51 protein-coding genes (2 of these 51 cut by a window edge) are annotated in these 56059 nt (G+C 71.7%); 20 read left to right on the top strand and 31 right to left on the bottom strand.

Annotated features, from left to right (window positions below):
* A protein-coding gene (locus D466_RS25100) for a type II toxin-antitoxin system HicA family toxin (protein ID WP_018913038.1) crosses the window boundary here: on the top strand, positions 1-64 show its 3' end. The gene continues 176 nt to the left of window position 1, outside the view; 64 of the gene's 240 nt are visible here — the last part of the coding sequence; the start codon falls outside the window, past its left edge; the stop codon is at positions 62-64.
* 124 nt (positions 65-188) lie between these two features.
* Here D466_RS25100 and D466_RS0107190 read toward each other — a convergent pair whose 3' ends face one another.
* Both D466_RS0107190 and D466_RS20955 read right to left on the bottom strand, forming a co-directional pair.
* Positions 189-383, bottom strand: coding sequence for a helix-turn-helix transcriptional regulator (locus tag D466_RS0107190; RefSeq protein WP_018913037.1), 195 nt, complete (start codon positions 381-383; stop codon positions 189-191).
* 226 nt (positions 384-609) lie between these two features.
* Entirely contained in the window at positions 610-1497 is an 888-nt protein-coding gene (locus D466_RS20955; protein WP_038165605.1) for a LysR family transcriptional regulator, read from the bottom strand.
* Positions 1498-1575: 78 nt separating this feature from the next.
* On the opposite strand from D466_RS20955, the gene pxpB reads away from it, so the two are divergent.
* Genes pxpB through D466_RS0107165 form a run of 3 tightly spaced genes read left to right on the top strand, consistent with a single transcriptional unit; the run spans position 1576 to position 4061 of the window.
* Entirely contained in the window at positions 1576-2292 is a 717-nt protein-coding gene (pxpB, locus tag D466_RS0107175; RefSeq protein ID WP_026284999.1) for a 5-oxoprolinase subunit PxpB, read from the top strand.
* Complete coding sequence (locus D466_RS0107170) at positions 2285-3277, top strand: biotin-dependent carboxyltransferase family protein (protein WP_018913033.1); 993 nt, start codon at positions 2285-2287, stop codon at positions 3275-3277. Before pxpB ends, D466_RS0107170 begins: the two co-directional genes overlap by 8 nt.
* A 10-nt stretch (positions 3278-3287) precedes the next feature.
* Entirely contained in the window at positions 3288-4061 is a 774-nt protein-coding gene (locus D466_RS0107165) for a LamB/YcsF family protein (RefSeq protein WP_018913032.1), read from the top strand.
* A gap of 41 nt (positions 4062-4102) precedes the next feature.
* Here the strand turns inward: D466_RS0107165 and D466_RS0107160 are convergent, their stop codons facing one another.
* A complete protein-coding gene (locus D466_RS0107160) occupies positions 4103-4546 on the bottom strand; it encodes a VOC family protein (RefSeq protein WP_018913031.1) in 444 nt (147 codons plus the stop codon).
* Between the two features lie 218 nt (positions 4547-4764).
* Between D466_RS0107160 and D466_RS0107155 the strand changes: the two genes are divergently transcribed.
* On the top strand, positions 4765-5424 hold the full coding sequence (locus D466_RS0107155) for a YceI family protein (RefSeq protein WP_018913030.1): 660 nt from the start codon (positions 4765-4767) through the stop codon (positions 5422-5424).
* On the opposite strand, the gene D466_RS0107150 is transcribed toward D466_RS0107155, so the two are convergent.
* The 13 genes from D466_RS0107150 to D466_RS0107090 form a co-directional block, all read right to left on the bottom strand.
* Positions 5421-5699 carry a MoaD/ThiS family protein gene (locus D466_RS0107150; RefSeq protein WP_026284997.1) on the bottom strand — a complete coding sequence of 93 codons (279 nt, stop codon included), beginning with the start codon at positions 5697-5699 and terminating at the stop codon, positions 5421-5423. The two genes, D466_RS0107155 and D466_RS0107150, sit on opposite strands and share 4 nt — an antisense overlap.
* A gap of 5 nt (positions 5700-5704) precedes the next feature.
* On the bottom strand, positions 5705-6889 hold the full coding sequence (locus D466_RS0107145) for a hypothetical protein (protein WP_018913028.1): 1185 nt from the start codon (positions 6887-6889) through the stop codon (positions 5705-5707).
* 36 nt (positions 6890-6925) lie between these two features.
* Positions 6926-7807: an HDOD domain-containing protein gene (locus D466_RS0107140; protein WP_018913027.1), complete on the bottom strand. Its 882-nt coding sequence runs from the start codon at positions 7805-7807 to the stop codon at positions 6926-6928.
* A gap of 198 nt (positions 7808-8005) precedes the next feature.
* A complete protein-coding gene (locus D466_RS20950; protein WP_018913026.1) occupies positions 8006-9814 on the bottom strand; it encodes a bifunctional diguanylate cyclase/phosphodiesterase in 1809 nt (602 codons plus the stop codon).
* Positions 9815-10012: 198 nt separating this feature from the next.
* Positions 10013-11590 carry a methyl-accepting chemotaxis protein gene (locus tag D466_RS0107130; protein ID WP_018913025.1) on the bottom strand — a complete coding sequence of 526 codons (1578 nt, stop codon included), beginning with the start codon at positions 11588-11590 and terminating at the stop codon, positions 10013-10015.
* 210 nt (positions 11591-11800) lie between these two features.
* A complete protein-coding gene (locus D466_RS0107125; RefSeq protein ID WP_018913024.1) occupies positions 11801-15421 on the bottom strand; it encodes a hydantoinase B/oxoprolinase family protein in 3621 nt (1206 codons plus the stop codon).
* Between the two features lie 158 nt (positions 15422-15579).
* Positions 15580-16287, bottom strand: coding sequence for an ABC transporter ATP-binding protein (locus D466_RS0107120; protein WP_018913023.1), 708 nt, complete (start codon positions 16285-16287; stop codon positions 15580-15582).
* Between the two features lie 16 nt (positions 16288-16303).
* A complete protein-coding gene (locus D466_RS0107115; protein WP_018913022.1) occupies positions 16304-17026 on the bottom strand; it encodes an ABC transporter ATP-binding protein in 723 nt (240 codons plus the stop codon).
* Positions 17007-17999, bottom strand: a complete 993-nt coding sequence (locus D466_RS0107110; RefSeq protein WP_018913021.1) for a branched-chain amino acid ABC transporter permease — start codon at positions 17997-17999, stop codon at positions 17007-17009. Before D466_RS0107110 ends, D466_RS0107115 begins: the two co-directional genes overlap by 20 nt.
* Position 18000: 1 nt before the next feature.
* Positions 18001-18852, bottom strand: coding sequence for a branched-chain amino acid ABC transporter permease (locus D466_RS0107105; protein WP_026284996.1), 852 nt, complete (start codon positions 18850-18852; stop codon positions 18001-18003).
* An 80-nt stretch (positions 18853-18932) separates the two neighbouring features.
* Positions 18933-20186, bottom strand: coding sequence for an ABC transporter substrate-binding protein (locus D466_RS0107100; RefSeq protein WP_018913019.1), 1254 nt, complete (start codon positions 20184-20186; stop codon positions 18933-18935).
* 71 nt (positions 20187-20257) lie between these two features.
* Positions 20258-21076 carry a putative hydro-lyase gene (locus D466_RS0107095; RefSeq protein WP_018913018.1) on the bottom strand — a complete coding sequence of 273 codons (819 nt, stop codon included), beginning with the start codon at positions 21074-21076 and terminating at the stop codon, positions 20258-20260.
* Positions 21077-21164: 88 nt separating this feature from the next.
* Positions 21165-22076: a LysR family transcriptional regulator gene (locus D466_RS0107090; RefSeq protein ID WP_018913017.1), complete on the bottom strand. Its 912-nt coding sequence runs from the start codon at positions 22074-22076 to the stop codon at positions 21165-21167.
* 93 nt (positions 22077-22169) lie between these two features.
* On the opposite strand from D466_RS0107090, the gene D466_RS0107085 reads away from it, so the two are divergent.
* Both D466_RS0107085 and pcaC read left to right on the top strand, forming a co-directional pair.
* A complete protein-coding gene (locus D466_RS0107085) occupies positions 22170-23060 on the top strand; it encodes a pirin family protein (RefSeq protein WP_018913016.1) in 891 nt (296 codons plus the stop codon).
* A 29-nt stretch (positions 23061-23089) separates the two neighbouring features.
* Positions 23090-23470, top strand: a complete 381-nt coding sequence (gene pcaC, locus D466_RS0107080) for a 4-carboxymuconolactone decarboxylase (RefSeq protein WP_018913015.1) — start codon at positions 23090-23092, stop codon at positions 23468-23470.
* A 24-nt stretch (positions 23471-23494) separates the two neighbouring features.
* Here the strand turns inward: pcaC and D466_RS0107075 are convergent, their stop codons facing one another.
* The 4 genes from D466_RS0107075 to D466_RS0107060 all read right to left on the bottom strand — a co-directional run bounded on the left by D466_RS0107075 (position 23495) and on the right by D466_RS0107060 (position 27542).
* A complete protein-coding gene (locus D466_RS0107075; RefSeq protein WP_156004097.1) occupies positions 23495-23893 on the bottom strand; it encodes a hypothetical protein in 399 nt (132 codons plus the stop codon).
* A 189-nt stretch (positions 23894-24082) separates the two neighbouring features.
* A complete protein-coding gene (locus tag D466_RS0107070) occupies positions 24083-25063 on the bottom strand; it encodes an aldo/keto reductase (RefSeq protein WP_018913013.1) in 981 nt (326 codons plus the stop codon).
* A 152-nt stretch (positions 25064-25215) separates the two neighbouring features.
* On the bottom strand, positions 25216-26022 hold the full coding sequence (locus tag D466_RS0107065) for an alpha/beta fold hydrolase (RefSeq protein WP_026284994.1): 807 nt from the start codon (positions 26020-26022) through the stop codon (positions 25216-25218).
* Positions 26019-27542 carry a benzoate-CoA ligase family protein gene (locus tag D466_RS0107060; protein WP_051083700.1) on the bottom strand — a complete coding sequence of 508 codons (1524 nt, stop codon included), beginning with the start codon at positions 27540-27542 and terminating at the stop codon, positions 26019-26021. Before D466_RS0107060 ends, D466_RS0107065 begins: the two co-directional genes overlap by 4 nt.
* Before the next feature lie 329 nt (positions 27543-27871).
* Between D466_RS0107060 and boxC the strand changes: the two genes are divergently transcribed.
* From boxC to D466_RS20940, 6 genes are all read left to right on the top strand, one after another.
* Complete coding sequence (gene boxC / locus D466_RS0107055; protein WP_018913010.1) at positions 27872-29530, top strand: 2,3-epoxybenzoyl-CoA dihydrolase; 1659 nt, start codon at positions 27872-27874, stop codon at positions 29528-29530.
* Between the two features lie 22 nt (positions 29531-29552).
* Positions 29553-30980 (top strand): benzoyl-CoA 2,3-epoxidase subunit BoxB, encoded by a 1428-nt coding sequence (boxB, locus tag D466_RS0107050; RefSeq protein WP_018913009.1) that lies wholly within the window; start codon positions 29553-29555, stop codon positions 30978-30980.
* 38 nt (positions 30981-31018) lie between these two features.
* On the top strand, positions 31019-32278 hold the full coding sequence (gene boxA, locus D466_RS0107045) for a benzoyl-CoA 2,3-epoxidase subunit BoxA (protein WP_026284993.1): 1260 nt from the start codon (positions 31019-31021) through the stop codon (positions 32276-32278).
* A complete protein-coding gene (locus tag D466_RS0107040; RefSeq protein ID WP_018913007.1) occupies positions 32278-33858 on the top strand; it encodes a 3-hydroxyacyl-CoA dehydrogenase in 1581 nt (526 codons plus the stop codon). The genes boxA and D466_RS0107040 overlap by 1 nt, the downstream gene beginning before the upstream one ends.
* A 163-nt stretch (positions 33859-34021) precedes the next feature.
* Positions 34022-34411: a hypothetical protein gene (locus tag D466_RS23855; protein WP_018913006.1), complete on the top strand. Its 390-nt coding sequence runs from the start codon at positions 34022-34024 to the stop codon at positions 34409-34411.
* A gap of 127 nt (positions 34412-34538) precedes the next feature.
* The gene (locus D466_RS20940) at positions 34539-34844 is read left to right on the top strand and encodes a hypothetical protein (protein WP_018913005.1); all 306 of its coding nucleotides are present in this window, start codon (positions 34539-34541) and stop codon (positions 34842-34844) included.
* 64 nt (positions 34845-34908) lie between these two features.
* Here D466_RS20940 and D466_RS20935 read toward each other — a convergent pair whose 3' ends face one another.
* The 9 genes from D466_RS20935 to D466_RS0106980 all read right to left on the bottom strand — a co-directional run bounded on the left by D466_RS20935 (position 34909) and on the right by D466_RS0106980 (position 45622).
* Positions 34909-35877 carry a cation diffusion facilitator family transporter gene (locus tag D466_RS20935; protein WP_018913004.1) on the bottom strand — a complete coding sequence of 323 codons (969 nt, stop codon included), beginning with the start codon at positions 35875-35877 and terminating at the stop codon, positions 34909-34911.
* Between the two features lie 119 nt (positions 35878-35996).
* Positions 35997-36452: an RT0821/Lpp0805 family surface protein gene (locus D466_RS0107020; protein WP_018913003.1), complete on the bottom strand. Its 456-nt coding sequence runs from the start codon at positions 36450-36452 to the stop codon at positions 35997-35999.
* Between the two features lie 98 nt (positions 36453-36550).
* Positions 36551-38443: a hypothetical protein gene (locus tag D466_RS20930; RefSeq protein WP_051083696.1), complete on the bottom strand. Its 1893-nt coding sequence runs from the start codon at positions 38441-38443 to the stop codon at positions 36551-36553.
* A 79-nt stretch (positions 38444-38522) separates the two neighbouring features.
* Positions 38523-39014 (bottom strand): hypothetical protein, encoded by a 492-nt coding sequence (locus tag D466_RS23850; RefSeq protein ID WP_051083695.1) that lies wholly within the window; start codon positions 39012-39014, stop codon positions 38523-38525.
* Between the two features lie 223 nt (positions 39015-39237).
* Positions 39238-40473 (bottom strand): acyl-CoA dehydrogenase family protein, encoded by a 1236-nt coding sequence (locus tag D466_RS0107000; RefSeq protein WP_018913002.1) that lies wholly within the window; start codon positions 40471-40473, stop codon positions 39238-39240.
* A gap of 12 nt (positions 40474-40485) precedes the next feature.
* Positions 40486-41595, bottom strand: coding sequence for a phosphotransferase (locus D466_RS0106995; RefSeq protein WP_018913001.1), 1110 nt, complete (start codon positions 41593-41595; stop codon positions 40486-40488).
* Between the two features lie 3 nt (positions 41596-41598).
* Positions 41599-42600: an NADP-dependent oxidoreductase gene (locus D466_RS0106990; protein WP_018913000.1), complete on the bottom strand. Its 1002-nt coding sequence runs from the start codon at positions 42598-42600 to the stop codon at positions 41599-41601.
* Between the two features lie 73 nt (positions 42601-42673).
* Positions 42674-44770: a 3-hydroxyacyl-CoA dehydrogenase NAD-binding domain-containing protein gene (locus tag D466_RS0106985; RefSeq protein ID WP_018912999.1), complete on the bottom strand. Its 2097-nt coding sequence runs from the start codon at positions 44768-44770 to the stop codon at positions 42674-42676.
* A 54-nt stretch (positions 44771-44824) separates the two neighbouring features.
* Positions 44825-45622: an IclR family transcriptional regulator gene (locus D466_RS0106980; RefSeq protein WP_018912998.1), complete on the bottom strand. Its 798-nt coding sequence runs from the start codon at positions 45620-45622 to the stop codon at positions 44825-44827.
* Positions 45623-45791: 169 nt separating this feature from the next.
* Here D466_RS0106980 and D466_RS0106975 point away from each other — a divergent pair, with 169 nt between their 5' ends.
* From D466_RS0106975 to D466_RS0106950, 6 genes are all read left to right on the top strand, one after another.
* Positions 45792-46961, top strand: coding sequence for an acyl-CoA dehydrogenase family protein (locus D466_RS0106975; protein ID WP_018912997.1), 1170 nt, complete (start codon positions 45792-45794; stop codon positions 46959-46961).
* Positions 46962-46966: 5 nt separating this feature from the next.
* Complete coding sequence (locus D466_RS0106970) at positions 46967-48079, top strand: acyl-CoA dehydrogenase family protein (protein ID WP_018912996.1); 1113 nt, start codon at positions 46967-46969, stop codon at positions 48077-48079.
* A 27-nt stretch (positions 48080-48106) separates the two neighbouring features.
* Complete coding sequence (locus D466_RS0106965; RefSeq protein ID WP_018912995.1) at positions 48107-48973, top strand: SDR family NAD(P)-dependent oxidoreductase; 867 nt, start codon at positions 48107-48109, stop codon at positions 48971-48973.
* Positions 48961-49974, top strand: coding sequence for an NADPH:quinone oxidoreductase family protein (locus D466_RS20920; protein ID WP_038165515.1), 1014 nt, complete (start codon positions 48961-48963; stop codon positions 49972-49974). Before D466_RS0106965 ends, D466_RS20920 begins: the two co-directional genes overlap by 13 nt.
* A 185-nt stretch (positions 49975-50159) precedes the next feature.
* Complete coding sequence (locus D466_RS20915) at positions 50160-50363, top strand: hypothetical protein (RefSeq protein WP_018912993.1); 204 nt, start codon at positions 50160-50162, stop codon at positions 50361-50363.
* Positions 50364-50561: 198 nt separating this feature from the next.
* Positions 50562-51755, top strand: coding sequence for an MFS transporter (locus D466_RS0106950; RefSeq protein ID WP_081629858.1), 1194 nt, complete (start codon positions 50562-50564; stop codon positions 51753-51755).
* A 40-nt stretch (positions 51756-51795) separates the two neighbouring features.
* Here the strand turns inward: D466_RS0106950 and D466_RS0106945 are convergent, their stop codons facing one another.
* A complete protein-coding gene (locus D466_RS0106945; RefSeq protein WP_018912991.1) occupies positions 51796-52830 on the bottom strand; it encodes a 1-phosphofructokinase family hexose kinase in 1035 nt (344 codons plus the stop codon).
* Positions 52830-55355, bottom strand: coding sequence for a Lon protease family protein (locus tag D466_RS0106940; RefSeq protein ID WP_051083694.1), 2526 nt, complete (start codon positions 55353-55355; stop codon positions 52830-52832). The genes D466_RS0106945 and D466_RS0106940 overlap by 1 nt, the downstream gene beginning before the upstream one ends.
* A gap of 375 nt (positions 55356-55730) precedes the next feature.
* On the opposite strand from D466_RS0106940, the gene D466_RS0106935 reads away from it, so the two are divergent.
* On the top strand, positions 55731-56059 hold the 5' portion of the coding sequence (locus D466_RS0106935) for an SDR family NAD(P)-dependent oxidoreductase (RefSeq protein WP_018912989.1). The gene runs 370 nt beyond the window's last position; only the first 329 of its 699 coding nucleotides appear in the window; it begins with the start codon at positions 55731-55733; its stop codon lies beyond the right edge, outside the window.

Genomic DNA, 56059 nt, shown 5'->3' with positions numbered 1-56059 from the left:
ATCGTTCATGGCCCGTCAGGCCGGTGTCAACAAGAAGCAGTTCTACGCGGCACTTGGCCGGTAGATCACCTTGTCGGGCTGACAAGCTTTCCTTTGCGGTGCTTGACGTAGTCCTTCGTCATAGCCGTCGATGAAGGTCTCACCCTCCCGGCGCCAGAACCCGCGAAGCCATCGCCCGGCGCGCAGCCTCAGGCCTCGAGGCGCACGACGGCACGAGCGCCGACGGCCTGGGCATAGCGTTGCACCGTGCGCAGCGATGGCGGCCGCCGGCCGCTTTCCAGGCGGGCCACCACGCTTTGCGTCGTGCCCATGCGCTGCGCCACCTCGGCCTGAACCTCGGGCACGGCGGCCAGTTCGGCCTTCATCTGCTTCAGGGACTTCATCGCATGGCCTCCAGGCGGGTGCGCGCGGTCTCGATGGCGACGCGCGAGGTTGTCCGCGTCTTCTTCACGAACACATGCAGCACGATCAGCGTGCGGCCCTGCCGCCTCCTGGCGCGCTCAGAAACGATGATCGAGGCCGGCGCCGCGCATGGTCGCCGACTGCGGTTCCACGCGCATGTGCGGGGCTTTGCGTTGCAGTTCCGGCAGGCCGTTCGGCACCTTGGCATCAGGGCGCATCGCGCCCGCGCGGGCCATACGCCTCGCTCAGCAGGCGCGCCAGCAGGCCGGCCGGGCTGTCGGGGTCCAGGCCGGCGCGATGCACCAGGCCGATGTCGCGGTGGAAGGTGTGGCGCCCGAGGTCGATGGCGCGTACTCCCGCCGGCCAGCGGCCGTGGCTGGCGGTCTGCGGCACCAGTGCCGCGCCCACGCCGTTGGCCACCAGGCGCACGATGGCGTCGAGTTCGTCGAGTTCGCAGACCTCGCGCACCCTGAGATGCGCGGCGCGCAGGAAGCGGTCGACCTGCCTGCCGCCGAAGGAGGCGCGGTCGTAGCGCACGAAAGGATGGGAGGCGAGGAGTTCGGCCCAATCGTCCCCCTTCGCCGAACGCGGCACCAGCAGGCGGAAGGGCTCGTGGGCCAGCGTGTTCCAGCGCAGGTCGCCTTGCAGCGCGAAGGGCGGGCGGATGACGGCAGCCATGCCGATCTCCCCGGCGTCGACGCGGTCGAGCAGTTCCATCGACAGGCCCGGGACCACGCGGCTGCGGCAGCGCGGCAGTTGCCGGTGGAAGGCGGCGAGCACCTGCGGCAGCACCGAACGCTGCACCGAGGCGATGGCGCCGAGTTCCACCGTCACCGCGGCCTGGGAGCCGGCCGCGCCGGAGCCGAGGCCGCCGAACAGCTGGAGAAGTTCCTGCGCGCGCTCCAGCACCTCGCGCCCACGGGCATTGAGCCGCGCCGAGCGGCCGGTGCGGTCGAACAGCGCGAAACCCAGCTCCGATTCCAGGCGCTGCATCTGCGCGCTCACCGCCGCCTGGGTGAGTCCGATCTTTTCGCCCGCGGCGGTAAACGTGCCCTCGCGCGCGACGGCGACGAAGGTCTTCAGCTCACGAAGCATGCACAAAGAGAATTGATGAGTCGGTCAAATATTAATTGGTTTGCATTCGTGCTCGCGCGGCCTAGCATGCTGCCGGACATGGACGACTTTCCGATCATGCGCTCCGTCGGCGACACCTGCCTGCTGGTGGAGTTCGGCCAGGGGGTGGACCCGGACATTCATCGCCGCGCCGTGGCCTTCGCGCAGCGCCTGCGCGCGGCCGCGTTGCCCGGCATCGACGACATCGTTCCGTCCTTCACGACGGTGGGCCTGCATTTCCGGCCCGAGGCGCTGCGGGCGCTACCTGGACAGACACCGCTGGCAGCGGTGGAAGCAGCCGCTCGCGCCCTGCTGGAGGCCGCGAACGCGGCGCCGCCGCCCGACGCTCGGGAAATCGAGATTCCGGTGTGCTACGGAGGGGACTGGGGCCCGGACCTCGGCGAGGTGGCACGGCGCGCCTGCGTCGCCCCGGAAGAGATCGTGCGCCTGCACGCGCGGGCGCCACGCAGCGTGTTCATGGTGGGGTTCGCCCCGGGGCATCCGTACATTGGCCTGTGGGGCGAGGCCTTCGACCTGCCCCGGCGCGCCACGCCGCGGGCGCGCGTGCCCGCCGGCACGGTGGGGGTGGCCAATCGCCAGTGCGTGATCTACCCCTTCGAACTGCCCAGCGGCTGGAACCTGATCGGGCGCACTCCGCTGCGCCTGTTCGACCCCGCGGCGCGGGAGCCCTGCCTGCTGACGCCGGGGGATCTTGTGCGCTTCGTGCCGGTGGGCCGCGAGGACTTCGAGCGCCTGCGGGAGCAGCCCGATGCCTGAGGCGGCGGCCGCGGTGGAGGTGCTCAAGCCGGGGGCCTTCAGCACCCTGCAGGACCTGGGACGGCGCGGCTTCCAGCACCTTGGCGTGTCGGTCTCGGGCGTGATGGACGAAGTCGCGCACCGCCTGGCCAACGCCGCGGTGGGCAACCCGCCCGAGGTCGCGACCCTGGAGATCACCCTGATCGGCCCCGTGCTGCGCTTTTGCTCGAGCGCGGTGATCGCCTGCTTCGGCGCCGACCTGTCTGCCAGCCTGAACGGCAAGGCGCTGGCCCCGGGCCGAGCGGTCAGCGTGCCGGCCGGCGCGACCCTGCGCTTCGGAGCGCGGCGCGCCGGACTACGCGCCTACCTGGCGGTGCGCGGTGGCTTCGCCCTGGAGCGGGTGCTGGGCAGCGCCAGCACCCTGGTGCGTGCCGGCCTCGGCGGTCATGCGGGCCGGCCGCTGGCCGCGGGCGACGTGCTGACGCTGGCGGCACCCCTCGGACCGGCACCACGGCGCGCAGCGCGCGCGCTGCGTGCGCAGCAGGCCTTGCTGGACGCGGCGGCCAACCCGGCGCCGTTGCGCGTCGTGCTCGGCAGCGAATGGCCGCAGTTCACGCCCGCCGCGCAGGCCGCCTGGCTGGGCGATGCCTGGCGCATCGGCGCCCAATCGGACCGCATGGGCTACCGGCTCGAAGGCCCCGTGCTGGAGCGCCGCGTGCGTGCGGACATGCTGTCGGAGACCGTCACCTTCGGCACGGTGCAGGTTCCTCCGGACGGACGGCCCATCGTGCTCATGGCCGACCGGCAGAGCACGGGCGGCTATCCGCGCATCGCCCAGGTGGCCACCGCGGACCTGCCGCGGCTGGCGCAGCGCGCGCCGGGCGAGATGCTGCGCTTCGAGACCATCGACGTGGAGGCCGCGCAGCGCCTGCTGCTGGAACGCGCGCGCCTGTTCGCGGACCTGGCCCCCGCCCCGCGCGCCTTGCGCTCCCTTCAAAGCCCCTGACCGCAACACCATGAACACCCTGGACCTGAACTGTGACATGGGAGAGGGCTTCGGCGTCTACGCCATGGGCGACGACGAGGCCTTGCTCGGCTACGTGAACTCGGCCAACATCGCCTGCGGCTTCCACGCCGGCGACCCCGGAACCATGGCCCGCACGGTGCGGGCGGCCACGGCGCGCGGCGTGGCCGTCGGCGCCCACCCCGGGCTGCCGGACCTGCTCGGCTTCGGGCGGCGCGCCATGGCCGTGTCCCCCGCCGAGGCCTACGACCTGGTGGTCTACCAGATCGGCGCGCTGCAGGCGGTGGCCGCGGCCGCCGGCACGCGGGTGCGCCACGTGAAGACCCACGGCGCGCTGGACAACATGGCGGTGGTGGACGAGAAGCTGTCGGAGGCTATCGGCCGCGCCGTGCGCGACGTCGATGCCTCGCTGCTGTTCTACGCCATGTCGGGCAGCGTCACCGCGACGGTCGCGCGCGGCCTGGGGCTGCACGTGGTGAGCGTGGTCTACGCCGACCGCAGCTACCAGGACGACGGCACCCTCACGCCCCGGCGCCAGCCCGGCGCCATGATCACCGACCTGCAGCAGTCGGTGGCGCAGGTGCGCGACATGCTGGAGCGGGGCTTCGTGCGGGCGCTGTCGGGGCGGGAGATTCCGATCGAGGCGCAGGCGCTGTCGCTGCACGGCGACCAGCCCGGCGCGGTAGCCTTCGCCACCGGGCTGACGCAGGCGCTGCGCGCAGGAGGCGTCCGGCTCGGCGCCGCGGCGGCACCGGCCACGGCCTGACCCCGCGCGGGCGGCGCCCCGGTAGGCGCGCCTCGCCCGGGCTACTTGGCGAACAGGCGGCCGATGTCGGCGAAGGCCTTGACCTCGATGGCGTTGCCCGAGGGATCCAGGAAGAACATCGTGGCCTGCTCGCCCGGCTGGCCCTTGAAGCGGATGTAGGGCTCGATCACGAATTCCACGCCCCGCGCCTGCAGGCGCTGCGACAGGGCTTCCCAGTCGGCCATGGGCAGCACCACGCCGAAGTGGCGCACCGGCACACCGTGGCCGTCGACGGCGCTGCGCTGGACCGCGCCGGTTTCGCCGGGCGCCAGGTGGGCGACGATCTGGTGGCCGTAGAAGTTGAAATCCACCCAGTCCTCGGAACTGCGCCCCTCGGGGCAGCCGAGCAGGCCGCCGTAGAACTGGCGAGCCAGCGCCAGGTCATGCACCGGAAAGGCGAGGTGGAAGGGAGACATCATGCCGGGGTTGGTGATGGGGGCTTGCATCGGATCGGGCTGGGCGAAAGAGAAAGGGGAACTCGCAGCACGCTGCGTGCGCCCCATGGTAGAGCCGGCGGGAGCAACGACAAAAGCGATAGTTCTTGGGGCTGACCATCACGAAGCCTTATGAATGAATCCCCCTCGGAGGCCATGCGCAGGCCGCGCGCGCCGCGGCAGCGCCGGTTATGCTCGCAGGGCCTCGGCTCAGCCTGCCTCGATCGACCATGCCCGCTCACGCGCCCTTCGTCCGCCGCCTGCTGCTCGCCGGACTCGCCGCCGGCCTGCTGGCCTTGAGCGCCTGCGCGGATCTGCGCTCGGCGCTGCGCGTGCAGGACCGCAGCCTGGCCGCGGTGCCGGCGGGCACCTACCGCCTCGACCCCGAACATTGCAGCGTGGTGTTCTCGGTGGACCACCTGGGCTTTTCCCGCTTCATCATGCGTTTCGATCGCATGCAGGCCACCCTGGTCTGGCCCGCCGCCGGCGTGGCCGACGCCCGTCTCGACGCGCGGGTGCGCAGCGACAGCGTGGACACCAACGTGCCCTTGCTGGACCGCGAGTTGCGCTCGCCGGCCATGCTGGACGCGGCGCACCAGGCCTTCATCCGGCTGCAGGCCCGCGGCTGGCGCGCCACCTCGGCGCGGCAGGGCGAGGTGGCCGCAGTGCTGAGCCTCGGCGAGGAGCACGTACCGCTGACGCTGCACGTGCGCTTCAACGGCTACGGTGTCGACCCGGTCACCGGCGCGCCCACCCTGGGTTTCTCGGCCACCGGGGAGTTCTCGCGCAGCCGCCTGGGCCTGAAGGCCTGGCCGGGACTGGTGGGCGACACCGTGCACCTGCGGGTCGAGGCGGAGTTCGTCGCGGCGCGGCCGGGCGAGCAGGGCTAACCGCCGGTCAGGGCCTGGAATACATGGACCACCGAGGCCTCGGACACCTGGTCGCGCAGCGTGGCGCGGTCGATCACGATGCGGCCGTCGATGCTCAGCGCCACGTGCCGGCGCAGCGCGCCGCGCTCGTCGAGCACGTAGTCCGTGAAGCCCGGGGCCAGGCGGTCCACCGCGCGCAGCACCTCGCCCACCGAGCCCGGCTCCACCTCCACGGGTCCCTCCCGCAGCGCGGGAAAGAACCGGTGCAGGTGCCGGGTGATTTCCACGGTGGGCATGGCGCTCACCCGAAGCGCACCGAGTAGACGGGCGGGAAGTTGTTGCCCAGGCAACGCCAGGAATCCCCGCGGTCCTCGGAGAGGTAGACGTTGCCGGTGCTGGTGCCGAAGCACAGGCAGTTGCCCGAGGCGTCGAGGGCGTGGCGCAGCACGATGTCGTAGGAATGCTCCTGCGGCAGGCCCTTGCGCAGTTCGGTCCACGTCCGGCCGGCGTCCTCGGTACGCGCCACGAACAGGCCGCCGCCGATGGCCATGCGCTGGGAATCGGCCCGCGCGGGCACCACCCAGGCGGTGCGCCCGTCCACCGCATCGGCCGCGATGGGGAAGCCGAAATGGGCCCCGGCCTCCGCTCGGCTGACCCGGCTCCAGTTCGCGGCCCCGTCCTCGCTGTGGAAGATCCCGCAATGGTTCTGCTGCCAGATGCGCTCCGGCTGCGCCGCGCAGGCGGCCACGAAATGCGGATCGTGCCCCCACTCGGCGCGTGGATCGGGCAGGTAGTCGTTGAGCATGCCCTGGTTGCTCCCGGCCCAGCTCAGCCCGCCGTCGGTGCTGCGCAGCACCCCGGCGGAGGAAGCCGCCACGAGCAGTCGCCGGCCGTCGCGGGGGTCGACGACGATGGAATGGATGCCCGGCTCGAACACCCCGTAGTCCACGCTGGCCGGCGTGCCGAACCAGCGGTTCTCGTGGGTCGCCTCGCCGGCGAACAGGTCCCCGCCGCGGCTGTCGTGGTTCCACAGCGGCCGGTTCAGCTCCCAGGTGTCGCCGCCGTCGTCACTGACGAACAGCCCCCCGGGGATGGTTCCCGCGTACAGGCGCCCGGGCTGCTCGGCGTTGCCGAAGGCCAGGGTCCAGATCTTGTACACGGTAGCGTCCCGGTACTCCGGCTGCGCCGCGGGTGCCGCGGGGTCGAAATCCGGGGTCGGCAGGTACTTGACGATGTAGCGTGCGCCCGCGGGGTACTTCAGCGAGGAGAGGTCCTCCCAGCTGGCACCGCCGTCGCGCGAGCGCGACAGCTTCGGCCCCCAGTGCCCATGGTCCAGCGAGGCCCACAAGGTGCCGTCGCGCGGGTCGCGCGCCGCGTAGCACACGGGAATGCCCGCGTGTTCGATCGGGCGCGGGCGCCAGGCCGAGGCCCCGCGGTCCAGCAGGACCGTGCCCTTGCGCGTGCCGAGCAGGATCATCGAGGTCATGCGCGCTCCCCGTCGTGGCCGTCGCGGCCGTCGTGGCTATTGCAGGTGCAGGGCTGCCAGCATACGCCGGGACTCGCGCAGGGCCTCCTGGATCGTGAATTCGAGATTGTCCGCCGTTCCGCGCAGGCGCAGCCTGCCGTCCAGCGCTCCGCGCAGCTCGGAGCGGGCCTTGCCGTCCCCGGCCTCGGCGCGCTCGGCCGCCACCGCGATCCAGTCGGCCTCCTGCAGCAACTCGTTCAGCGCGCGGTAGCGGCCGTCGATCTTGTCCAGCGGCAGCGGCTGGGTGTGGTGCCAGCGCACGGCCTCGGCCAGCGCGTCGGGCAGGCGCCACTTGCGCAGGGCCAGGTAGCCCAGCTCCGAATGGGTGAAGCCGCAGATCCGGGTTTCGGCCTCGATCAGTTCCTCGGGCGTGGCCCAGTCGGTCTCCTCGACGCTGCGCAGTTCCTCGGGCGCCTCCAGGTACAGCACGAAGCGCCCGATGTCGTGCAGCAGGCCGAACACGTAGGCTTCATCGGGCTCGCCGCGATGGTCCACGGCCAGCACGGACAGCTTGCGCATCAGCCAGGCCACGTCGATGGAGTGCTTCCACAGCATCTTCTCCCATTCGTAGCCGGGAACGAAGATGCGCGCCGCCGAATGCGCCAGGACCAGGTCCACCGCGCCGCGCGCGCCCACGCGCAGCATGGCCTCCTGGATGCTGGTGATCGGCCTGCCGGCTCCCAGCGCCGCCGAGTTGGCGTATTGCAGCAGCCGCGTGGCGAAGCCCGGGTCCGCGTGCAGGGCCTGCGCCACCTGGTCGAAATAGTCGTAGCTGTCCTGGCGCAGGCTCATGAGCCTGTGCACGACGTCCGGCAACAAGGGCAGGTCCTCGAGTCGCTTCTCGAGTCGGTCGAGCGCGCCGGCCGGCGGGATGGGCATGAGGGACCTCGCGAACTGCGAATGGGCGCTCCGGGCGGCGGCGTATTCGCTCTGCCCGGCGTCGGAGACCCCACGGTACTCCGCGCAGACCCGCCTTGGCAAGCGGTCCGCGGCTGGGGATCTACAAATTGCCCACCCGCGCGGAAAAGTTCACGGCGCGCCTGGCCCGGAACTTCGCATCCAGGCCTCGCCAAACGTCTAAAAGTCTGTCGCGGCCACCGGCCGCGCGAACAGAAAGCCCTGGAAGGCATCGCAACCCAGGCCCGCCAGATGCTCGTACTGGGCCGTGGTCTCCACGCCCTCGGCGATGACCTGCAGTCCCATGCCGTGGCCCATGGCGAGCACGGCCTGCACGATCAGCGCCGACGTGGGGTCCTGCGGCAGCTGGTCGACGAAGGACTTGTCGATCTTGAGCTGATCCAGCGGAAGCTGCGCCAGGTAGGCCAGCGAGGAGTTGCCGGTGCCGAAGTCGTCCAGCGCGACGCTCAGGCCCCGCGCGCGCAGCTCGCGCAGCTTGCGCACCGTGTCCTGCAGGTTCTCCAGCGCCAGGCTTTCGGTGATTTCCAGTTTCAGCCGGCGCGGGTCGGCCCCCGCCGCGGCGATGGCCCGCAACACGCGCTCGACGAAATCACCATGCCGGAACTGGCGCGCGCTGATGTTCACCGCCAGGGTCAGCGCGCAGTTTCCGTCCTCGCGCCCCCACGCGGCGAGCTGCACGCAGGCCTGCTCCAGGACCCATTGGCCCAGGGGCTCGATCAGGCCGGTCTGCTCGGCCAGCTCGATGAAGCACCCCGGCCCGAGCAGGCCCCGGACGGGGTGCATCCAGCGCAGCAGGGCCTCCGCGCCGATGCGCCGCCCCCGCGCGTCGTACTGGCCCTGGTAGACCAGCAGGAACTGCCGGGTCTCCAGCGCCGCGCGCAGGTCGGCCTCCAGCGCGTTGCGCGCTTCGAGTTCCTGCTGCATCGCCTGCTCGAAAAAACACAGTCCGCCCGGCCCCAGCTCCTTGGCGCGGTACATGGCCAGCTCGGCCTCGCGCATCAGCACGTCCACCTGCTCGGCATCGCCGTCGAACAGGGTCAGGCCGATGCTGGCGCCGCAGGAGACCGCGCGCGCGTCGAGCTGGAAAGGCTGCTGCAGCGCGTGGCGCAGCTTGGCCGCGATGCCGGCAGCGCGCGTGGCCGCCTCCGCGCGGCTGCGTCCCAGGCCCTCGACCAGCACCGCGAAGGTGTCGCCGCCGAAGCGCGCCAGCGTGTCCTCGGTGCGGATGGCCCGGCGCATGCGCTGCGCCGCCTGCACCAGCACGCGGTCGCCGAAGGCGTGGCCCAGCGAGTCGTTGACGTTCTTGAAGTCGTCCAGGTCGAGCAGCAGCAGCGCGCCGTACTCGCCGCTGCGCGAATCCGCCTGCAGCGCATGCGCCAGGCGGTCCTGCAACAGGCTGCGGTTGGGCAGCTCGGTCAGCGGGTCGTGGTAGCGCAGGTGCTCGATGCGGGCGCTGGCGCTTTTCTCGCGGGTGATGTCGGTGATGGATCCCACGTAATGCAGCACCTCGCCGTGCGCATCGCGAATGGCCGAGACGTCCAGGCGCTCGTGGTACAGGGAACCGTCACGGTGGCGGTTCACCAGTTCTCCCTGCCAATGCCCCTGCTCGCGCAACTGGCGCCACATGTCGGTGTAAAAGCCCGGGGCCTGCAGGCCCGAGCGCAGCATGCGGGGATTGCGCCCGACGATGTCCGCGGGCTCGTACCCGGTGATGCGGCTGAAGGCGCGGTTGACGCGCTGCACCACGCCGTTGGCGTCGGTCACCAGCATGCCCGCCTGCGACTCGAACACGGCGGCGGCGATGCGCAACTCGTGCTCGTCGCGCTTGCGGCGGGTGCCGAAGCGGCCTGCGATCGACCCGATGGCCTTGCCGGCGATCCGCCGCAGCCCCTTCCCGGGAACCCGCGCCTCCTGCGCGTCGAACTCGGAAGTAGGCGGCAGGTCGCAGGGGCGCATGGTCGAGGGCATCGGGCGCCGGGGAAGTCCGGCGGCCCGTGAAGGTCCGATGCCGGATTGTGCATGCAAGCATTGACGCGCCGCGCGGGATTCGGCGTCAATCTCCGGATCCCTTGATCTGGGGCAAACGGGGCACGCTCGCGCGTACCCCGCCCCCTATGCGCCTCTCAAGAAAGCGCCGGGCCGGGCGCAGCCCGGTCCTGGGGGCGCTCAGATGCGGAAGCGGCGCATCAGCTCGCGCAATTGCACGGCCTGGTCGTTCATGCTCTCGGACGTCGCCGCCAGCTGCTCGGAAGACGCGGCGTTCTGCTGGGTCACGCTGCTGAGCTGCGCCACCGCGGTGCTGATCTGCTTCATGCCGGATGCCTGCTCCTCGGCCGCCGCGCTGATCTCGCGCACCAGGTCCGAGGTGCGCGCGATCGCCGGCAGCAGCGCCTCCAGGCGCGAGCCCGCCGTCTCGGCCTTCTCCACCGTGGACGAGGCCAGCTGGCCGATTTCCTTGGCCGCGGCCTGGCTCTTCTCGGCCAGCTTGCGTACCTCGGCGGCCACCACCGCGAAGCCCTTGCCGTGCTCGCCGGCGCGCGCCGCCTCGATGGCCGCGTTCAGCGCCAGCATGTTGGTCTGGTAGGCGATGTCGTCGATGATGGAAATGCGCTCGGCGATCGAACGCATCGCCTCCACGCTCTCGGCCACCGCGGTGCCGCCCTCGCGCGCCTGCTGGGCCGCGTCCTCGGCGATGGAATCGGTCTGGCGGGCGTTGTCCGAGCTCTGCTGGATCGACGCCGAGGCCTGCTCCACCGTGGCCGAGGTCTGCTCCACGGTGGCCGCCTGCTCCGAGGTGGCCTGCGACAGCCCCTGCGCGGTGGCCGAGACCTGGCGCGCCGAGCTCTCGATGCCTTCCGAGGCCTGCGACACCGAGACCATGGTCTGGGTGAAGCGCGCCACCATGGACTGCGCCGAACGCAGGATGGCGCTGATCTCGTCGGAGCCGTCGGCGTCGAAGCGCACGCTCAGGTCGCCGGCCTCCAGCTTCTGGAAGGTTCCCATGCCGCGTTCCACGTCACGCCCGATGCGCCGCACGATCCAGGTCGCCAGCGCCAGCAGCAACAACACCATGACGCCCGAGACGATGATGCCGCCCAGGCTGTTCTGCCAGGCCGCCGCGTCGATGTCGTCCACGTAGTCGCCGGTGACGAGGGCCCAGTGCCAGGGCGCGTAGGTGCCGACGTAGGCCAGCTTGGGATAGTCCGACTGGGTGACCCCGCCGCCCGCCTTGGGCTTGGGGAACTGGTATTCGACGTAGCCCGTGCCGGCTCGCGCCACGTCCACCACGGCGCTGAACAGGTTGAGCTTTCCGTCGGTGGCGACCGGGGCCTGGCCGTCGACCTGATAGCCGGTCGAGGTATCGAACTTGGGCGAATCCATCACGTGCCCATCCATCTGCGGCAGCATGGGATGCATCAGCATCTTCGGATAGGGAACGTCGTCGTTGTTGATGCTGAAATAGCCGGTCTTGCCGTAGCGCATCTCCTTCACCGCGGCCATGGCCGCCGCCTGCGCCTGCGCTTCGGTCATCTTGCCTTGCTGCACCTGGCCGGCGTAGTACTTCACCGCGCCCAGAGCGGTCTCGGTGGCGTTGCGCAGCATGATCCTGCGCTCGGCCAGCAGCGCCGCCCGGCCATGGTTCACGTTGAGCACGGTGATCACCGCCATCGAGGCGATGAACAGCGCGGCCAGCAGCACGAAGCTGCGGCGGATGTCGAGCACGAACAGACGGCGCGTGGCCATGGCAAGCCCTTGAACGAGGGAAAAAAGGCGAAATATTAATCCCCGACAAACTCCCGCGGGGACGGGAAGGGGGCCGCAAGGCCGGCAGATACTACCGGATGTTTCTTGCGCTCCGGGCGGGACTGATGCGCCCATGCAACACCCATCGACCCGGCGGCACGGCCGTCCGGCCCCGCGCTGCCGGCCCGAGGCCGGGCCGGCAGCATCGCCTCAGGCCGCCCCGTAGCCCCCTCCTCCGGGCGTGAGGATCTCGAACACGTCGCCGGGCTGCATCTGCACGCTGGCCGTGGGGCCCAGCAACAGCTCGCTGCCGTCGGCGCGCAGCACGCGGTTCACACCGGGCGCGCCCGGCGCGCCGCCGCGCAGGCCGAAGGCCGGGCGCAGGCGTCCGTTGGACAGGATGCTGGCGGTCATCGGCGCGAGGAAGCGAATGCGCCGCGCCCCGCCCTCGCCGCCCTGCCAGCGCCCCTGCCCGCCGGAGCCGCTGCGCAGGGAGAAGCCCTCCACGCGCACCGGGAAGCGGAACTCCAGCACCTCCGGATCGGTCAGCCGGGAGTTGGTCATGTGGGTCTGCACCACCGAGGTTCCGTCGAAACCGTCCACCAGCTTGCCGTCGGCGTCGAACACCCCGCCGGCACCGGAGCCGCCGGCGATGGTCTCGTAGTACTGGCGCCGCTCGTCGCCGAAGGTGAAGTTGTTCATCGTGCACTGGCTGGCCGCCTGCACGCCCAGGGCGCCGAACAACGCGTTGGTCACGCACTGGGAGGTTTCCACGTTGCCGGCCACCACGGCGGCCGGATGGCGCGGCGCCAGCATCGAGCCCTCCGGGACGATCACCTGCAGCGGCTTGAGGCAGCCGGCGTTGAGCGGAATGTCGTCGTCCACCAGACAGCGGAACACGTACAGCACGGCCGCCGTGGTCACCGCGCGCGGCGCGTTGAAGTTGTTGTCCAGCTGCGCCGAGGTGCCGCTGAAGTCGATCACCGCGCTACGCGCCTGGGCATCGACGCGCACCGCCACCTGGATGCGCCCGCCGTTGTCCAGGTCCAGCGTGTAGCTGCCGTCGCGCAGCGCGCCGATCACCCGGCGCACCGCCTGCTCCGCGTTGTCCTGCACGTGGCGCATGTAGGCGCGCACCACCGGCAGCCCGTAGGCCTCCACCAGCCGCAGCAGCTCGGCGGCGCCCTTGGCATTGGCGGCGATCTGCGCCTTCAGGTCGGCCAGGTTCTCCTGCGGGTTGCGTGCCGGCAGCGGCCCCGAGCGCAGCAGTTCCAGCACGCGCTGCTCCTGCAGCACGCCCTGTTCGACCAGCTTGACGTTGTCGAACACCACCCCTTCGTCGTCGATGGTGCGCGAGTCCGGGGGCATGGAGCCCGGCGTGAGCCCGCCGATGTCGGCGTGGTGCCCGCGCGAGCCGACGTAGAACAGGATCTCGCGTCCCGCGGAGTCGAACACCGGCGTCACCACGGTCACGTCCGGAAGGTGGGTGCCGCCGTGGTAGGGGTCGTTGAGCAGGTACACGTCGCCCGCACGCACGCTCGCGGCGTTGCGCTCGATCACGGTGCGGATGCTCTCGCCCATGGAGCCCAGATGCACCGGCACGTGCGGCGCGTTGGCGATCAGGTTGCCCTGCTGATCGAACAGCGCGCAGGAGAAGTCCAGGCGCTCCTTGATGTTCACCGACACCGCCGTGTTCTGCAGCTGCGCCCCCATCTGTTCGGCGATGTTCATGAACAGGTTGTTGAACACCTCGAGCAGCACCGGGTCGGCTTCGGTGTCGCAGTCGCGCGCGTCGCGGCGCGGCACCGTGCGCACCAACTCCACGTGGTCCAGCGGCGTGATCTCGGCGCGCCATTCGGGAGCCACCGTGATGGTGGTGTTGGCGTCCACGATCACCGCCGGCCCCTCGACATGGTGCCCGGGCTTGCAGTCGCGACGCAGCACCAGCACCGCCGGGTGCCAGGCGCCCTGGTGGAACAGCCGCATCGACTGCGCCACCGGCGCGGCGCTGCGGCGCTGCGTGTCCTGCGGCCGCTCGTGCATCTCGCTGCCGCCCGCGATGGCCTCGACCGAGGCCGATTCGACGATCAGCGCACGCCCCTGCAGCAGGTGGGCGAAGCGCTGCAGGTAGGCCTGCTCGAAGCGCTCGCGCATGCGCGGCGGCTCGCCGGGCTCCACGGCCAGCGCGGTGTCGGTACCCTGGTAGCGCAGCAACACGCGCTCGACGGTGCGCACGCCGGAGGCCTCCAGCCCCTGCGCCACCAGGGCTTCGCACGCCTCGCCGCGCAACTCGTCGAGCACCTGCAGCATGCGCGCATGGCCGCCGGCGTCGAGCTGCTGCTCCACGCTGCGCTCGCGCATCGCGCTCTGGTCGGCCAGGCCCATGCCGTAGGCCGACAGCACGCCGGCCAGCGGGTGGATGTAGACCCGGCTCATGCCCAGCGCATCGGCCACGCGGCAGGCCACCTGCGCGCCTGCGCCCCCGAAGCACTGCATGGTGTAGCGGGTGACGTCGTAGCCGCGGGCCACCGAGATTTTCTTGATGGCGCCGGCCATGGCCTGCACCGCGATGTCCACGTAGCCCTCGGCCACGCCGACGGGGGTCTGCACCCGCCCGGTCTGCGCCTCGATGCGCGCGGCCAGTTGCGAAAAGCGCTCGCGCACCACCTCCTCGTCCAGGGGCTGTCGGCCATCGGGCCCGAACACCGCCGGGAAATGCTCGGGGCGGATCAGGCCCAGCATGAGGTTGGCGTCGGTGATGGTCAGCGGGCCGCCGCGGCGGTAGCAGGCCGGCCCCGGATTGGCGCCGGCCGAATCCGGCCCCACGCGCATGCGGCTGCCGTCGAAATGCAGGATCGAGCCGCCGCCGGCCGCCACCGTGTGGATGCTCATCATGGGCGCGCGCACGCGCACGCCGGCCACCTGGGTCTCGAACACCCGCTCGTATTCCCCGGCGTAGTGCGAAACGTCGGTGGAGGTTCCGCCCATGTCGAATCCGATCACCCGGGCGTGGCCGGCCAGCTCGGCGGTGCGTGCCATGCCGACGATCCCGCCGGCCGGGCCCGACAGGATGGCGTCCTTGCCGCGGAATGCGCTGGCCTGGGTGAGCCCGCCGCTGGACTGCATGAACAACAGGCGCACGCCGGGCATCTGCGCGGCCACCTGGTCGACGTAGCGCTGCAGGATGGGCGAGAGATAGGCGTCCACCACGGCCGTGTCGCCGCGGGAGACGAATTTCATCAGGGGCGAGCTCTCGTGCGAGGGGCTGACCTGCGTGAAACCCACCTCGCGCGCCACCCGCGCCGCCAGCGCCTCGTGCGCGGTGTGCTTGTAGCCGTGCATGAACACGATGGCCACGGCGCGCAAGCCGCGCGCGTAGGCCGCCTGCAGTTGCTCGCGCAGCCCGCCGGCGTCCAGCTCGCGCACCACGGCGCCCTCGGCGTCCACCCGCTCGTCGACCTCCAGCACCTCCTGGTAGAGCAGTTCGGGCAGCACGATATGGCGCTCGAACAGGCGCGGACGGTTCTGGTAGCCGATGCGCAGCGCGTCGCCGAAACCGCGCGTGGTCACCAGCAGCACCGGCTCACCCTTGCGCTCCAGCAGCGCGTTGGTGGCCACCGTGGTGCCCATGCGCACGCATTCCACCAGCTCCGGCGTGATGGGCTGGCCCTCGGCCAGGCCGAGCAGGCGGCGGATGCCGGCCACGGCCGCGTCGCGGTACTGCTCGGGGTTCTCCGACAGCAGCTTGCTGGCCACCAGCGAGCCGTCGGGACGGCGCGCGACGATGTCGGTGAAGGTGCCCCCGCGATCCACCCAGAACTGCCATTTCATGTCGATTCCTCTCGTTTGCTCGTTGCCGCGACGCCCCGTGTCGCGCCGCTCGCGGGCGAACCCGCCCCTCGCGGCCCCGCAAGGCAGCCGCGTTCGTCGAAACCATGGACCGGCCGGCGCGCCCGGCCCTCTACATGCCGTCCTCTACCCGCTGCCCGCTACAAGCCCAGGTAGGCGCGCCGCACCTCGTCGTCGTTGCGCAGCTCCTCGGCGCTGCCGTGCAGCACGATCTGCCCGCTTTGCAGCACGTAGCCGCGCGCCGCCAGGTCCAGCGCCATGGCGGTGTTCTGTTCCACCAGCAGCACAGACAGCCCCTGCTCGCGGTTCAGCCCGGCCAAGGCTTCGAACACCTCCTCGACCAGCTTGGGCGAAAGCCCCAGGCTCGGCTCGTCGATGAGCAGCAGGCGCGGCCCGCTGAGCAGCGCGCGGCCGATGGCCAGCATCTGGCGCTCGCCGCCCGAAAGCGTGCCGGCCAGTTGCGCGCGCCGCTCGGCCAGGCGCCCGAACATTCCGTACACCTGCTCCAGGCGCCGCTGCACCTCGGCCTGGTCGTGCACGGTGAAGGCGCCCAGGCGCAGATTCGCTTCCACGCTCTGGCGCGCGAACACGCGCGCTCCTTCCGGAATCATCGCCAGTCCGCGCGAGACCAGGCGGTGGGGAGGCGTGCCGGTGATGTCCTCGCCGTCGAAGCGCACGCGCCCGGCCCGCGCGCGCACGCTGCCCACCGCGGCGCGCAGGGTGCTGGACTTGCCCGCGCCGTTGGCGCCCAGCAGGGCCACCACCTCGCCGCGCCCGACTTCCAGCGACACGCCGCCCACCGCGCGCACGCCGCCGTAGGCGACTTCCAGGTCCTCGATGCTCAGCATCGCTTCGGATGAATGCTCAGACACGATGCTTGCTCCCCAGGTAGGCCTCGATCACCAGGGGGTCGCGCACGACCTCCTGCGGCGAACCCTGCGCGATCAACTGCCCGAAGTTCAGCACCAGCACGCGCTGCGCCAGGCGCATCACCACCTCCAGCACATGTTCGACGATCAGCAGGGTCACGCCCTGGGCATGGATCTCGCGCAGGATCTCCGCGAGCGCGATCGCCTCGCCCGGGTTGAGCCCACCGGCCACCTCGTCGAGCAGCAGCAGCCGCGGCCCGGTGGCCAGCGCCCGCGCCAGCTCGACGCGCTTCTGCCCGGCCACGTTCAGCGCCGCCGCCCGCTCCTGCGCGCGCCCGGCCAGGCCCACGCTGCGCAACACCTGCTCGGCATGGCGCCGCGCGTCGGCGATGCGCCGGTGGCGCAGCAGCGCGCCGACCATGGTGTTCTCCAGCACCGTCATGTCCCCGAAACTGCGCGGGATCTGGAAGGTGCGCGCCAGCCCCAGCCCGGCCACCTGCTCCGGACTCAGGCCGACGATGGAATGCCCGTCGAAGCGGATGGCGCCGGAGGTGGGCGCGTAGCTGCAGGCCAGGCTGTTGAACAGCGTGCTCTTGCCGGCGCCGTTGGGGCCGATGATGGCCAGCCGTTCGCCCGCTTCCACCGCGAAGCTGACGTCACGATTGGCGGTCAGGCCGCCGAAGCGCTTGCACAGCGACTCAACCTCGAGCAACGCCATGGCGCCTCCTCAGGGTGGTCAAGCCGCCGGGAAGGAACATCGTGACGGCCACGATCACCAGGCCGTACACCAGCACGTCGGCGCCGCCGCTGGAGCCCCCCCAGGCGGCGCGCGACACCTCGCCCAGCGGAATCAGCAGCGCCGCGCCCAGCCAGGGGCCGTACAGCGAACCGGCCCCGCCCAGGATGGCCACCAGCACGATCTCCACCGAGGTGGACAGGCTGAACATGGAATCGGGGTCGATGAACCCCACGTAGATGGCGAAGAACCCGCCCCACACCCCCGTCAGCGCCGCCGACAGGGCGAAACCCAGCAGCTTGCAGCGCTGCGCCGGCACCCCCAGGCTGCGCGCGGCCGCCTCGTCGCCGCTGATGGCGCGCCAGTAGTAGCCCAGGCGCGAACGCGAACTCCCGTACACCACCGCGAAGCTCAGCAGCGCGAGCACCACCGCCAGCAGGTAATAGGGCATGCGGTTGCGGAACAGCAGCATCCACGGGTGGTTGCCGATGGGCACCGAAAGCCCGCTGGCCCCGCCCGCCCACGACAGGTTGGTGACCCCCAGCAGTCCGATCTGCAACAGCCCGATGGTGATCATGGCGAAGTAATGCCCCGACAGGCGCAGCGTGGGCGCGGCGATCAGCCAGGCCACCGCGGCGGCGGCCAAGCCGCCCAGCGGGATGCCCAGCAGCGGCGACAGGTGCAGGTCCAGCATCAGCAGCACCGTGGTGTAGGCGCCGACTCCCAGGAAAAAGCCGTGCCCGAAGGAAATGCGCCCGAGGAAGCCGCCCACCAGGCTCCACGAAGCCCCCAGCGCGCCGAACAGCAGGGTCTTGAACAGCACCTGCAGGATGAAGGCGTCATGGGTGAACAGCGGGGCCAGCGCCAGCAGCAGCGCCAGCCCGGCCGCCAGCAGCAGCGGCAGGCGCTGACGCCAGCGTCCCGCAGCGGGTTCCAGAGAAAGATCAGGATGCATGTCACCACCGTCCGAACAGGCCGCGCGGACGCCACCACAGCACGGCCACGAACAACACGAAAATGCCCAGGGTCTTCAGCGCCGGCTCGATCAGGTAGCCGGTGAAGGATTCGATCAGCCCGATCAGCAGGCCGGCCAGCGCCGCGCCCAGCAGGGAGCCGAAGCCGCCCATGCACACGGCCACGAAGGCCAGCAGCCCGAACACCGCGCCCACCGAGGGGAAGATGTAGAAAAAGCTGGTCAGCAGTGCCCCCACCAGGCCCACCACGGCACTGCTGAGCATCCACACCTGCGCGTCCACGCGCTGCGGCGAGATGCCGACGAAGGCCGCGACCTCGCGGTCCTCGGCGACCGCCTGCAGCGCCTGGCCCCAGCGCGTGCGGTAGACCAGCCAGAACACCACGGCCACCAGCGCCAGCGCGATCAGCGCGGTGACGAACTGCGGACGTCCCAGGTGCACCCCGGTGATGGTCACGCTGCCCGACAGGAAGGTGTGCGACAGGTTGCGGTAATTGGGCGTGAAGGCGATGGCGGCCGCCTGGCGCATCACCAGGCCGAGCCCGAAGGTCGCCAGGATCACCGCCGTCGGCGGCCCCTTGCGCAGGCGCCGGATGATCAGCGCGTACACCCCGAAGCCGAAAAAGCCCAGGACCACCGCCACCAGCGGCGCCGACAGCAGCGGATCCAGGTGCGCCAGCGTAAACAGCCAGTAGGCCGCGTACATGCCCAGCATCAGGAACTCGCCGTGCGCGAAATTGATCACGTCGGTGATGCCCCAGATCAGCGCCAGGCCCAGCGCCACGGCCGCGTACAACAGTCCGTCGAGCAACCCTGAATAGAGTGCCTCGAGCATAGTTCTCCTCCCTCCCCCTTCGATGATCCGGGCGGCGCGCGCGGGCGCGCCGCGCTTGCCGCCCGGGTGCTGCGCGCGCCTCAGCTCCAGGCGAACGGCAGCTTCGGCAGCGCCTTGTCGTGCTTGAACTGCGTCGGCCACACGGTCTTGTAGCCCGGGCCTTCCATCTGCAGGATCAGGCCGGCGCCGCGCTGGTTCTGGCCCTTCGCGTCGAACTTCACGCCGGGCCAGGGCATGGCCACCTGCTCGTAGCCCAGATCGGTGGCGATCAGCGCCTTGCGGATGGCCTCCGGATCGGTGGAGCCGGCGCGGTTGATCGCGTCGGCCAGCACCAGCACGCCGGCCATCGAGCGCGCGTTGTTGCCGTTCAGGTCCTTGCCGGTGCGGGCGTGGTAGAGCGCGTTGATGCGGTTGAGCACCGGATTGGTCTGCGCGATGTCGGTGGCCCACACGTCGCGGGTCAGGATGCCCTGCGCCTGGGGACCGGCCTGCTTGACGAAGGCCGAGTCGATGAAGCCGGCGTCGTTGGCCAGCAGCACCGGCGGCGCGTACTTCATCTCGCGCATGGTGCGCACGAACAGCAGCGCGTCCGAGGTGTAGGAGGCGAAGATCGCCACGTCCGGCTTGGCCGCGGCCAGCTTGCTCACCTCCGCGCTCAGCGACGGGGAGCCCGCGGTGTAGGCGATGCCGGCCACCACCTGGCGCTTGAACTGGGGCGCGAACTTCTGCACCGCCTTGTAGGTGTTCACGCCGAAGTCGGTGTTCTCGTAGACCACCGCGATGCGCTGCGTCGGCACCTGCTGGATGGTGCCGAGGAAGTCCATCATGTTCTGGATGAAGGTCTCGTCGTTCGGCGTGGTGCGGAAAAACCACTTGTAGCCGCGCTCGGTCAGCGAGGGGCTGCTGGACTCCCCGTTCAGGTAGGGAATGCCGCGCTGCTCGGCCACGCGGCTGCAGGTCTCGGTGACGTTGGACTGGTAGGCCCCCGTGAGCGCCACCACCCCCTGCTCGTCGATCAGGCGCTGCGCGTCGGCCAGGCCCGTCGCTGGGTTGCCCTGGGAGTCGGAGAACACCACCTCCAACTGGCCGCCGCCCAGGCGCGGCAGCCCGGAGCCGGCCGCCAGCGGAATGGTCTTGAGATCCGGGTGGGGCTTGTTGACGATGTCCACCGCCAGTTCGATGGCGCTCTTGATGTCCTGGCCGGTCGACGCCAGCGCGCCGGTCAGGGGATAGATCGCGCCGATGCGCACCGGCTTGCCCGCGGCTCGCGCGGGAACGATCGAGGCCGTGGTCAGGCCTGCGGCAATGACACTGAGCAATTCGCGGCGCTTCATCATTCCTCCCTGTGTGGTCTGTAAGTCCAAGCTTCAACAAAGCCCGCGGCCGCCGAAAGCGGCCCCGGGAATCAAAAACTGGCGAGCTGGCTGTTGCGCAGGTCGGTGACCAGCATGTAGCCCGGCGCGTGGGTGATGCACAAATCGGGCCTGGCCTCGGCCACGGCCGCCTGCGGGGTCACGCCGCAGGCCCAGAACACCGGGATCTCATCGGGCCCGATGGGCACGGGGTCTCCGTAGTCCGGGCTCGCCAGGTCGCGGATGCCGATCTGGCGCGCATCGCCCAGGTGCACCGGGGCTCCGTGCACCGCCGGGAAGCGCGAGGTCACCTGAATGGCGCGTATGGCCTGCGCCGCCTTGAGCGGACGCATGGACACCACCATCGGCCCGCGGAAGGGCCCTGCCGCCTCGGTGGCGATGTTGGTGCGGTACATGGGCACGTTGCAGCCCTGCTCGACGTGGCGCACCGGCAGCCCGGCCTCGATCATCGCCTGCTCGAAGGAAAAGGAGCAGCCGATCAGGAAACTCACCAGATCGTCGCGCCAATAGGAACGCACGTCGGCCACCTCGTCGGCCAGGCGGCCGTCGCGGTACACGCGGTAGCGCGGCAGGTCGGTGCGCAGATCGATGTCCTCGCCCATGGCCGGCAGCGAGGGATCGCCGGCCTCGCCCACCGCCAGCAGCGGACAGGGCTTGGGATTGCGCTGGCAGTACAGCAGGAAGTCCTCGGCCAGCACGCGCGGCAGCACCACCAGGTTGCCCTGCACGTGCCCGGGCGCCAGGTCGGCGGTGGGCGAACTCAGCGCGCCCGAGCGCGCCGCAAGGCGGACCCGATACGGGGTGGACAGGCCGGGCGAGGCGCCCGGTGCCGGATTGCGGATGTTCGCCATACCCTCTCCTTGTTGAGGGGGCATTTCAGCGCCCGGTGCGGGAGCTGTCCAATCACGTGTTTGGATGACAGGTGATAAGTTTGGCTAATCAGTATTTGCCCTGATGCAAAAGCGCGTCTTCTCGCGCGACCCGCAAGGCCGCCTGCGCCACCGCGCGCGGCACCAGGTCGGTGGCGCCGTGGCGCCAGCAGGCGGTGTAGCGCAGCGAGGGCAGCGGCGGCCCGGCGACCTCGAGCATCACCAGGCTGCCGTCGGCCAGCGCACGGTGCGCCGAGATGGGCGCGATCACCGCGGTGCCGATGGCGTCCTGCGCCATGCGCACGATCACGCTCAGCGCCGCGCTGCCGTACATGCGCAGCGGCTCCACGCCGGTGGCGTGCAGCATCTTGCGCACTTCCCGGTGCGGGTCGGTGGACGCGGGATAGGTGATCACCGGCCAGTCCCCGAGGCGGCGCAGCGGCACCGGCGAGCGCCCCACCGGCAGCTTCGGGCTGGCCAGCCAGCGCAAGGGGTACTCGCACAGCTCGAGGTTGTACACATGGGGCTCGGTCATCGGGCCGAGCAGGAAGGCCAGGTCCAGCTGGTGGTTGTTGATCTGCTCCTTGAGCAGGGTCGAGGTGTCGACCTGCACGTCCATCAGCAGCGCCGGGTAGACCTCGTGCAGTTGCTCCATCAGGCGTGGCAGCCAGGTGTGCACGATGGTCTCCGACACCCCAAGGCGCAAGGTGCCGCGGATCACGCTCTCGCTGCGCGCCGCCTGCTGCAGCTCCAGGCGGGTGCGCAGCATGCGCTCGGCGTAGGGCAGCAGTTCCTGGCCCTTGGGCGTGAGCGCCACGCCGCGCGCGTCGCGGTCGAACAGGCGCACGTTGAGCGCTTCCTCCAGCGCGTGGATGCGCTGCGAGATCGCCGGCTGCGTCGCGTGCAGCTTCTCCGCGGCGGCACGGAAGCCCCCCAGGGTCGCCACCCAGTAGAAGGTTTCGATGTTGCGTAGCTCGACCATGGTGGGCGCGGCCCGGGACGGCGCTGCGGGAGTGGGGCGGAAGTCTGCGATGGTAGCCACTGCGGGCGCGCCGAATCGAGCGACAATGGCCCGATGAACCCGCCCGACGACTCCCCGCCGCAGATCATCCCCGCCCACGAGGCCGTGCTGGGCGAAGGCATGCGCATCGCGCGCGCGCTGCCCAGCCGCCACCGGCGCATGGTCGGCGCCTGGTGCTTCCTGGACCATTTCGGCCCGGCCGAGGTGTCGCAGGGTCAGGGCATGCGCGTGGGCCCGCACCCGCACATCGGGCTGCAGACCGTCAGCTGGCTGGTGGAAGGCGAGGTGCTGCACCGCGACAGCCTGGGCTCGCTGCAGGCCATCCGGCCCGGCCAGCTCAACCTGATGACCGCCGGGCGCGGGATTTCGCACTCGGAGGAGTCGCCCGCGCAGCGCTCCCCGCTGCTGCACGGCGCGCAGCTGTGGATCGCGTTGCCCGAGGCGCAGCGCGCCTGCGAGCCCGCCTTCCAGCACGTACAGGAACTGCCGGTGCTGCGCCACCAGGGGCTGCAGGCCAGCGTGATGATCGGCGAATTCCTGGGCGAGCGCTCGCCGGCGGCGGTGCACAGCCCCCTGCTGGGCGTGGAGCTGCTGTGCGAAGGGCCGGTGGAAGCGGTGCTGCCGCTGCGGCCCGATTTCGAATACGCGCTGATGATGCTCGAGCACGAGGCCTGCTTCGACGGCCAGGCGCTGGGCATCGGCAGCCTGCTGGTGCTGGGCGCCGGGCGGCGCGAACTGCGCGTGGCCGCCGGCGCGGCCGCGCGCTGCCTGCTGATCGGCGGCGCGCCCTTCGGCGAGGACATGCGCATGTGGTGGAACTTCGTCGCCCGCACGCCGCAGGAACTGCGCCGCGCCAGCGAGGACTGGAACGCCGGCGCCGACTACTTCGGCCAGGTGCACGGCTACGACGGACGGCGCCTGGAGGCGCCGCTGCCCCCCGGCTAGCATTCCCGTTTTCCGAACCGGAGATTTCGATGAACGATACGCAGCGCTTCGAGCGCGGCATGGCCGTGCGCACGGAGGTGCTCGGCAGTGCCCACGTGGAGGCCTCGATGCGAGGGGCCGACGACTTCAGCCGCGAGATGCAGCAACTGGTCACCGAATACGCCTGGGGCGAGATCTGGTCGCGCCCCGGGCTGGCCCGGCGCGATCGCAGCCTGCTCAACCTGGCGATGCTGACCGCGCTGAACCGCCCCCACGAATTGCGCGTTCACCTGCGCGGCGCGCTGAACAACGGCCTGAGCAAGGACGAGATCAAGGAAGTGTTCCTGCAGGCCGCCGTGTACTGCGGCGCGCCCGCAGCGCTGGACAGCGTCCGCGTGGCGCGCGAGGTGTTCGCCGAAATGGGCGTGTAGGCGGCCCCTCGGCCCCGCAGTGAATCAGGGGGCCGAACGCCGCGGCAAGCGCGCCAGGGCGGCCTCCACCTCTCGCCAGACTCCGCCACAAAGGCAGCGGTAGACAAGCCGACTCGCGAGGTAGGCGGCACGGCCGCGGACTCCACGCGCGCGTCGTGCGATGACCCTTCGCGCTTCACGCTTGACCCAGTCCGGATCGAAGCCCTCGGAAAGGCTGGGGGTCGTCCCCAGCAGGTTATGCCCGCAAACGATGGCGACCTCCCCGAAAAAGATCTCCCTGAGATCCCTCAAGGGAAATTCCGCAAGGCGCGGGAAGTCCGCGTACGCCGCGACGTCCGCCGTCGTGAAGAAATCGGCCAGCTGCGTCCAGATGAACTCTCGATCATCCGGAGTCATCGAATTCCCCAGGTCCTGAATGCGCAAGCATGGACATCGCTAGACAACGCGAACGGCCCGCCATTTTCCGCGGAGCCGGGATCCCGTGGGCCGCGAAGGGAAACATAGCCTTGCTTGTGCGTTTCGAAGCCGAGCGTGAACGCGCACGCGATCCTCCCCACAGTCCATGCGGATTCGGAAGGATGCGAGGGGCAGGCCCCCGGGAGGGGCCCCCCGTTACTCGTAGCCCACCACCGCGTGGGGCACGTAGGGCGCCTGCAGCGCCGCCACTTCCTCGAGGCTCAGGCGCAGATCCACCGCGGCCACCGCGTCCTGCAGGTGCTGCGGCCTGGAGGCGCCGATGATCGGCGCGGTCACGCCGGGGCTTTGCAGCACCCAGGCCAGCGCGGCCTGCGCGTGCGGCACGCCGCGCTTCGTGGCGACTTCGTGCAGCGCCGCGGCCACGCGCGCATCGGCCTGCTCGGTGGCGCCGAACAGGCTGCGGCCGTATTCGTCGGTGCGCAGGCGCTCGGTGCTCTGGCCCCAGGGGCGGGCCAGGCGCCCGCGCGCCAGCGGGCTCCACGGGATCACGCCCACGCCCTGGTCGCGGCACAGCGGCAGCATCTCGCGCTCCTCCTCGCGATACAGCAGACTGAGCTCGGGCTGCATGCTCACGAAGGGTGTCCAGCCGTTGGCGCGCGCCACTTCCTGCGCCTTCGCGAACTGCCACGCGTACATGGACGAGGCGCCGATGTAGCGGGCCTTGCCGGCCTTGACCACGTCGTGCAGCGCTTCCATCGTCTCCTCGATGGGGGTGTGGGGGTCCCAGCGGTGGATCTGGTACAGGTCCACGTAATCCATGCCCAGGCGTCCCAGGCTGGCATCGATCTCGGACAGGATGGCCTTGCGCGACAGCCCGCCGACGTTGGGCGCGCGGCGCGAGGCGTAGTAGACCTTGGTGGCGACCACGATCTCCTCGCGGCGCGCATGCTCGCGCAGCACGCGCCCGAGGATTTCCTCGGAATGCCCGTCCGAGTAGGCGTTGGCCGTGTCGAAGAAATTGATGCCCAGCTCGAGGGCCTGGCGGATCAACGGCCGGCTGGCCTGCTCGTCCAGGGTCCAGGCGTGGTTGCCGCGGCCGGGATCGCCGTAGGTCATGCAGCCCAGGCAGATGCGCGAGACGCTCAGGCCGGTGCGGCCCAGACGTGTGAATTCCATGGCAGGCTCCGTGCGTGACGGGAGGTGAAAGCCGCCCGCGAAGCTCGGAGCTGCCGGGGACGACGCGATGCGATCAGCCTTCCAGCATAGCGAGCCCGCGCGAAGCTTGCAGGGTCCAGTGCGCGCCGCGGCGGGCCCTGCGCGCGACGCGCTCAGGAGCGCTGGTTGCGGGCCAGGAACTCGACGCAGGCCTCGATCAGGGCCTGCGGCTGGTCGCGGTGCGGCGAGTGTCCGCAATCCGGAAGCTCCAGCAGGCGTGCGTGCGGTACGCGGCGCGCGATGCCGCGAATCTGCTCCAGCGTGCCGTACGCGTCGTCCAGCCCCTGCACGGCCAGCAGCGGACAGGCGATGGTCTGGATCTCGCGCTCGATGGACCAGCTGCGGAAGCGCGCATCCAGCCAGATGCGGTTCCAGCCCCAGAAGGCCGAGTCGGGGTCGGCGTGGTGCCTCGCCAGGCGCTGGCGCAGGTCCGTCTCCAGGTAGGACTGGCGCGCCTTCTCGATGCTGGCCACGCTCAGGTCCTCCACCAGGATATGCGGCGCCAGCACGATGGCGCCGGCCACGCGGTGGCCCGCATGGGCGGCATGCAGCAGCGCGATGGAGCCGCCGTCGCTATGCCCGAACAGCCAGGGCGGCCGGCGCTCGACGTCCACGCCCAGCCCCTCCAGCAACGCGGGCAGCAGCTCCAGCGCCTGACGGTGCATGAAATCCGGGTCCCACAGTTCCTCCGGCCGGCGCGGTGTGGAACGCCCGTAGCCGGGCCGGGAGTACACCAGCCCGCGGCAGCCGGCGGCCTCGCACAGCTCGCGCGGGAATTCGCGCCACATGGACACGGAGCCCAGGCCCTCGTGCAGGAACACCAGCAGCGGCGCGTCGGCGCCGACCTCGCCCACCCAGCGGTACTCGATGTCCAGCTCGCGGTCCATCGCCCGCACGCGAAGCAGCGCACTTGCCGTCATGCGCCCCCCGCTTCGCGCTGGCGCAGGCGAAAGCGCTGGATCTTGCCCGTGGCGGTCTTCGGCAGCTCCTCGACGAATTCGATCAGGCGCGGGTACTTGTAGGGCGCCAGCCGTTCCTTCACGAAGGCCTTGAGTTCCTCGGCGCCGACCTGGCTGCCGTCCTTGCACACCACGAAGGCCTTGGTCTTGCCCAGCCCCTCGGCGTCGGTCACGCCGATCACCGCGGCCTCGAGCACCGCCGGATGCTGCACCAGCGTGGCCTCCACCTCGAAGGGCGACACGTAGATGCCGCTGACCTTGATCATGTCGTCGCTGCGGCCCGAGTAGGTGTAGCTGCCGTCGGAGTTGCGCACGTACTTGTCGCCGCTCTTGGTCCAGCCGCCCTGGAAGGTATCGCGCGATTTGGCGCGGTTGCCCCAGTACATCAGCGCGCTGGACGGGCCGTGGATGTACAGCTCGCCGGGCTCGCCGTCGGGCACCGGCCCGCCGTCGTCGCCGCGCAATTCGATGTCGTAGCCGGGCACCGGCCAGCCGGTGGTGCCGTAGCGCACGCGCTCGGGCTGGTTGGACAGGAAGATGTGCAGCATCTCGGTGGAACCGATGCCGTCGACGATGTCGGCACCGAAATGCGCCTTGAAACGCTGCCCGATCTCGGCCGGCAGCGCCTCGCCGGCCGACGAGGCCAGGCGCAGCGCCACGTCGGAGCGCGCGGGAAGCTCGGGGTGGGCGAGCATGCCCGAATAGCCGGTCGGCGCGCCGAAGAACACCGTGGGCCGCAGCCCGCCCACCTCGCCGCGCAGCCTGCGGAAGGTGGCCTGCGGCGTCGGGCGCTCGGCCATGAGCACCACGCTGGCTCCCACCCCCAGCGCGAAGGTCAGCGCATTGCCCAGGCCGTAGGCGAAAAACAGCTTGGCGGCGGAAAAGCACACGTCGTCCTCGCGCAGGCCGAGCACGGGTCGCCCGTAGAGCTGCAGGGTCCAGTAGGGATTCGCGTGCGAATGCACCGCCGCCTTGGGACGCCCGGTGGAACCGGAGGAATACAGCCAGAAGCCCGGATCGTCGGGCCCGGTGGGCGCGGCGCGGGCCAGCGGCTCCTGCGCGTCGACGAAGGCATCGAACTCGAACTCGCCGGCGTGCAGCGGCGCCACCGGGTGGGACACCACGACCTGGCGCACCTCGTGGTCGGCACGCACCAGGGCCGCGCTCAGCGCCGGCAGCACCGCGCCGGACACCAGCAGGGCCTGCGCACGCGAGTTCTCCAGCATGTAGGCGTACTCGTCGGCGGTGAGCAGCGTGTTCACCGCCACCGGGACGATGCCCGCGTACAAGGCGCCCAGGAAGGCCACCGGCCAATGGTTGACGTCCTGCATGACCAGCAGCACGCGCTCCTCGCGGCGCAGCCCGGCCGCGCGCAGGGCCGCCGCCGCGCGGCGCACGCGCAGCTCCAGCTCGCCGTAGCTCAGGCGCCCATGGTCGTCGACGTAGGCCGTCCTGGCGCCGCGCCGCGCATTGCAGTCCATCAGGTACTGCGCGAAATTGAAGCGCGGCGTCGCGCCGGGCGCGCGCTCCCAGGGAGCCTCGGTCGAATCGGGCGGGGCGTCTTGCACGGTGTTCGTCTCCTGTGGTCTGGGTCGGCGCCCCGGGGGCCCCGCACGCTCGATGTGCAACATCCTGCGCGAAGTCACTGTAGATTTTGAAATTCGCGATGTCAAGCACTATAGTGCATTTACCTAAAGCGGTCGCACAGAGAAACTCCGAAGCGAGCCTTGCAGGTCTCCAGAACATGCATTATGCTGCGTTTTCATCCGATCCAGGATTCTGCATTTTGCTTCACCCCCAGGAGCACCCCGTGAACGAATCACCCCGCGTCGACTACCAGACCGAACCCTCGCGCTACCGTCACTGGAAGCTCTCCTTCGAGGGCCCCATCGCCACCCTGGCCGCCGATTTCAACGAGGACGCGGGCCTGCGCCCGGGCTACAAGCTCAAGCTCAACAGCTACGACCTCGGGGTGGACATCGAGCTGGCCGACGCTCTCAACCGCATCCGCTTCGAGCACCCCGAAGTGCGCACCGTGGTGCTCACCAGCCTCAAGGACCGGGTGTTCTGCTCCGGTGCCAACATCTTCATGCTGGGCCTGTCCAGCCACGCCTGGAAGGTCAACTTCTGCAAGTTCACCAACGAGACCCGCAACGGCATGGAGGACACCTCGCGCGACGGCGGGCTCAAGTTCCTCGCCGCCGTCAACGGCGCCTGCGCCGGCGGCGGCTACGAGCTGGCGCTGGCCTGCGACGAAATCCTGCTGGTCGACGACCGCTCCAGCGCGGTCAGCCTGCCCGAGGTTCCGCTGCTGGGCGTGCTGCCCGGCACGGGCGGACTCACGCGCATCACCGACAAGCGCCATGTGCGCCACGACCTCGCCGACATCTTCTGCACCACCGCCGAGGGCGTGCGCGGACGCAAGGCGCAGGAATGGCGCCTGGTCGACCACATCGCCAAGCCCGCCGTGTTCGCGCAGGCCGTGCGCGAACATGCGCTGCGACTGGCCGGCCTCAGCGACCGGCCCGAGGGTGTGCGCGGCGTGGCGCTGACACCGCTGCGCCGCGGCATCGAAACCGACGCGCTGGTCTATTCCACGGTGCGCGTGGACATCGACCGCACGCGGCGCACCGCCACCTTCACCCTGCAGGCCCCCGAGGGGGAGCAGCCGGCGGACACGGGCGACATCGAGGCGCTCGGGGCCGAGTGGTATGCGCTGCGCCTCGCGCGCGAGCTCGACGACGCCATCCTGTCCATGCGCACCAACGAACTCGACATCGGCACCTGGCTGATGCGCACCCGCGGCAGCGCCGCCAGGGTGGCCGAGCTCGACGCCCTGCTCATGGCCCATCGCGATCACTGGCTGGTGCGCGAGACCATCGGCATGCTGCGCCGTGCCTTCAGCCGCCTGGACGTGTCCTCGCGCAGCCTGTTCGCGCTGGCCGACGAGGGCTCGTGCTTCGCCGGCACCCTGCTCGAGCCGGCGCTGGCCTGCGACCGCATCTACCACCTCGCGCTGCCCGACGCACCCGAGCGCGCTCCCGCCATCACGCTGGGCGAGGCCAACTTCGGCCTGTACCCGATGGCCACCGGCCAGAGCCGTCTGGAGCGCCGCTTCTACGCCGAGGAGCAGCCCATGCAGGCGATGCACGACGCCGCCGGGCGCGCGCTGGACGCCGACTCCGCCTTCGCGCTGGGCCTGGTCACCAGCAAGCCCGACGACATCGACTGGGACGAGGAGATCCGCATCGCCATCGAGGAGCGCGTGGCCATGTCCCCCGACGCCCTCACCGGCATGGAAGCCAACCTGCGCTTCAACGGCCCGGAGACCATGCTCACCCGCGTGTTCGGGCGCCTGACGGCTTGGCAGAACTGGATTTTCCAGCGCCCCAACGCCGTCGGCGACAAGGGCGCGCTGAAGGTCTACGGCAAGGGCGAGAAAGCCGCCTTCGACTGGAACCGGGTTTGAACCAGACTTCACGGAGAGCATGATGTCCACCATCGACTACAGCAGCGCGATCCCCAACAACGTCAACCTCGCCGAGGACCGCACGCTGCAGCGCGCGCTCGAGCAGTGGCAGCCGAACTACCTGAACTGGTGGAACGACATGGGCCCGGACGGCTCGCGCGATTTCGACGTCTACCTGCGCACCGCCACCAGCGTGGACCCGCAGGGCTGGGCCCAGTTCGGCTACGTCAAGATGCCCGAATACCGCTGGGGCATTTTCCTGAACCCGGCCGAGAAGGAGCGCAAGATCCACTTCGGCGACCACATGGGCGAGAACGCCTGGCAGGACGTGCCCGGCGAGCACCGCGCGAACCTGCGGCGCATCATCGTCACCCAGGGCGACACCGAGCCGGCCTCGGTGGAGCAGCAGCGCCACCTGGGCCTGACCGCCCCCAGCCTGTACGACCTGCGCAACCTGTTCCAGGTCAACGTCGAGGAGGGCCGCCACCTGTGGGCCATGGTGTACCTGCTGCACAAGTACTTCGGCCGCGACGGCCGCGAGGAAGGCGAGGCCCTGCTCGAGCGCCGCAGCGGCCAGCAGGACAACCCGCGCATCCTGCAGGCCTTCAACGAGCCCACGCCCGACTGGCTGTCGTTCTTCATGTTCACCTACTTCACCGACCGCGACGGCAAGTTCCAGCTGTGCGCGCTGGCCGAGTCGGCCTTCGACCCGCTGGCGCGCACCACGCGCTTCATGCTCACCGAGGAGGCGCACCACATGTTCGTGGGCGAATCCGGGGTATCGCGGGTGATCCAGCGCACCTGCCAGGTGATGAACGAACTGGGCACCGAGGACCCCGCGAAGCTGCGCGCCGCCGGGGTGATCGACCTGCCCACGCTGCAGCGCTACCTGAACTTTCACTTCAGCGTGACCATCGACCTGTTCGGAGCCGATCAGTCGAGCAACGCCGCCATGTTCTACTCCAGCGGGCTCAAGGGGCGCTACGAGGAAGGCAAGCGCTGGGACGATCACCGCCTGCACGGCGACAGCTATCGCATCCTGCAGGTGCGCGGCGACGCGCTGGCGGAGCAGGAGGTGCCCATGCTCAACGCCCTCAACGAGGTGCTGCGCGACGACTACATCCGCGACAGCGTCGGCGGCGTGTCGCGCTGGAACAAGGTGATCGAGAAGGCCGGCATCGGCTTTCGCCTGTCCACCCCGCACAAGGCCTTCCACCGCAACATCGGCAGCCTGGCGGGGGTCAAGGTTTCCCCCGACGGACGCGTGGTGAGCGAGCAGGAGTGGAGCGCGAAGGTCGGCGAGTGGCTGCCCACGCCCTCCGACCGCGCCTTCGTCACCTCGCTGATGGGGCGCGTGGTCGAGCCCGGCAAGTACGCGAACTGGATCGCGCCGCCGATGGTGGGCATCAACCGCCAACCCATGGACTTCGAATACGTCCGTTTCAATTGACGGCCTTCAAGGCCGGGCTGGGCCCGGCCCGTTCCACCATGGACATGACCGACACCACGATCCTGCGCCAGCACCTGATCGACCCCGAGATCTGCATTCGCTGCAACACCTGCGAGGCCACCTGCCCGGTGGGGGCGATCACCCACGACAGCCGCAACTACGTGGTCGACGCGGCGCGTTGCAACGCCTGCATGGCCTGCGTGCCGCCCTGCCCCACCGGCGCCATCGACAACTGGCGCGAACTGCCGCGCGCCACGGCCTACGGCGTGGACGAACAGTTCGGCTGGGACGAACTGCCGCCGCAGAAGGAGCGCACGCCCGGCCCGGCGCCGGCGCCGGCCGCCGCCGAGCCCGCGGCTCCCACGCCGCGGGCCGCGGACGAAGCGGAGTTCCGCGCCACGACCTACGGGGCCGTGCTGCCTCCATGGTCGGCCGCGCATGCCTACACCAACCTGTACGGGCCGAAGTCGGCGCAGCGCTCGGTGACGGCCACCGTCACCGGCAACGTGCGCGTCACCGAGGCCGGGCACGACTACGACACCCACCACATCGTGCTGGACTTCGGCGCCATGCCCTTTCCGGTGCTGGAGGGCCAGTCGGTGGGCATCATCCCGCCGGGCACCGACGCGCAGGGGCGCGAGCACCATCCGCGCCAGTACTCGGTGGCCAGCGCGCGCAACGGCGAGCGCCCGGGCTACAACAACCTGTCGCTGACCGTCAAGCGCGTGCTCGAGGACCACCAGGGCCGCCCGGTGCGCGGCGTGGCCTCCAACTATCTGTGCGACCTTCGCGTGGGCGAACAGGTGCAGATCACCGGCCCCTTCGGTTCGAGCTTCCTGATGCCCAACCATCCGCGCTCGAACCTCGTGATGATCTGCACCGGCACCGGCAGCGCGCCGATGCGCGCGATGACCGAGTGGCGCCGGCGCCTGCGCCGCTCGGGCAAGTTCGACGGCGGGCGCCTGATGCTGTTCTTCGGCGCGCGCACCCAGGCGGAGCTGCCCTACTTCGGGCCGCTGCAAAGCCTGCCCAGGGATTTCATCGACATCCACCTGGCCTTCTCGCGCACGCCGGGAAGCCCCCGGCGCTACGTGCAGGACCTGATGCGCGAACGCGCGGCCGACCTCGGCGAGCTGCTGCGCGACGACAATACGCACATCTACGTCTGCGGCCTCAAGGCCATGGAAGAAGGCGTGGTGCTGGCCCTGCGCGACGTGGTCGCCCAGGCCGGCATGTCCTGGGAAAACACCGCGGCGGCCTGGAAGGAGCAGGGCCGCCTGCATCTGGAGACCTATTGATGTCGAGCACCGAAACCGCCGAACGCCCCTCCCCCGCCGGCACCGGCACCACCGGCTCGCCCGCGGCCACGCTGCGCGAGGCGCGCGTGCTGGTGGTGGGCGCCGGCATCATGGGCGCGGGCATCGCGCAGGTGGCGGCGCAGGCCGGGCACCGCGTGGCGCTGTTCGACGCACGCGAGGGCGCGGCGGCGCAGGCGCATGCCCGGCTCGGCGCCACCTTCGACACCCTGGTGGCCAAGGGGCGCCTGGCGGCGGAGCAGGCCCAGGCCGCGCTCGCGCGCATCCAGCCGGTGCAGGGCCTGGAGCAGGCGGCCGACTGCGGCCTGGTGATCGAGGCCATCGTCGAGCGGCTGGACGTCAAGCGCGAGCTGCTGGCGCAGCTCGAGGCGCTGGTGGATGCGCGCTGCGTGCTGGCCAGCAACACCTCCTCGCTGTCCATCACGGCGCTGGCACGCGACCTGAAGCATCCCCAGCGCCTGGTGGGCATGCACTTCTTCAACCCGGTGCCCCTGATGAAACTGGTCGAGGTGGTCAGCGGCCTGCGCACCGACCCGGGCGTGGCCGCGACGGTATTCGATCTGGCGCAGGCCTGGGGCAAGACCGCCGTGCACGCGCGCTCCACCCCCGGCTTCATCGTCAACCGCATCGCCCGGCCCTATTACGCCGAGACCCTGGCGCTGCTGCAGGAGCAGGCCGCCACGCCGCACGTCCTGGACGCCTGCCTGCGCGGCGCCGGCTTCCGCATGGGGCCTTGCGAACTGATGGACCTGATCGGCCACGACACCAACTTCGCGGTCACCCAGGCGGTGTACGAGGCGAACTTCTTCGACAAGCGCTTCCAGCCCTCGCTGGTGCAGCGCGAACTGGTCGACGGCGGCATGCTGGGGCGCAAGTCGGGCCGCGGGTTCTACGACCATGCGGCGGCCGCGCCGCAGGCGCTCCCGGCCGGCGCGGATCTTCCGGCGCCAGCGCCGGCCACCCGGGTGCTGGTGGCCGGCCGCGGCGCGCTGGCCGACCGCCTGGCCGCCGCTCTGCACGCCGCGGGGGTGGAGCACGGGCTCGACCCGCAGGCTGGCTGGTGCGGCCTGCGCGTGGACCAGGCCTGCCTGCGCCTGAGCGACGGCCGCGCCGCCACCGAACTCGGCGCCGAAGTGGCCGTGTTCGACCTTGCGCTGCGCGACGAACCGGGCCAGGCGCTGGCCTGGGCCCCCAGCGCCGACGCCTCGGCCGCCTGGTGCGAGCAGGCGCCGCGCTGGCTGCACCTGCTGGGCTGGCAGCCGCAGCGCCTGCGGGACGTGCCGGGCCTCGTGGTGGCGCGCACCCTCGCCATGCTGATCAACGAGGCCAGCGACGCGGTGCACCAGGGCGTGTGCTCCGAGCAGGGAGCCGACGACGCGATGCGCCTGGGCGTGAACTATCCCGCCGGGCCCTTCGAGTGGCTGGAGCGCTGGCGCGCGCTGGGCACGGCGGAGCCCTGCGAACTCCTGGACGCGCTCGACCGGCACTACCGCGGCGAGCGCTACCGCGTCAGTCCCGGCCTGCGCGCGCGCGCCTGGCGGGCTGCGCGCCTGGCCCGCTGAGGCGCGCTGAGGCGCGCGAAGCCGCGCGTCGGTCGCGCTTGTTGAGGGGGGTCAAGGCGGGCGTCGGCGCGCTCGCCTAGCCTGGGCTTGCGTGCCCCGAGGGCGCGGCATCTTGCCGCGGCCGATGCGCGCCGGTGTCGCCACCGCCACCCCGGAGAACTCGATGAACACCCGTCCCCGCCTGCTCGCCGCCGCGCTCGCCGCCCTCTTGCTGGCTCCCGCATGGACCGTCACCGCCCAGGCGCAGCCGCGCGAGCCGGTGATCTACGGCAGCCAGCTGATGACCCAGCAGGAGCGCCTCGAATACCGCGAGCGCCTGCGCAACACCCACACCGTGAAGGAGCGTGAACAGATCCGCCTGCAACACCATCGCGAAATGCAGGAGCGCGCACGCGAACGCGGCGTGACCCTGCCCGACGCCCCGCGGCGCTCCGTCGGCCCCGGCGCAGGTGCCGGTCCGCGCGGCTCCGGCATGGGCCCGGGCGGCTCCGGCATGGGCCCGGGCGGCGGCCTGGGCGGCGGCTCCGGTGGCGCGGGCGGCGGCTCCCGCTGAGCCTGGCGGCCCCCGGCGGCGCTTCTCGCCGCGATGCCTTTTGTTACATTCTTCGGCCCGGCGCTGTCGTCAGCGCCGGGCCGTGTCCGTTATAGCGCCATGTTCATCCGGAACCTGGAGTTCGGACATGATGAAGACAGCCCTGCTAGCCCTCGCCGCGGCGGCCGCGCTGGCCGCGCCCGCGGCGCAGGCCTCTCCCGTGTACTGGTCGGTCAATGTCGGCGTGCCCGGCGTCTGGGGCGGCGTGTACGCGCCGCCGCCGGTGGTGGTGGCCCCGCCACCGCGCGTGGTGTACTACCCCGGCTACGCGCCGGTGTACCGTCCCGTCTACCGCCCGGTCTATGGCTACCCCGGCCCCTGGGCCCATCCGTGGCACCGCCGCGGCGACCGCGACGACTGGCACGACCGCGACGACTGGCACCACGACCGCTGAGCCGGCAACGGCCCTGCGCATCCGGCGCCCGCGCCCAGGGGCTCGCCCCGGCCGGGCCCGGCGCTCAGGAGGCGGCCGCGTGCCGCGCCGGTTCCGCAGCCGCGTGATCGCGGTCCGGGCGCTGCCAGGGGTCGACGTGGGTCATCAGGTTGAGCACCCGGTGGCGCCGCAGCACCCGCTCGCGCGCCGACACTGCGATCTCGTGGCCCTGTTCCACGCTCAAGGAGGCGTCCACCTCGATGTGCGCGTCGGCCACGATCATGTCGCCCATCTTGCGCGTGCGCAGATCGTGCACGCCCTGCACTCCCGGGGTCTGCAGCAGCGTGTCGCGGATCGCCTGCACCTCCTGCTCGTCGACCGCTCGGTCCATCAGGTCGTGCAGCGCGTCCCAGGCGAAGCCCCAGCCCATGCGCGCGACCATGAGCCCAACGATCAGCGCCGCGATGGGGTCCAGCAGCGAGTAGCCGGCCAGGTTGCCGATCAGGCCCACCCCGACCACCAGCGAGGAGGCCGCGTCCGAGCGCGCATGCCAGGCATTGGCCACCAGCATGCTGGACTTGACCCGCTTGGCCGCCGCCAGCATGTAGCGGAACAGCCCCTCCTTGGCCAGCAGCGTGACTCCCGCCACCCACAGCGCCACCACGTGCACGCGCGCCACGCCGGCCGGGGACTCCAGCTTGAGCACCGCGGCCCACAGCATGCCGCAGCCCACCAGCAGCAGCAGCAGGCCCAGCGCCAGCGAGGCCCCGGTTTCGAAACGTTGATGTCCGTAGGGGTGCTCGAGGTCGGCGTCCTTGCGCCCATGGTGGCTGGCCAGCAGGACGACGAAATCGGCGACCAGGTCGGAGGCCGAATGCACGCCGTCGGCGACCAGGCCCTGCGAGCCCGACACCAGACCCACCAGCACCTGTCCCACCGACAGCACCAGGTTGACCGCCACGCTGACCCAGGTGCTGCGGCTGGCCACGCGCGCGCGCTCGGCCACGCTGCCGGGGCTGTCTTCGGATTGCGGGGCCAGGTCGTCGAATCGCATGGATCTGCTCGGGAGGAGTGCGCCAGCACGCATTGTCGCCGGTTCGCGCGCGCCGCCGCCCGGAATCGGCCGGCACGGGGCCGCCGGGGCCGAAAACCGGCTCTATCAGGCTATTGCAGCTATTGCACGATCTGCCAGGTCCCGTCGGGCTGCCGGCACGCCGTGCCGTACACGGTGTCGGCCTCGCCGCCGACCGTGGCGCGCATCCTGAACTCGCGGCAGGGGCCCTGCGCCGTCTCGTAGGTGCGCGTGGGAGTCACCGCGTAGCTGTCGCCCGTGTCGGGATTGCGCCAGCGGCCCGGGCTGCCCGTCGGATAGCTCTCGAACACCTGGGCCGCGCGCACCCGGTCCTGCTCGTCCATGTGGCGCCCGATGTTGGCGCCGGCCACGCTGCCCAGCAAGGCGCCGAGCACGACGGCCGCCACCTGGCCGGAGCCGCGTCCCACGGCCGAACCGGCCGCGGCCCCCACGGCGCCGCCGAGCAGGGCGCCGCTCTGCTCCTGGTTCATCGCGCAGCCGGCCGTCAGCGCGGCCGCGAGCGCCCAGGCGCCCAGGCGCAAGCTTCGCTGGTTCATGACTCTCTCCTGCAAAAAAAACAGGCACGGAGGGGGACACCGTGCCTGCAAAGTGCCCGGGAGCCGCACGACACCCGGGCCGCTCGCCAACCAATCGTTCAGGAGCCCAGGCCCAACACGCCCATCAGCTGCGGATCGGGCTGCTGCACGTGCCAGACACCGGGGAAATACGTGGCATACACGCCGGCCCAGCTTTCGGCCGCCGGATTCAGCGAGGACACCGTGATGGTCAGCCAGCCGCCGCGCAGGGCCTCGCGCTCCATGCCCACCGCGGTCACCGTCGAGCCGGCCGGAGCCGCCGGGTCGATGGCCGACATGTCGTCTCCCAGCGCGACCAGCTTGAACACCGCGCCCATGCCGTTGCCCGAAAGCGCCGAACCGTAGATGCCCGAGGCAGGGCCGCCGCCGCCGGCCGGCGGATTCAGAGCGCCCTTGAACAACACGCCGCGCGCTCCGTCCACCGCGGTGAAGGCCGAGGCGCGCCAGCGCGGCGGTTCGGCATCGGTGGGCCCGGAGGAGCCGCCCTCGCCGGACGATGCACCGCCGCTGCCCGAACCGCCCGAACCGCCCGAGCCCGAACCCGAGCCGGAACCCGAGCCGGAACCCGAACCGGTCGTGGCCGGCGCTCCGGAGAAGACCCAGAACAGCAGGTCCTGGAACTGCTCGCCGCTGCCGGCGCGCGCGGCCATCCAAAGCTTGCCGCTGTTGGTGTCATAGACGAAGATGCCCTGGTTCACCGGCTCGGGCAGGTTCGCCACGCCGCCCGGATACTGCCCGTTGCAGGCGTTGATCATGTCCTTGTTGCCGTCGGTCGGGCAGTTCAGCGCGATGGTGCGCATCTGCTGCGGATCCTGGGTGCCCCAGGCGCCCCAGAAGGACACGTAGCGTCCGTCGTAGCCCAGCCCTTCGCCGACCTGGCTGAAGGTCGGCGGGCTGCTGGCGCCGGCCATCGGCGGCAGCGGAGCACCGCTCGCGTCGGGCACCTGCGTATGGCCGATGGTCACCAGCGGGTGCAGCGTCGGATCGGGCGCGACGGGCGCGATGTACAAGCCACCGGCCGTGGGGGCATCCTCGTTGTCCAGGCCGACGAACACCACCTTGCCGCCCGCCGCGCTGGGCGGCGCGGTGGACCCGAAGGGCGTGGACGTACCCGGAATGGGAGTGGTCGAGTCCGCGATGCGCCGCACCGGCGAGTTCGCCGCGTTCAGGTCGCGGTAGTACACCCCGGTCCTGGAGGTGGTGCCGTCGGTGTAGTTGCCCTTGAACAGCACGTAGTGCCCCTGGGTCACGGTGGGCGAACCGGGGAACTGGTCGAAGCGCGTGCCCGGCGTCGTCGCCCCCGGCACCTGCATGTTGGCGAACTCCGGCACGCTGCCCAGCAGGTTCACGGCCGTGCCCAGGGCCTTGGACAGGGTGGCGTACACGCCGGAGGTTCCCAGCTGCGTCCCGTCGGCCAGGGTCCAGACCGGATTGGACTGGCCCCGCGTGGCGATCACCGCGGAATCGATGTCAATGCGCGGAATGGAGGGGAATTCGGTGAACTGAGCCGCGGTGCTGTTCGGGTCCGGCACCAGGGAGTTGGTGTCGGCCACGGTGTACAGGGTGGGCCTGGTCGCGCAGGCGTCCAGCGCGAACACGCCGCGCGACATGCCGCCGCTGCCGCTGCCGCCGGAGCCGCCACTGCTGCCTTCTTCGCCGCTGGCCTCGCGCGCGCGCCCCCGGAACACCACCATGCCCGAGCTGTTGACGGAGGGCTGGTTGTAGCTGAAAAAGGCCACGGACGCCGAGTCGGGAATCAGCGTGTCGTTGTTCGACAAGGTCTTCCAGGTGCCGGTGACGTCCTTGCCTGGCGTGCAGGCCACGAGCTGGTCGCCCGGCACGTAGGGCGTGTACGGCGTGACGCTGGATCCGCCGCCGCCGCAGGCCGCGAGCAAGGCGGAACCCAGGGCCGCGGAACCCAGCAAGGCAGTGCGGATGCTATGGGTCTTCATGATGGAACTCCCGATTTCCGGTGACTTTCGTGGCGCTCGGCGGGCGCGATGCGCCCGCCGCGAAGGCTCTCAGGCTGCGTCAACGGCTGATACGGTCGCGATCCTGATCCTGGTCGCGGTCGCGATCCTGGTCAGGCGTCTGGTCGCGGGTGCGATCCATGGTCTGGTCGCGAGTCTGGTCGCGGGTGCGGTCCATGGTCTGGTCGCGGGTCTGGTCGCGGGTGCGATCCCGCGTCTGGTCGCGCGTCTGATCGCGGGTGCGGTCCCGCGTCTGGTCCTGGGTCCTGTCGCGCGTCTGTTCGCGGGTCTGTTCGCGCGTACGCGTGCGCTCCACGTCCTGCTGCTGGCTCTGCGCCGGGGCCGCCTGGCCCGGGCCGGGCCCCTGGCCCGCGGCGCCCGCGGCTCCGATTCCGGCACCCGCGCCGGCACCGCCACCGCCCGCACCACCACCACCGCCCCCGCCACCGCCCCCGCCCCCGCCACTGGCGAAGGCCGCGAGCGGAAGCGCCAGTCCGGCGCACAACGCGGCCACCACCAGGCGGCGCGCGGGCGAGCTTTGTTTCTTGTCCATGATGAGCTCCTTCGGCTGCAGGATCGAATGACCCTCTGCACCCTTTGTAGGAGCCGTCACATTTTCTTACATTGTGCGAAATCAAGAACCTGGACTCCGGCCCATCGACCGGCGCCACTTCCTGCGCCAGATCAGCCTGGACGCCCGCAGCCCTTGAAATCCGGGGCGCTCATGTTCCGGGGGACCATGGTCCGGGAAGCGGTGGCGTCTGCCCTGCGAGCTCTCAATCGGCTCGCGCTCCCCGCAGGTAGGGTTCCAGCTCCATGCGGGCGATCTGGTCGCGGTGCACCTCGTCGGGGCCGTCGGCCAGGCGCAGCGTGCGCGCGTTGGCGTAGGCCTGCGCCAGCCCGAAATCCTGCGACACCCCGGCGCCGCCATGCGCCTGGATGGCCCAGTCGATGACCTGGCAGGCCATGTTCGGCGCCACCACCTTGATCATCGCGATGTCCCTGCGCGCCACCTTGTTGCCCAGGCGGTCCATGCGGTCGGCCGCGCACAGCACCAGCCAGCGCGCCTGGTCGATGCGCATGCGCGCCTCGGCGATGCGCTCGCGGATCACGCCCTGCTCGGCCAGGCTGCGTCCGAAGGCGCGCCGCGCCACGACGCGCCGGCACATGTCCTCCAGCGCGCGCTCGGCCAGGCCGATCAGGCGCATGCAATGGTGGATGCGCCCGGGACCCAGGCGCCCCTGCGCGATCTCGAAACCCCGGCCTTCGCCCAGCAGCATGTTGGAGGCCGGCACCCGAACGCCTTCGAAGCGCAGTTCGGCATGCCCGTGCGGGGCGTCGTCGAAGCCGAACACGTCCAGATGACGCAACACCTTCACGCCCGGGGCGTCCATCGGAACCAGGATCATCGACTGCCGGTGGTGGCGGTCCGAGTGCTCCGGATCCGTCTTGCCCATCACGATCAGGATCCTGCAGCGCGGATCGTTGGCCCCGGAAGTCCACCACTTGTGCGCGTCGATCACGTAGTCGTCGCCGTCGCGCCGGATGCTGGCCTGGATATTCGTGGCGTCGCTGGACGCCACCGCCGGCTCGGTCATGGCGAAACCCGAGCGGATCTCCCCGCGCAGCAGCGGCTCCAGCCAGCGCTGCTGCTGCTCGGGCGTGCCGTAGCGCTCCAGCACCTCCATGTTGCCGGTGTCGGGCGCCGAGCAGTTGCAGGCCTCGGGGGCCAGCGGCGAGCGCCCCATGATCTCGCACAGCGGCGCGTACTCCAGGTTGCTCAAGCCCGCGCCATGGCTCGAATCCGGCAGGAACAGGTTCCACAGGCCCTCGGCACGCGCCTGCTGCTTGATCTGCTCCATCACGCGGGTGGGCTGCCAGGCGTTGCCGGCCGCGCGGTTGGCCGCCACCTCGGCGGCGAACACGGCTTCGGCCGGGAGCACGTGGCGCTCCAGGAAGTCCTGCAGGCGCTGCTGCCATGCGCGGACCTTGGCTGAGTACTCGAAATCCATCGCGATCTCCGTTCAGCGTGCGCCGATGCGCTGCACCTGCGCCCACGCCGCCTCGGCCAGCGGGCGCGCGCGCGAACCCGCCTCCAGCGCCTGCGCGCTGGCCGCGTTGCCCTGCAACGCGCGCGCAAGCACGCCCTGCAGGATCGCCGCGAGGCGGAACATGTTGAAGGCCAGGAAGAATTCCCAGTCCTCGGGGCCCACCCGCGCGCGCCCGGTACGCGCGCAATAGGCCGCCACGTACTCGGCCTCGGAGGGAATGCCCAGGGCCGCCAGATCCTCCCCGGCCATGCCGCGGAACTGCCCGGGGCCCAGGCGCCAGGCCATGCAGTGGTAGGCGAAGTCGGCCAGCGGATGGCCCAGCGTGGACAACTCCCAGTCCAGCACCGCGAGCACGCGCGGCTCGACCGGATGGAAGATCAGGTTGTCCATGCGGAAGTCGCCATGCACCACGGCCACCTCGTCGCCTTCCGGAACATGCTCGGGCAGCCATTGCATCAGGTGCTCCATCGCCTCGAGCGGCTCGGTCTGGCTGGCGCGGTACTGCTGGCTCCAGCGCTCGATCTGGCGCACCACGTAGCGTCCGGGCTTGCCGTAGTCGCCCAGCCCCACGGCCGCCGGATCGACCCGGTGCAGCGCCGCGATGCTGCGGTTCATCGCGTCGAACAACTCGGCGCGCGCGCCCGGGCGCGCGCCCGGAAGGCGCGGGTCGAAGAAGATCCGGCCCTCGACCCAGTCCATTACGTAGAACATGGTGCCGATCACCGATTCGTCGGTGCACAGCAGGCGCATGCGCGGCACCGGCACCTCGCTGCCCGCCAGCGCCGACATCACGCGGTACTCGCGGTCCACCGCGTGCGCCGAGGGCAGCAGCCGGCCCGGCGGCTTGCGGCGCAGCACCCAGCGGCGCCCGCCGGCGTCGCCCAGCAGATAGGTGGGGTTGGACTGCCCGCCTTCGAACAGCGAGACCTGCAGCGGCAGGCGCAGCTCGGGCAGGCGCGCGGCCAGGTACTCGCCCAGGCGAGCGGTATCGAGGGCCAGGCTGCCGCCGGCCTCGCGCAGGCGCGCGGATCCCCCGCCCGCCCCGCTCGTGGGCCTCGCGCCCTTGCTCGCGTCGGCGCCCATGCCTCAGCCCACCCGCACCAGCTGCTTGCCGAAGTTCTCGCCGCGCAACATCCCGATGAAGGCCTCGGGCGCGCGCTCCAGGCCCTCGGCCACGCTCTCGCGCCAGCGCAGCTTGCCCGCCGCGGCCAGTTCCGCCAGTTCGCGCAGCGCCTGCGGCCACAGATCCATGTGTTCCGAGACGATGAAACCCTGCAGCTTCAGGCGCTGGATCAGCACCGCGCGCAGGTTGCGCATGGCATGGGGCTCGGTGGCGTTGTAGTCGGAGATCATGCCGCACAGGGCCACCCGGCCGAAGGGGCGCATCATGCCCAGCAGGCGGTCGAAGATCTCGCCGCCGACGTTCTCGAACAGGCAGTCCACGCCGTCGGGAAGCGCCGCGCGCAGGTCCTCGCCCAGGCGCCCGGCCTTGTAGTCCACGCAGGCGTCGAAGCCCAGTTCCCCGACCACGTAGGCGCACTTGGCCGGTCCGCCGGCCACGCCCACGACGCGGCAACCGCGCGCCTTGGCGAGCTGGCCGACCAAGGCCCCCACCGCGCCTGAGGCGGACGTCACCACCACGGTCTCGCCGGCGCGGGGCTCGCACAGGCGCAACAGCCCGTACCACGCGGTCACGCCGGGCATGCCCAGCGCCCCCAGGTACGCCTGCAGGGGCACGCGCGTGTCGTCCACCTTCATCAGCGCGCGCGCCGGCGCGCAGCCGTAGCGCTGCCAGCCGAGCATGCCCACCACCTTGTCGCCGGCGCGCAGGTCCGGATGGCGCGACTCCACCACCTCGCCGGCGGTGCCGCCGATCATCACCGCGCCCAGCGCCACCGGCTCGGCGTAGGACTTGGCGTCCGACATGCGTCCGCGCATGTAGGGGTCCAGCGACAGCCACAGGTTGCGCACCAGCACCTCGCCGTCGCCGGGCCGCGGCATCGGCGAGCTCTGGATCTTGAAATGACGCGGCTCGGGCCAGCCGACCGGGCGTTCGGCCAGCAGGATCTGCAGGTTGTCGGTGTTCATGAGGTCTCCGGAAAATGCTTCGCGAACCATGCCGGCAACGAGCCGGCGTCGTGCAAACGGGCCGCAGCGGGCCTCAGGTGTCGTGGAAGCGCGCGCCGCGCGCGGCCAGGCCGGCCAGCCAGGGAGCCGGCTCCCAGAAGGCGGCGTCGCCGCCGGGTTGCGCGGCGAACTCGCGCATGCGCCGCGCAACCATGTAGCTGCCCTGCATGTCGGCCCACAGCAGCGGCCCCCCGCGCCACACCGGAAAGCCGTAGCCGGCCAGATACACCATGTCGATGTCGGACGCGCGCTGCGCGATGCCTTCCTCGAGGATGCGCGCGGCCTCGTTGACCAGGGCGTAGATGCAGCGCTCGACGATCTCGCGATCGCTCACCGCACGGGCGCGCACGCCGATGTCGTGGCGGTACTGGCGGATCAGCGCGTCCACCTCGGGGTCGGGCAGCGCTTCGCGGCTGCCGCTCTCGTAGCGGTACCAGCCGGCGCCGGTCTTCTGCCCGAAGCGCCCGAGCTCGCACAGGCGGTCGGCCAGGCGGGAGTAGCGCACCTGCGGCTTGTCCACGTAACGCCGCTTGCGGATGGCCCAGCCGATGTCGTTGCCGGCCAGGTCGCTCATGCGGAACGGCCCCATGGCCATGCCCCAGTCCTCCAGCGCGCGGTCCACCTGCTGCGGCGAGGCGCCCTCCTCCACCAGGAAATGGGCCATGCGCCCGTAATGCTCCAGCATGCGGTTGCCGATGAAGCCGTCGCACACGCCCGACACCACCGCGGTCTTGCCGATGCCGCGGGCCAGGCGCATGACCGTGGCCAGCACCTCGGGCGACGTGGCCTTGCCGCGCACCACCTCCAGCAGTCTCATCACGTTGGCGGGACTGAAGAAATGCATGCCCACCACGTCGGCCGGCCGGCGCGTGAAGGCGGCGATCGCGTCCAGGTCCAGCGTGGAGGTGTTGGAGGCCAGGATCGCCCCCTCGCGCGCCACCGCGTCCAGGCGCTCGAACACCTCGCGCTTGACCTGCAGGTCCTCGAACACGGCTTCCACGATCAGGTCGCAAGGCGCCAGCGCCTCGAAGTCCAGGCTGGGGCGCAGCAGCGCCATGCGCTTCTCAAGCTCCTGCGCGCTCAGGCGCCCCCGGCGCGCCGAGTTCTCGTAGTTCGCGCGCACCGTGGCCAGGCCGCGCTCCAGCGCCTCCTGGCGGGCCTCCACCAGCACCACCGGGATGCCGGCATTGAGAAAGTTCATCGCGATGCCGCCGCCCATGGTGCCGGCACCGACGACGCCGACCAGGCGCACCGGGCGCACCGGCGTATCCGCCGGCACCCCGCGCAGGTGCGCGGCCGCGCGCTCGGCGAAGAAGGCATGGCGCATCGCATGGGATTCGGGCGTGGCCAGCAGGGCGAAGAACAGCCAGCGCTCGAGCTCCATGCCCGCGTCGAAGTCCCCCAGGCTGGCGGCCACCGCGTCGATCGCGTGCAGGCGTGCCGGCTGCCGCGGGTACTGGCGCCGCGCCACCTCGCGGCGCGCGGCCAGCAATTCCTGCGCAGCCCCCGGCGCGTCGGGCACCGCGAGCTCGCGCAGGCGCGGGCGCTCACCGGCGTGCGCCAGCCGGCGAGCCAGCGCGCAGGCGGCGCCCAGCAGGTCCTCGTCGACCACCGCATCGAACAGCGCGGCTTCGCGCAACTGCCCCGCCGGCACGGCTTCGCCCGAGACGATCAGGTCCAGCGCACGCGCCAGGCCCAGCGCACGCGGCAGGCGCTGCGTTCCGCCGCTGCCCGGCAGCAGGCCCAGCTTGACCTCGGGCAGGCCGACCAGCGCGCCGGCCAGCGCGACGCGCCCGTGGCAGGCCAGCGAGAATTCGAGTCCGCCGCCCATGCAGGTGCCGTGGATCGCCGCGACCACCGGCTTCGGGCTGTGCTCGGCCACCTGCAGCACGTCCAGCAGGTGCGGCGAGGCCACCATCTCGGGCTTGCCGAATTCGCGGATGTCCGCGCCCCCGCTGAACAGCTGGCCGGCGCCGGTGACCACGATCGCCCGCACCTGCGGGTCGGCGGCGGCGGCGTCGAGGGCCTCGATCAGCAGCCGGCGCTGCTCCAGCCCGAAGCCGTTGACCGGCGGGTTGTCCAGCGTGAGCACGGCGACGCCGGCGTCGAGACGACTGTGGACCTTGGGCATGGTGTCTCCTGGCGGTTGGGAGGGAAGCGGCTCGGGATGGCTGCGCAAGGCCTCTCAGGCGTGCACGGACTGGCGCAGGCGCTCGGCCAGGCCCAGCAGCCGCGGGCGAGCCTGTTCGAGCAGGAAGGCGGGCGTGAGCTGGAAAGCCGGCCCCCCGCAGTTGATGGCCATGCGCGGCATGCCGGGCCCGGCCTCCACGGCCACCGCGATGGCGTTCACGTCGGGCTGCCAGTCGCCGAAGGAGCAGGCGCAGCCGAGCTCGCGCTGCTCGCGCAGCGAGCGCTCGATGCCGGCGCGCAATTGCGGCCAGTGCTCGCCTTCCTGCGCGGCCAGCTCCTCCAGCAGGGGAGCGCGCTCGGCCTCGGGCGCCGCCGCCAGCCAGGCGCGCCCCATCGCGGTACTGCCCAGCGGAATGCGCGAGCCCACGTCCAGGCTCAGGGTCAGCGCCGAAGGGCTGCGGCAGTTCTCCACGTAGATCATCGACAGGCGGTCGCGCAGGCCCAGCGAGACCATGGTGCCGGTGGCGTCCGCCAGCTGCTGCATCCACGGCCGCGCCAGCTGGCGCATGTCCATGCGCGCCAGCACGCTGCTTCCCAGGGCCAGCGTGGCGCTTCCCAGCCGGTACCTGCCGCTGTCCTCGTCCTGGCTCAGGTAGCCCAGGCGGGTCAGGGTGTAGGTCAGGCGCGAAACCGTGGACTTGGGCAGCGCGCAGCGCCGCGCGATGTCCTGATTGCCCAAAGCGCGGTCGCGCGAGCGAAAACACGCGAGCACGTCGAGGCCGCGCGCCAGCGCGGTGACGAACTGGCGCTCGTCCCCGCCCTGCGCTGCGCCCGGCGAGCCCGGCTCCGCCATCCGGCCCGAGCCCTTGCGGCCTGCATCCATGGTCCTCGCTCCCTGCGGCGGGCCGGGCCCGGCAGCCTTGACAGCCCCTGGACCCGACGGAAGAATGGGCCCATTCTAGCCACATGGAACATTGTTCCGCACAGCGGTTCTGCAAGTCCGGCCCGCATTTCCCTGCCGCATGGAACTCGACATCCTCCCCGAACTGGCCGGACTGCGCGATGAACTGCGCCGCACGCTGCGCGAACTGCTGCCCGAGGAGCTGCGGCGCAAGGTGCTGCTGGGCCGCCGCCTGGGGCGCGAGGACTACCTAGGCTGGCAACGCCTGCTGTACGGGCAGGGGCTGGGCGCCGTCCACTGGCCTGGCGAATGGGGCGGCCGCGGCTGGAGCGCCGCGCAAAGCGCCGTGTTCGACGAGGAATGCGCGCGCCTGGGGGCGCCGCGCCAGTTGCCCTTCGGGCTCAAGATGCTCGCCCCCGTGCTGCTGCGCTTCGGCACGCCCGAGCAGCGCGCACGCCTGCTGCCTCCCATCGTCGAGGGCCGCAGCTGGTGGTGCCAGGGCTACTCCGAGCCCGGCGCCGGCTCCGACCTGGCCTCGCTGAAGACCCGCGCGCGCCCCGACGGCGACGGCTTCGTGCTGCAGGGCCAGAAGACCTGGACCACGCTGGCGCAACATGCGGACTGGATGTTCTGCCTGGCCCGCACCGACCCTGAGGCCAAGCCTCAAAGCGGCATTTCCTTTTTGCTGGTGAACATGCGCAGCCCCGGCGTGCGGGTGCGGCCGATCCGCCTGCTCGACGGCGAGCACGAGGTCAACGAAGTCTGGCTGGACGATGTGCGCGTGCCGCGCGAGAACCTGGTCGGGGACTTGCACCAGGGCTGGACGGTGGCCAAGTACCTGCTCGGGCACGAACGCGCCAACATCGCCGGCGTGGGCATCATCCGGCGCGAGCTGGACCGCCTGCGCGAGCTCGCGGGCGCGCAGGCGCTGCTGGCGCCCGACATCGCCGAACTGGAGATCGATCTGCTGGCGCTCGAGGCCACGCAGGCGCGCATGCTCGGCGGCGACGGCCCGCCGGGCGCGCAGGCCTCCATGCTCAAGGTGCTGGGCAGCCGGCTGCAGCAACGCGTCAGTGAACTGTTGCTGCGCGCCGCCGGCGCCCGCGCGCTGCCCTTCGAGCCCGAGGCCTTCGAGCCGCCGCCCGGTTTCGAGCCGGTGGCCGGCGAGGACTTCGCGCTGCTGGCGGCGCAGTACGCGAACTGGCGCAAGGTCTCGATCTACGGCGGCAGCAACGAGATCCAGTGCAACATCCTGGCGCGCGCGCTGGGCCTCGACGGCGGCCGGGACTAGTCCGCATGGAAGCCACCGAACAACAGCGCATGCTCGGAGATTCGCTGCTGCGCTTCACGCAGCGCGAGTACGGCTTCGAGCAGCGCCGGCGCGCGTTGCGCGAAGGCGGCTTCGACCCCGCGCGCTGGCAGTCCCTGTGCGAACTGGGTCTGCCGGCGCTGCTGGTGCCGCGCGAGCACGGCGGGCTGCAGGCCCCGCTGGCCGACGCGCTGCACGCCCTGGAGTGCCTGGGGCCGGCGCTGGTGCTGGAGCCGGTGCTGGGCAGCTGCGTGCTGGCCACGCGGCTGCTCGCGCGCGCCGGCGGCCCGGCGCCGGCGCAGTGGCTCGCGCGGCTGGCCGAAGGCGCCGTCGCCGCCGTCGCGCTGTTCGAGCCAGGCACCGGTTTCGACCACGGCGCCCCCGGCTGCAGCGCCCGCGCCGAGGCCGGGGGCTGGGTGCTCGACGGCGCCAAGAGCCTGGTGCTGCAGGGCGAACATGCGCAGTTGCTGCTGATCTGGGCGCGCTGCGAGGACGGCGGCCCGGGCTGGTTCGCCGTACCCGCCACGGCGCCAGGCCTGGAGTTGCGCGCCTACGGGCTGCTGGACGGGCAGCGCGCCGCCGATGTGCGCCTGCGCGGCGTGCGCGTGGAGGCCGCGGCGCGGCTGCACGGCGACGCCCGCCAGCTCGCCGAGGAACTGCGCGACCTCTGGCTGGCCGCCATCTGCTCGGACGCCGTCGGCGTCATGCAGGCCGCGCTCGATGCCACCGTCGCCCATCTCAACACCCGCGTGCAGTTCGGCCGCCCGCTGGCCGCGCAACAGGTGCTGCGCCACGCCGCGGCCGGCATGTGGATGGAACTGGAACAGGCGCGCTCCATGGCCTGGCTGGCCGCGCGCCAGCTCGAGACCGCGGCGCCGGCGCAGCGCGCCCGCCTGCTCGCGGCGGTCAAGTCCCGCGTCGGGCGCGCCTGCCGCGAAGTGTCGCAAGGCACCGTGCAATTGCACGGCGGCATCGGGCTGAGCGACGAGCTGCCGCTCAGCCACGGATTCAAGCGCCTGAGCCTGGCCGAACTCTGGCTGGGCGACAGCCGCCAGCAGCTCATGCGCTACCTGGGCACGCAGACCGGCGAGCCGGCCTGAGCCCTTCCCCGTCCGGCCCCCACCACCATGCAAGAGTTCTCCGAGCGCGTCGCGGTCATCACCGGAGCAGCCGGCGGCATCGGCCTGGCGCTGGCCCGCCAGGCACTGGCACGCGGCATGCGGCTGGTGCTCAGCGACCTGGACGCCGCCGCGCTGGAAGGAGCCGGCCGCGCCCTCGGCGCCGATGCCGCGCGCCTGCTGCTGCACCCGGCCGACGTGAGCCGCGACGCCGAGGTCGCCGCGCTGGCGCAAGCCGCCTTCGCGCGCTTCGGCGCGGTTCACCTCTTGTGCAACAACGCCGGGGTCGGATTCAGCCGGCTGGCCGCGGAGCACAGCGCGGCGGACTGGGAGTGGGTGATCGGGGTCAACCTGTTCGGCGTGGCCCACGGCATCCGGCATTTCCTGCCGCGCATGCAGGCCGCGGGCCAGCCCGCCCATGTGCTCAACACGGCCTCCGCCGCCGGCCTCGTGTCCACCCCGGGGCTGGCCGCCTACAACGCCAGCAAGCAGGGCGTGGTGGCCCTGTCGGAAACCCTGCGCGCCGAACTGGCCGCGCAGCGCAGCCCGATCGGCGTGTCGGTGTTGTGCCCGGCCTGGGTTCCCACCGCGATCCACGCCAGCAGCCGCGTGCGACCGGGGCGTTTCGGCGCCGCCGAGCCGGCCTCCGCCGCCTCCGCGCCCTACGAGCAGAACATGGAGCACGCGGTCCTGGCGGGCCGGCTGAGCGCGGACGACGTGGCGCGCATCGCCTTCGAGGCCATGGCGCGCGGCCAGTTCTACATCGTGCCCCACGCCCGCATCGGCCAGGCGGTGCAGGAACGCTTCGCCGAGATCGCGGCCGCCGCCGCCTTCACCCCTCCCTCCCCTGCGACACCTCCGTCATGCAAGCCCTGATGTGCCATGCCTTCGGGCCGATCTCCGGGCTTCGCCTGGAACAGGCCCCCGACCCCGTGCCCGCCGCCGGCCAGGTACGCGTGCGCGTGCGCGCCTGCTCGCTGAATTTTCCCGATGCGCTGATCGTGCAGGGCCTGTACCAGGTCAAGCCGGCGCTGCCCTTCTCCCCCGGCGCGGAGTTCGCCGGCGTGGTCGAGGCGCTGGGCGAAGGCGTGCAGCAGGTCAGCGTGGGCGACCCGGTCGTGGCCTTCGCCGGCCACGGCGGGCTCGCCGAGCGTTGCGTGGTCGACGCCGCGCGCCTGCTGCCCCTTCCGCCCGGCATGGATTTCGCGCAGGGCGCCGCCTTCCTGCTGACCTACGGCACCGCGCTGCACGCGCTGCGCACCATCGCCGGGCTGCGCGCGGGCCAGACCCTGCTCGTGCTGGGCGCCGCCGGCGGAGTCGGGCTGGCGGCCGTGGAAGTGGGCAAGGCGTTGGGCGCGCGGGTGCTCGCGGCGGCCTCCAGCGCCGAGCGCCTGGAACTGGCGCGACACCACGGCGCCGATGCCGGCATCGACTACGCCACCCAGGACCTGCGGCGCCGCGTGCTCGAACTCAGCGACGGCCGCGGCGCCGACGTCGTGCTCGACCCGGTGGGCGGCAGCTACGCGGAAAGCGCGCTGCGCGCCACGGCCTGGCGCGGCAGTTATCTGGTGGTCGGCTTCGCCGCGGGCGAGATCCCGCGCCTGCCGCTCAACCTGCTGCTGCTGCAGGAGCGCCGCCTGCTCGGGGTGTACTGGGGCGAGGCCCTGCAGCGCGACCCGGCGGCCCACCTGCGCGACGTGGAGCAACTCGTGCAGTGGTTCGCCCAGGGAAGGCTGCGCCCTCCGATCACCGAGCGCGTGGGCCTGGACGGCGCGCTCGGCGCGCTGCAGCGCATGGCCGCGCGCCAGTTGATGGGCAAGGTCGTGGTGGAACTGGGCGCCCAGGAGGTCGGCGCCCAGGAACCGGGCCCCGGGTAGCCTGCCCGACTCGCGACGCGGCCGCTGCCCGCAAGTCGCCGCCCACGAGTCGCCGCCCACGAGTCGCAGCCGACCCCGCGCCGGATCAAGCCGCGCGCGCGCCGCGGTGCGCACGATGCCCCGGCCGGGCCTAGATTGGTCGGCGAAGGGCCCGCGTGTCGCGGGCCCGCGTCGCGGAGATCGCCATGCCCCCCTCCACCAAAGCCCCCCGTGCTCCCGCCGTGTCGCCCAAGGCGCCGGCCGAGCAGCGCGCCCCCACCCGCGACGCCGACGCGCCGCGCGAGCAGGCGGCGGCGCAGGAAATCGCCGGGCGCCATGCCAACACCGGGCAGAAGGACCACAAGGCCGCGCGCACGGCACGCCGCACGGTCGACCTGAAGCGCCCGTAGCCGTGCCGGCCGCGCCGGCCGGCCGACCCTGAGGGGAGCTCGGCTATTCAGGTCATTCGCGCGTGCGCGGGCGCGCACGCGAGGACATGCGCACAATCGCCGCACGCGGGCCGCCGAGGCTTGCGCCGCCCGGAGGGCGGGCCGGCGCCTGCGCCACGCCCCCACCGGCCCCTGCCGCAGTCCCGACGATGCCCGACGATGCCCCAAGCACCGCAGACCGCCTCATGGTGGCGTTTCCCGCTTGCGCTGATGCTGCTGGAGGTCGTCGCCTACCTGTCGCAGGACATGTACCTGCCGGCGCTTCCGGTGGTGCAGCGCGACTTCGGCGTCAGCCAGGCTTCGGCGCAACTGAGCATCGCCATGTGGTCCGCCGGGGCGGCCGTGGTGCAACTGATCACCGGTCCCGTGTCCGACCGTCTCGGGCGCAGAAGCGTGCTGCTGGCCGGCGTGGCGGGCTTCGCGCTGGCCAGCCTGGCCTGTGCGCTGAGCTCGCGCTACGGCTGGTTCCTGGCCGCGCGCCTGGCCCAGGGCTGCGCCGGGGTGTGGGCCATCAGCGTGGGCTACGCGAGCATGCACGAACTGTACGAGGCGCGCACGGCCATCCGCATCCAGGCCTGGATGAGCAGCGTCACCGTGCTCGCGCCGGCGCTCGGCCCCGCGCTCGGCGCCGGCGTCATGCTGCTGGCGCCGTGGCAGGGAAGCTTCGTGCTGCTGGCCGTCGGCGGCGCGGTGCTGGTGCCGCTGCTGGCGCGCTGGATGCCCGAGACCGTGGACCGCTCGCGCAGCCGCCCCTTGTCGGTGCGGGCGGTGAGCGCCAACTACCTGGCCCTGTTGCGCAACGGGCCGATGAGCAGCCTGCTGGGCGTGTGGTGCCTGGTGTTCACCGTCATCGTCATGTGGGTGGTCAGCGGCCCCTACATGCTGCGCGACGCGAGCGGCGGCAGCCGGGGCTTCGTGTGGGCCCAGCTCTACGCCTGCGGCGCCTACATCGTGGGCACCCGCCTGGTCGACCCCATGCTCGACCTGTATCCACGCGGCCTGCTGCTGGCGCGCGCGCTGGACCTGTGCCTGTGGGGCGTCGCCGCGACCCTGGCGGCCGCGCTGCTGCGCCTGCCGCCGGCGCTGGTGGTGGCCCTCTACGGCGTGTTCATGCTGGGCGCCGGGGTCCTGCTGCCGCCGCTGTTCCGCGCCATCGTGGAGCGCGCCCAGCAGGACATGGGCCTGCGCATGGCCTGGGCCTCCAGCGCCATCAACTTCGCAGGCGCGCTCGCCGGAGCGGTGGCCGCGTGGCTCGAGGTCGGACAACTGCGCGCCTTCGGCCTGCTCGGCCTGCTGGCGGTGGCGGCCGCGCGCGCGCTGGCGCACGGCCGCCGCGGCCTGGTGCCCGCCTGAGGCCCGGGCGCACGCTGCCCGGACGCAGAGCCGATGCGGCTCAGACCTCGCCCAGGCGCCGTACCCGCGCCTGGGTGGCCAGGGCCGGCAGTTGCGCGGCCTCGAAAATCTCGGTTCCCGGCCGCGCCGCGGTCGCGCTGCCGCAGGCCAGACCCAGGCGCAGCGCCTCGGCCGGCTCGTCCCCGCGTGCCAGCGCGGCGATCAGGCCGGCCAGCATGGAGTCGCCCGCTCCCACGGTCGAGCGCACCAGCACCGCCGGCGCCGGGCCGCGCCAGACACCGCCGGCGCAGGCCAGCAGCGCGCCTTGCGCGCCCAACGACACGCACACGTGCTCCACGCCCTGGCGCACCAGCGCGCAGGCCTCGCGCCGCAGGTCCTCGATGCGCGGCAACGCGCGTCCGCGCAACTGTTCCAGTTCCCAACGATTGGGCTTGATCAGCCAGGGACGCTCGCGCACCGCCAGCGCCAGCGCCTCGCCCTGCATGTCCAGCGCCACGCGGGCACGCAGCCCGAGCAATTCGCGTGTCAGCGAAGCGTACAGGCCGGGCTCGATGCCCGGCGGCACCGAACCCGTGAGCGCGACGATGCCCGCGGCACCCAGGCTCCGCACCATCTCCAGCAACTCGCGCAGCGCCGCCTCGGGCAGCGGCGGGCCGCTGCCGATCACCTCGTACTGCGCGGGCGGGCGCGCCTGCTGCACCGTGGCGTTGATGCGCGTCTCGCCGGCGATGCGCACCGCGTGCAGGTGGCGGACCTGGCGCCGCAACAGGCGCTCGACGAGTTCGCCGATCTCTCCGGCGACGGCCAGGCAGGCATGCGCCTGCAGCCCCAGGCGCTCCAGGCCGCGCGCCACGTTGATGCCGTTGCCTCCGGGGTCCACGCGGTAGTGCGAGGCATGCAGCTTGCGGTCGTCGAGCAGGCGCTCGACCTCGTAGGACACGTCCAGGCTGGGCTGCAGGGTCAGCGTGAGCAGCGCGGGCAGACCTTGCGCGCGGGCGGGCGCCACCGTGGCCGCCGGGCCCGGCTCGCCGTGCGCCGCGCCGCCCGGCGCGGGGGACGCCCGCGAGCGCCCCATCAGCGCAGCCGCCTCGGCGCGCTCGGCGGCGCGGGCGGCGCCGGCGGCGCGGGCGGAGGCGGCGCTTCCCTGGCGCCCTCGCGGCGGGCCCTCGCGCGCCGCGCCGGCGCGGCGTAGGCCTGGCGGATCGCCGCCATTTCCACCAGTTGCGCGCCGACCCGGAAGTTCACCGTGTCCTCGGGCACCAGGCCCTGCTCGTCGGGCTCGCCGGCGGGCACGCCGGTCAACAACTCGATGGCCTGGTCCACGTCGCGCACCGGCCACACGTGGAAGCGCCCCTGCTCGCAGGCCCGCACCACGTCCTCGCGCAGCATCAGGTGTTTCACGTTGGACTGCGGGATCAGCACGCCCTGCTCGCCGCTGAGCCCGCGGGCCGCGCAGATGTCGTAGAAGCCCTCGATCTTCTCGTTCACGCCGCCGATGGCCTGCGCCTCGCCGAACTGGTTCACCGAGCCGGTGATGGCCAGCGACTGGCGCACCGGCAGGTCCGCCAGGTCCGACAGCAGCGCGCACAACTCGGCCATCGACGCGCTGTCGCCTTCCACCGGCCCGTAGGACTGCTCGAACACCAGGCTGGCCGACAGGGCCAGCGGCACCGCGCGCGCGTAGCGCGCGCCGAGGAAGGCCGACAGGATCATCACCCCCTTGGAGTGCAGCGAGCCCCCCAGCTCGCTCTCGCGCTCGATGTCGAGCACCCCGGCCTCGCCCACGCGCGCCGTGGCGCTGATGCGCATTGGATGCGCGAAGGCGAAATCGTCCATCGCGATCACCACCAGGCCGTTGACCTGGCCGACACGCTCGCCCTGCACCGCGATCAGCAGGTTGTCGCGCAGGATCTGCTCCTGCAGGCGCCCGCGCAGGCGGTCGACCCGGCGCTCGCGGGCGCGCAGCGCGGCCTCCACGTCGCCCCGCCCGACCAGCTCGCGCGCGGCCGCGGCCGCCAGGTGCTCGGCCTCCTGCAGCACCTCGGCCAGCAGCCGCCGGCTGGCGCTCAGGCGCTGGCCGTCGCCGGCCAGGCGCGACGCATGCTCGACCAGACGCGCGACCGCGCCGCGGTCGAAGGGGCGCAGCCCGGCGCGGCGGCCCAGCGTGGTCACGAAATCCGCGTAGGCACGCACGCCGTCGGCGTCGCGCGGCAATTCGGTGTCGAACTCGGCAGCCACGCGGAACAGCTCCGCGAAATCCGGGTCGGCATCCTTGAGCAGGTAGTACAGGCGCGGCTCGCCGATCAGCACCACCTTGAGCGCCAGGGGCATGGGCTGCGGCTCCAGCGCGATCGCCCCCACCAGGCCCCAGGCCTGGCCCGGCGACTCGATGCGCAACTCGCCGCCGCGCAGCGCGCGCTTGAGGCTGTCCCAGACGAAGGGCTGGCTCAGCACCTTCAGCGCGTCGAGCACCAGGTAGCCGCCGTTGGCCCGGTGCAGCGCGCCGGCCTTGATCAGCGTGAAATTGGTGACCAGGGTGCCGAACTGCGCCACCTGGTCGATGCGTCCGATCAGGTTGGGCAGCGTGGGGTTGTCCTCGAACACCACCGGCGCCGACGCGTCGGCCGCATGGGTCACCAGTGGATGAGCCTTCCAGCGCGCCGGCGACATGCGCGAGCCGGCCATCATGCCGGCCAGTCCCGCGAGCCCGCCCTCGCCGCGCCCCTCCTCGCGCAGCTCCTCGCCCACGTCGAGCACGTCGCGCATGACCTCGTCGAGAAAGACCAGCACGTGCTCCAGGTCGGCGTAGCGCTCCTTGAGTTCGTCGATCAGGTGCCCGGCGGCCAGGCCCAGGGTTTCGCGCCCGGCCTCGCGCAACTGCGCCTGCACCTCGCGCCGCCAGCGCGGCATCTGCTGCATCAGCTGTCCCAGGCGCTGACCGTAGCCCTCGATCAGCCCGGCGACGCGCTTCTGCTCCTCCGCGGGCAGCTTGGCGAACTCGGCCGGGCTCATCGCCGCGTCGTCCTTGAGGGGCGTGAACACGAAACCCTGCGGCGTGCGCATCAGCGCCACGCCGTGCGCCGAGGCCTCGGTGCCCAGCTCGCGCAGCGCGCCTTCCTCGCGTTCCTTGTAGGCGTTCTGGATGGCCTCCACCCGGGTCTGATACTGCTCGCTCTCGAAAGCCGCCGGGATGGCACGCGCCAGTTCGGACACGAAGCTCTCCATGTCCTGGCCCAGCTGGGCACCGCGCCCGGCCGGCACGCGCAGCAGCCGCGGCTTGCCCGGATCGGAGAAGCGGTTGACGTAGCACCAGTCCTCGGGCGCGCTGCGCCGCGCGGCGTGCCGCGCCAGCAGGCGCTCGAGGATGCAGTGGCGCCCGAAGCCGCACGGGCCCAGCACGAACAGGTTGTAGCCCGGCTTGTCCAGGGCCAGCGCCAGCTCGATGGACTCGATCGCGCGCTGCTGGCCCACCACCTCGGTGAGGCCCGGCAGATCGGCGGTGCTCTGGAAATCGAAACCCGATTCGTCACAACGCGCGGCGAGCTGCTCCGCGGGCAATGCGCCGTCGGGCACGGCTGAAGGTGCGGCGGTGGAGGGCATCGTGGCGTCTCCGTATTGTTCGTTTCGCGGGCACCTCGCCGGGCGCGCCGCGGGGACAGGCGGTGCCGGGGGCCGTCGGATCCGCCTCAGGCGCGCTCGTCGAGCGGACCCACGATAGCACGGATCGCCGATGCCGTGGCCGGGCCTTGCGAACGGGAAGATGCAGTCATCGGCGATTTCTCCTGGGGGTCGTAGCCGTAGCGCTCGTGGCGCGCCGGCGTGGCTTCGGGCCATGTTCCGCATGATGCCGCGCGCGCCCCGGCGCGCCCTTGACCCGCATCAAGCCCGCCGGCGCGGGCCCCGAGGGTCGCGGCGCCCGCGCCACCCGCGCTACAGTGGGGCCGGATGTCCCGTGCCGTGCTGCAGGAGCTTGCGATGCCCACCCGCCCCTTGGCCTTGATCGTCGGAGCCGGAGACGGCCTGAGCGCCGCGCTGGCGCGCGTGCTCGACCAGGACGGCGGCATGCGCGTGGCGCTGGCCTCGCGCCGCCCCGAGCGCCTGCGCGAACAGGCCCTCCAGCTCGGCGGGCTCGCGCTGCGCTGCGACGCCACCCGCCCCGCCGACGTCGACGCATTGTTCTCACTGCTGGACGACGAACACGGCGGCGGGCCCGAGGTGGTCGTGTACAACGCGGCGGCCAGGCTGCGAGGCGCCATCACCGAGCTCGACCCGGCGCAGGTGCTGCAAGTGCTGCAGGTCAACGC

The sequence above is a fragment of the Thiomonas sp. FB-6 genome, from assembly GCF_000377645.1.
Taxonomy (GTDB): Bacteria; Pseudomonadota; Gammaproteobacteria; order Burkholderiales; family Burkholderiaceae_C; genus Thiomonas_A.
The sequence above is the reverse complement of the archived record's forward strand: the minus strand, read 5'-3'. Positions and strand labels throughout refer to the sequence as shown.

Coding starts and splice junctions, on each gene's coding strand:
- D466_RS0107190 (WP_018913037.1), bottom strand. CDS start 383: ATGAAGTCCCTGAAGCAGATGAAGGCCGAACTGGCCGCCGTGCCCGAG.
- D466_RS20955 (WP_038165605.1), bottom strand. CDS start 1,497: ATGCTTCGTGAGCTGAAGACCTTCGTCGCCGTCGCGCGCGAGGGCACG.
- pxpB (WP_026284999.1), top strand. CDS start 1,576: ATGGACGACTTTCCGATCATGCGCTCCGTCGGCGACACCTGCCTGCTG.
- D466_RS0107170 (WP_018913033.1), top strand. CDS start 2,285: ATGCCTGAGGCGGCGGCCGCGGTGGAGGTGCTCAAGCCGGGGGCCTTC.
- D466_RS0107165 (WP_018913032.1), top strand. CDS start 3,288: ATGAACACCCTGGACCTGAACTGTGACATGGGAGAGGGCTTCGGCGTC.
- D466_RS0107160 (WP_018913031.1), bottom strand. CDS start 4,546: ATGCAAGCCCCCATCACCAACCCCGGCATGATGTCTCCCTTCCACCTC.
- D466_RS0107155 (WP_018913030.1), top strand. CDS start 4,765: ATGCCCGCTCACGCGCCCTTCGTCCGCCGCCTGCTGCTCGCCGGACTC.
- D466_RS0107150 (WP_026284997.1), bottom strand. CDS start 5,699: ATGCCCACCGTGGAAATCACCCGGCACCTGCACCGGTTCTTTCCCGCG.
- D466_RS0107145 (WP_018913028.1), bottom strand. CDS start 6,889: ATGACCTCGATGATCCTGCTCGGCACGCGCAAGGGCACGGTCCTGCTG.
- D466_RS0107140 (WP_018913027.1), bottom strand. CDS start 7,807: ATGCCCATCCCGCCGGCCGGCGCGCTCGACCGACTCGAGAAGCGACTC.
- D466_RS20950 (WP_018913026.1), bottom strand. CDS start 9,814: ATGCCCTCGACCATGCGCCCCTGCGACCTGCCGCCTACTTCCGAGTTC.
- D466_RS0107130 (WP_018913025.1), bottom strand. CDS start 11,590: ATGGCCACGCGCCGTCTGTTCGTGCTCGACATCCGCCGCAGCTTCGTG.
- D466_RS0107125 (WP_018913024.1), bottom strand. CDS start 15,421: ATGAAATGGCAGTTCTGGGTGGATCGCGGGGGCACCTTCACCGACATC.
- D466_RS0107120 (WP_018913023.1), bottom strand. CDS start 16,287: ATGCTGAGCATCGAGGACCTGGAAGTCGCCTACGGCGGCGTGCGCGCG.
- D466_RS0107115 (WP_018913022.1), bottom strand. CDS start 17,026: ATGGCGTTGCTCGAGGTTGAGTCGCTGTGCAAGCGCTTCGGCGGCCTG.
- D466_RS0107110 (WP_018913021.1), bottom strand. CDS start 17,999: ATGCATCCTGATCTTTCTCTGGAACCCGCTGCGGGACGCTGGCGTCAG.
- D466_RS0107105 (WP_026284996.1), bottom strand. CDS start 18,852: ATGCTCGAGGCACTCTATTCAGGGTTGCTCGACGGACTGTTGTACGCG.
- D466_RS0107100 (WP_018913019.1), bottom strand. CDS start 20,186: ATGAAGCGCCGCGAATTGCTCAGTGTCATTGCCGCAGGCCTGACCACG.
- D466_RS0107095 (WP_018913018.1), bottom strand. CDS start 21,076: ATGGCGAACATCCGCAATCCGGCACCGGGCGCCTCGCCCGGCCTGTCC.
- D466_RS0107090 (WP_018913017.1), bottom strand. CDS start 22,076: ATGGTCGAGCTACGCAACATCGAAACCTTCTACTGGGTGGCGACCCTG.
- D466_RS0107085 (WP_018913016.1), top strand. CDS start 22,170: ATGAACCCGCCCGACGACTCCCCGCCGCAGATCATCCCCGCCCACGAG.
- pcaC (WP_018913015.1), top strand. CDS start 23,090: ATGAACGATACGCAGCGCTTCGAGCGCGGCATGGCCGTGCGCACGGAG.
- D466_RS0107070 (WP_018913013.1), bottom strand. CDS start 25,063: ATGGAATTCACACGTCTGGGCCGCACCGGCCTGAGCGTCTCGCGCATC.
- D466_RS0107065 (WP_026284994.1), bottom strand. CDS start 26,022: ATGACGGCAAGTGCGCTGCTTCGCGTGCGGGCGATGGACCGCGAGCTG.
- D466_RS0107060 (WP_051083700.1), bottom strand. CDS start 27,542: ATGGACTGCAATGCGCGGCGCGGCGCCAGGACGGCCTACGTCGACGAC.
- boxB (WP_018913009.1), top strand. CDS start 29,553: ATGTCCACCATCGACTACAGCAGCGCGATCCCCAACAACGTCAACCTC.
- boxA (WP_026284993.1), top strand. CDS start 31,019: ATGGACATGACCGACACCACGATCCTGCGCCAGCACCTGATCGACCCC.
- D466_RS0107040 (WP_018913007.1), top strand. CDS start 32,278: ATGTCGAGCACCGAAACCGCCGAACGCCCCTCCCCCGCCGGCACCGGC.
- D466_RS23855 (WP_018913006.1), top strand. CDS start 34,022: ATGAACACCCGTCCCCGCCTGCTCGCCGCCGCGCTCGCCGCCCTCTTG.
- D466_RS20940 (WP_018913005.1), top strand. CDS start 34,539: ATGATGAAGACAGCCCTGCTAGCCCTCGCCGCGGCGGCCGCGCTGGCC.
- D466_RS20935 (WP_018913004.1), bottom strand. CDS start 35,877: ATGCGATTCGACGACCTGGCCCCGCAATCCGAAGACAGCCCCGGCAGC.
- D466_RS0107020 (WP_018913003.1), bottom strand. CDS start 36,452: ATGAACCAGCGAAGCTTGCGCCTGGGCGCCTGGGCGCTCGCGGCCGCG.
- D466_RS20930 (WP_051083696.1), bottom strand. CDS start 38,443: ATGAAGACCCATAGCATCCGCACTGCCTTGCTGGGTTCCGCGGCCCTG.
- D466_RS23850 (WP_051083695.1), bottom strand. CDS start 39,014: ATGGACAAGAAACAAAGCTCGCCCGCGCGCCGCCTGGTGGTGGCCGCG.
- D466_RS0107000 (WP_018913002.1), bottom strand. CDS start 40,473: ATGGATTTCGAGTACTCAGCCAAGGTCCGCGCATGGCAGCAGCGCCTG.
- D466_RS0106995 (WP_018913001.1), bottom strand. CDS start 41,595: ATGGGCGCCGACGCGAGCAAGGGCGCGAGGCCCACGAGCGGGGCGGGC.
- D466_RS0106990 (WP_018913000.1), bottom strand. CDS start 42,600: ATGAACACCGACAACCTGCAGATCCTGCTGGCCGAACGCCCGGTCGGC.
- D466_RS0106985 (WP_018912999.1), bottom strand. CDS start 44,770: ATGCCCAAGGTCCACAGTCGTCTCGACGCCGGCGTCGCCGTGCTCACG.
- D466_RS0106980 (WP_018912998.1), bottom strand. CDS start 45,622: ATGGCGGAGCCGGGCTCGCCGGGCGCAGCGCAGGGCGGGGACGAGCGC.
- D466_RS0106975 (WP_018912997.1), top strand. CDS start 45,792: ATGGAACTCGACATCCTCCCCGAACTGGCCGGACTGCGCGATGAACTG.
- D466_RS0106970 (WP_018912996.1), top strand. CDS start 46,967: ATGGAAGCCACCGAACAACAGCGCATGCTCGGAGATTCGCTGCTGCGC.
- D466_RS0106965 (WP_018912995.1), top strand. CDS start 48,107: ATGCAAGAGTTCTCCGAGCGCGTCGCGGTCATCACCGGAGCAGCCGGC.
- D466_RS20920 (WP_038165515.1), top strand. CDS start 48,961: ATGCAAGCCCTGATGTGCCATGCCTTCGGGCCGATCTCCGGGCTTCGC.
- D466_RS20915 (WP_018912993.1), top strand. CDS start 50,160: ATGCCCCCCTCCACCAAAGCCCCCCGTGCTCCCGCCGTGTCGCCCAAG.
- D466_RS0106950 (WP_081629858.1), top strand. CDS start 50,562: ATGCCCCAAGCACCGCAGACCGCCTCATGGTGGCGTTTCCCGCTTGCG.
- D466_RS0106945 (WP_018912991.1), bottom strand. CDS start 52,830: ATGGGGCGCTCGCGGGCGTCCCCCGCGCCGGGCGGCGCGGCGCACGGC.
- D466_RS0106940 (WP_051083694.1), bottom strand. CDS start 55,355: ATGCCCTCCACCGCCGCACCTTCAGCCGTGCCCGACGGCGCATTGCCC.